The sequence below is a fragment of the Pantoea sp. sgz302252 genome, from assembly GCF_047713085.1.
GTDB lineage: Bacteria > Pseudomonadota > Gammaproteobacteria > Enterobacterales > Enterobacteriaceae > Scandinavium.
On sequence record NZ_JBLFJW010000009.1, the window covers coordinates 56,437 to 113,694 of the forward strand.

The following is a 57,258-nucleotide window of genomic DNA, read 5'->3' on the forward strand; positions in this document are numbered from 1 at the left end:
GTTCTACGAGGCGCAAGATCCGCAGGGATGCCAGAAGATAAATTTGATGAATGGTAACGTCAACTACTCATAACAAATTGTTTTGCGAGGACGATTGCAATTCCGGAAAAAAGAAGAGGGTTTTTAGGCCAAACGGCCAGTCTGACAGGGTTTGATGACAGAAAAATGAAGCGGCGTACCGCGACGCCGCATTAGTGAGTGGGTTTGTCCTGCTGGGGTTTGCCGTTGAAAATGTCACACAGCATGTTAATCAGCATCAGACGGACTTTAAAAGGAGAATGGGTAAACACGTTTAAACACCTCTTGAGTTCGTTCATCTTGACCTCCTGAACTTTCCGCACCTTCGTCCGTGAAAGATGTTCGTATTACATACAGATATAGCACAGGCTATATTGTATAGCTATTGCTAAAACGTTAATTTTTTGTGCCTGGCTCACGATCCTATACAATGGACGCATCTTTATCTGATGCTGTGACGCGTCACCTCGAAGAGGAAGCCCCATGAGTCGTCGCCCGGGAAAACCAGGAATAAAAAAAGTGACGCAGTTAGTGAATGTCGAAGAACACGTTGAAGGATTTCGTCAGGTGCGGGAAGCGCATCGCCGGGAGCTTATTGATGATTATGTCGAGCTTATCTCCGATCTGATCCGCGAAGTCGGGGAAGCCCGTCAGGTGGATATGGCTGCGCGGCTGGGCGTTTCTCAGCCGACGGTGGCCAAAATGCTCAAGCGACTCGCGGGCGTTGGGCTTATCCAGCAGATCCCCTGGCGCGGGGTGTTTTTGACGCCGGAAGGGGAAAAGCTGGCGCAGGAAACCCGCGAGCGTCATCAAATCGTGGAAAACTTCCTGCTGGCCATTGGCGTAAGCCAGGACACCGCCCGCCGCGATGCTGAAGGGATGGAACACCATGTCAGCGAAGAAACGCTGGAACGCTTCCGACAGTTTACTCTTGAGGCGGGATTTCACGCTGAATGAACCTCCCTTTTCTGCGGTCGCTGCTGAGTGACCGCTTCTTACATCTGCTGATTGTTATTGGCGCTGTCCTCTGTTTTTTTGTTCCCTTTCAGCCCAAGGCCTGGCCTGCGGCGATTGACTGGCACACAATCATTACCCTGAGTGGCTTAATGCTGCTGACCAAAGGTGTGGAGCAAAGCGGTTATTTTGACGTGCTGGGCCGCAAAATGGCGCGGCGTTTTGTGACCGAACGGCAATTAGCCCTCTTTATGGTATTAGCCGCGGCGCTGCTCTCAACCTTCCTGACCAACGATGTGGCGCTGTTTATCGTCGTGCCGCTGACGCTGACGCTCAAGAAGTGGTGCGCCATTCCGGTGAACCGGCTGATTATTTTTGAGGCGCTGGCGGTCAATGCCGGATCGTTATTAACCCCGATTGGCAACCCGCAGAATATTTTGCTGTGGGGGCGTTCCGGGCTCTCTTTCCTCGACTTTAGCTGGCAGATGGCGCCACTGGCTCTGGCGATGATGCTGACGCTTCTGGCGCTGTGCTGGTTCTGCTTCCCGGCGAAAACGTTGCATTACCAAAGTGGCGACCGGACACCAGGCTGGAAACCTAAGCTGGTCTGGAGCTGCCTGGCGTTTTATCTGGTGTTCCTGCTGAGCCTGGAATTTCATCAGGAGTTATGGGGGCTGGCCATTCTCGCGGCGGGCTTCCTGCTGCTTGAGCGGCGTGTGGTGATAAACGTCGACTGGACGCTGCTGCTGGTGTTTATGGCGATGTTTATCGACGTCCATCTGATGACGCAGTTACCGGTCTTGCATCACGCGTTAAGCGGCGTGGCAGGGCTATCAGACGGTGGACTGTGGCTGACAGCGATCGGCTTATCGCAGGTGATCAGTAACGTGCCGTCGACGATCTTGCTGATCAATTATGTCCCGCCTTCCATACTGCTCGCCTGGGCGGTTAACGTCGGCGGATTTGGCCTGTTGCCCGGATCGCTCGCCAACCTGATTGCGCTGCGAATGGCGAGCGATAAACGAATCTGGTGGCGTTTCCATCTCTATTCTCTTCCGATGCTGCTGTGGGCTGCGCTGGTCGGTTACGGGCTGTTGAGGGTTGTCAGATGATGCTCATTTGTCAGGATTTCCTGGCAAAATGCAGAAGCAGCCTATCGTCGCCAGCGCGCGGGTGAGTTTCGGAGAAATGGGCAAGAAACAGGCAGGAACGCCCCATTCGCCGTTTCGTGAAGCTGGCTAGTCTTTATACGAGTCAACATTCACGAAATTCATCCCTTGAGGAGGCGGTTATGCGTTACCAGAAATTAGGCAATACCGGATTGTTTGTCTCTGAATTGTGCCTTGGCACCATGACCTTTGGCGGCGAAGGCGGCATGTGGGGCAAAATCGGCCAGCTACAACAGGCCGACGCTGAGCGCCTGGTGGGCAGCGCGCTGGATGCAGGCATCAACTTTATCGATACCGCGAACGTCTATTCCGAAGGGCGTTCGGAAGAGATAACCGGGCAAGCACTGAAGAACCTCAAAGTACCGCGTGAAAACGTAGTGGTGGCCACCAAAGTGTTTGGCGAAACCGGCACCGCAGGCGTGAATTCCCGCGGCAGCTCGCGGTATCACATCATCAACAGCGTGAAGGAAAGCCTGCGCAGGATGCAGCTCGATCATATCGATCTGTATCAACTGCACGGTTTTGATCCGGCCACGCCGATTGAAGAAACGTTATACGCGCTGGACAACCTGGTGCAGCACGGGCATGTGCGTTACATCGGCGTGTCTAACTGGTCTGCCTGGCAAATCATGAAGGCGCTGGGGATCTCCGACAAACTCGGCCTGTCTCGTTTCGCGTCATTGCAGGCGTATTACACTATCGCCGGGCGAGATCTGGAGCGTGAACTGGTGCCGATGATGCGCAGCGAAGGCGTTGGTCTGATGGTCTGGAGCCCGCTGGCAGGCGGTTTCCTCAGCGGCAAATACGGTCGCGACGGGCAGAATGAAGCGGGTGGCCGTCGTCTGGAGTTTGATTTCCCACCGGTCGATAAAGAACGCGGTTTCGACTGCATCGACGTGATGCGCAATATCGCCGAAAGCAAAGGCGTGTCGGTGGCGCAAATCGCGCTGGCGTGGCTGCTGCATCAGCCTGTGGTGAGTAGTGTGATTATTGGCGCGAAACGCCCGGATCAACTGGCGGATAATATTGCCGCCACAGAGATTCGTCTCACCGAAGAAGAGCTGAAACAGTTGGATGCTGTCAGCACGTTGCCGCGTGAGTATCCGGGCTGGATGCTGGAGCGTCAGGGCGAATATCGCCGTAATCAGTTGAAAGGGTAAACTTCTTTTGCCGGGCTAATTGTCGGGTGGCGCTGCGCTGACCCGACCTACGTTCGCATTCATTTTCTCTTCCTGTAGGCCGGATAAGCGTTAGCACCATCCGGCTTTTTTACGCCCAATTTTCCGGTTTTGCTCACAAAAACAACACAACCCTTTTGCCTGATTTGTCATTTTTCTTTATATGACTAGTCATGATATTTAAATGGCTAGTCATATAAACGGGGAGTGACGATGAACACACTGGCGAAAGGTTTTTTATGGGGCAACTCGGTGTCCAGCATGCAGACCGAAGGCGCATGGAACGAGGGCGGCAAAGGAAAATCTGTGTACGACATTCGCGAACCGAGCGAATTTGCCTCTGACTGGAAAGTGGCCACAGACTCTTATCACCGCTTCGAAGAAGACTTTGATTTGATGAAGGATTTGGGGATGAACTGCTATCGCTTCCAGATTTCCTGGAGCCGCGTTTGTCCGATGGGTGATGGCGAATTTAATCAGGAAGGCATCGACTTCTACCACCGTTTTATCGACGGCCTGATTGAGCGCGGCATCGAACCGATGATTTGCCTCTATCACTTCGACATGCCACTGGCACTGGCAGAAGAGTACAACGGTTTTAACGACCGTCGCGTGCTTGACGCGTTTGTCCGCTACGGCAAAAAGATGATCGACTGCTATGGCGACAAGGTGAAGTACTGGCTGACCTTCAACGAGCAGAACATCTTCCACATGCCGATTGCGTTCCGTATTTCTGGCTATATGCGTGGCGAAGAAACCCTGCGCGAGCTGTATGAAATTCAGCATCACACCATGGTGGCGCATGTTCAGTTGACGAAATATCTGCACGACACTAAGCCCGGCAAACTGATGGGCGGCATGTTAGCGCATCAACTGGTTTACCCGGCAACCTGTAAGCCTCGCGACATTTTCTGTGCGCAACAGCATGACGAATTCCTCAATCAAAACCTGCTGCGCGTGTATGCCGGGCAGGGCTACAGCCCGGAAGTGATGGCGGTGGTCAAACGTGAAGGTTTCGAAGATATCTATCGCGAAGACGATCTGGCGCTTATCAACAGCAACAAAAACGACTACATGGCATTCAGCTACTACGCCAGCCGTACGCTCGACACCGACCCGATCCCGGCAGGCACGCCGGTGAACTACTACATGAAATACGGCGACAAAGATAACCCGTATCTGAAAGCCACCGAATGGAACTGGCAGATTGATCCGCTGGGCTTCCGCACCATTATCACGCAGTACTACAACAACTGGCGTCTGCCGGTGTTCCCGATTGAAAACGGCATTGGCGTGATTGAGCAGTGGGACGGCGAAAACATGATTGCCGATGACTACCGCATTGCCTATCACCGCGACCATATCAACGCCATGAAAGAGGCCATTTTTGAAGATGGCGCAGACGTGATCGGCTATCTCGGTTGGGGGCTTATCGACATTCTCAGCTCGCAGGGCGATATGCGTAAGCGCTACGGCGTGGTGTACGTAAACCGCGAAAACCACGATCTGAAAGATCTGAAGCGTGTGCCGAAGAAAAGCTACGCGTGGTTGAAAAAGGCAATCCATAGCAACGGCGAAGAGATGTAACGCCTGCGCGAAATCGGGTTTTCCTCTCATGCACTCCGGGTGCATGAGAGGAACTGTTGGGGTGAGTCAAAAAAAGGTCTGTGCACATGTCTGATAACGTTTCATCCAATATGCAGTCTTTTACCGATCGCTTCGTGGAGTTTTCGGCGCGCATTGCGAACCAGGTTCACCTGCGTTCGCTGCGCGACGCGTTCGCCGGCGTCATGCCGATTTTCATTCTGGCAGGGCTCGCGGTACTGGTGAACAACGTCGTGTTTCCCTGGGTATTAGACGGAGATACGCTGGTGCGGTTTAAGGTGTGGGGCGATGCCATTATCAACGGGACGCTGAACATTGCGGCTTTGTTGATAGCACCGATGATCGCGTGGTCGCTGGCGCGGAATAAAAACTTTACTAACCCGGTTTCGGCCGTCGTTATCGCTCTCAGCAGTTTTATTATCATGATGCCGATGACCGTCGATTTGGTGCCGGTAGGCGGCAAAACCACGGTCAGCCTGACCTCGGTGCTGACGTTTGCCAATATCGGCACCACCGGCATTTTTGCTGGCGTGATTATTGGCCTGCTGGCAACGGAGTTGTTTATCCGTATTGCGCAGTACAAGCGGCTGGAGATCAACCTGGGCGATAACGTTCCGCCTGCGGTCAGCCAGTCTTTCTCCTCGCTGCTGCCGACGATCATCACTTTGTCGATCTTCGCGATACTGGCGGCGCTGTTGAAAAACCTGCTGCATACCGACTTGATCCATCTGATCATCACGCTGATTCAGCAGCCATTACGCTTGATCAATACCAGCCTGCCGGGCACGATTTTTATCTACAGTTTCGGCAACTTCCTGTTCACGTTGGGGATCCATCAGGCGGTGGTGAACAGCGTGATTCTGGAGCCGTTCCTGCTGATCAACACCAATGAGAATATGCTGGCGTTTGCTGCCGGGCAGCCGATCCCGCACATCATCAACAATATCTTTGTACCCACGTTTGGCATGGTGGGTGGCACCGGGAGCACGATTTCTCTGCTGATTGCTATTTTCCTGTTCTCACGGCAGAAAGCGTCTAAACAGGTGGCTCGTCTGGCTATCACGCCGGGGCTGTTTAACATCAACGAACCGGTTATTTTTGGGCTGCCGATTGTGTTTAACATCCCGCTGATGATCCCGTTTGTGCTGCTGCCTGCCATCGGCATCTTCTTCGCATGGCTTTGCACCACCTTGGGTTTGATGTCGCGCTGCGTGGTGATGATCCCATGGACAACACCCCCTGTGCTCAGCGCGTGGCTGGCAACCGCTGGGGACTGGAGAGCGGTAGTGGTTCAGTTGATAATCATCATCTTTGGTGTATTCTTCTACCTGCCTTTCCTCAAGATTGCAGAGCGAGTGGCCTTAAAAAACAGTGGGATAGCAGACTAAGTAAGGATGGATGGGCAATGGCGGCGAAGTACTTAAACATCGCGCGAGAAATCAAGAAGCGCATCATCAGCCAGCGGTATCCAGCCAGTTCACCGTTGCCCGATCAGTTCGCCCTCGCGGCGGAGTTTCAGACCAGCAGAATGACCATTCAGCAGGCCATGCGTCAGCTGATTGTCGAAGGGCTAATCTATACGCGTCAGGGGCAGGGGACGTTTGTTCGTAAAAACTTCCTGCAGCTTTCGCAATGGGATTTGCCCGGCAGCGACTACTTTGGTGCGACGAAAACCTGGGAACATCTGGGCAAAGTAAGCAGCCAGATCGTGCGCTTTGAGCTACGCTTCCCGACCGAGAAAGAACAATCGTCACTGCTGATTAACGCGGATGCGCCGGTGTACGATTTCGTGCGTTTGCGTTTACTCAATGGCGAACCGATGTCGCTCGATGCGACGGTGATGCCGGTAAGCCTGGTGCCAGGTCTCAATAAAACGCATCTGGAAAGTTCGGTGTTTCAGTATGTGGAAACGTTGGGGCTGAAAATTATGGGGTCGTATCGCGTGGTCCGTGCCATCAAACCGGGTGAGCTGGAACAACAGCATTTGATCTGTGAAGCGAATGATCCAGTGCTGGAGGTGGAGCAGGTTATCTATCTGGAAGATGGTACGCCGCTGGAGTATGCCCACTGCCATTACCGTTACGATCACGGCGGGATTGTGATTGTGAACAACGGCTAATAAAACGCAGCGATAAAATAAAGCGGGTTATCAAAACCCGCTTGAGAGTGATGACAAACCTCTAACGAATGAGATTTGTCATAGGGTACCGAATAAAAAAACAAGGAAAATCAATTTATTGATTTTCGGCTGCTCACCACAAAGAAGGAAAAACCACGCTTTTTCCTTCTTTGTCAGCAGTCTGAGCGGGTTATCAAAACCCGCTTTTTTTGTGCTCGCAGAAGCTATCAGTTCAGACGAACTGGCATCCCGGAACGGTCCTGAACCGCCTGATCAACCACGCTGGTGTCAACGTCAGCCTGGGTTGTTACAGCCTGAACAGATTTGGTCAGTGTGATTGGCACAATCTCGCCACCGTTGAACTGCGCATCTGTAGTCGACAGCGGGTTGTGAACTTCAATGTAACGGCTGCCATCTGGCTCGGTGGTCGCTTTTACTGGCTCATCGATGAACTGGACGCGCGTTCCGACTGGTACGTTCTGGAACAGGAACTTGATGTCTTCGTTACGCAGACGAACACAACCGTGGCTCACGCGCAGGCCGATACCGAAGTTGGCGTTAGTACCGTGAATGGCATACAGACGGCCGATATACAGCGCGTACAGGCCCATTGGGTTGTCCGGACCTGCTGGAACAACGGCTGGCAGCGGGTTGCCTGCGGCGATGTATTCCGCGTGCATTTTCGCGGTTGGCGTCCAGGTTGGACCCGCTTTCTTACGTTCAACTTTAGTGGTCCAGTTGATTGGCGTGTCTTTACCTAACTGGCCGATACCAATGGGCAGCACGATAACGGTGTTGGTGCCCGCAGGGTAGTAGTACAGACGCATTTCGGCGCTGTTAATCACGATACCTTCGTGCGGGGTGTCCGGCAGGATCAGCTGCTGCGGGATGTTCAGCACGGTACCGCCTTTCGGCAGGTACACGTCAACACCCGGGTTGGCTTCGGTCATGTTGGACAGACCCATCTGATACTGTGCTGCGAAGTACTCCAGCGGCTGTTTGTTGCCATCAGGGATGGTAACAACCTGATTCTGGCCAATCAGGCGGCTGCCGTCGGTTGGCAGCGGATAAGTCACAGCAGATGCAGTCTTGCAAAAGCCCATAACGGCAAACGCTGCCGCGAAAAGCGTAGTTAATTTCATTTTCATGTTTTGCGAAATATCGTTGCCGCGCAGGCTGTTGTTGGAGAAATGTAACCCGTAATGGGAGCGCATTATATGTGCATTCGAGGCAACAGGGAAATCAGATGTGGATGAAATCACATTTTTTTCACTGTACCCGCGCCTGTCGACAGTGTAGACATTCAACGCGCAGGGCGATTTTAATTCAGAATTGTGGCAAAATAGGCTGTTTGTCACATCTTTCAGGATACGCTCGTGTTAACAACCAGCAACGTCACCATGCAGTTCGGCAGTAAGCCGCTGTTCGAAAACATCTCCGTCAAATTTGGCGGCGGCAACCGTTACGGCCTGATTGGCGCCAACGGAAGCGGTAAATCCACCTTTATGAAAATCCTGGGCGGCGATTTAGAGCCAACCCTGGGTAACGTTTCCCTCGATCCTAACGAGCGCATCGGTAAGCTGCGCCAGGATCAGTTCGCCTTCGAAGCGTTTTCTGTGCTCGACACCGTTATTATGGGTCACGCCGAACTCTGGGAAGTGAAGCAAGAGCGCGATCGCATTTACGCCCTGCCGGAAATGAGCGAAGAAGAAGGCTACAAAGTTGCCGACCTCGAAGTCGCTTATGGCGAAATGGATGGTTACTCTGCGGAATCACGCGCAGGTGAACTGCTGCTCGGTGTTGGCATTCCTGTGGAACAACATTACGGCCCGATGAGCGAAGTCGCTCCAGGCTGGAAGCTGCGTGTCCTGCTGGCGCAGGCGCTGTTCTCCAATCCAGACATCCTGCTGCTCGATGAACCGACGAACAACCTGGACATCGACACCATCCGCTGGCTGGAAAGCGTGCTCAACGAGCGCAACAGCACCATGATCATCATCTCGCACGACCGTCACTTCCTGAACATGGTCTGCACCCACATGGCCGACCTCGACTACGGCGAGCTGCGCGTCTACCCGGGTAACTATGATGAGTACATGACGGCGGCGACCCAGGCGCGTGAACGTCTGCTGGCCGACAACGCCAAGAAGAAAGCGCAAATTGCTGACCTGCAGTCCTTCGTCAGCCGCTTCAGCGCCAACGCCTCTAAATCCCGTCAGGCAACCTCTCGTGCTCGTCAGATTGATAAAATCAAACTGGACGAAGTGAAAGCCTCCAGCCGTCAGAACCCGTTCATCCGCTTCGAGCAGGACAAGAAACTGTTCCGTAACGCGCTGGAAGTGGAAAAACTCACCAAAGGCTTCGACAATGGCCCGCTGTTCAAGGGCGTGAATCTGTTGCTGGAAGTGGGCGAGAAGCTGGCGATCCTGGGGACCAACGGTATCGGTAAATCGACCATGCTGAAAACGCTGGTGGGGGCACTCGAAGCCGACAGCGGCAGCGTGAAATGGTCTGAAAACGCGAAAATTGGTTACTACGCGCAGGATCACGAATACGAATTCGAAAACGATCTCACCGTCTTTGAGTGGATGAGCCAGTGGAAACAGGAAGGGGACGACGAACAAGTGGTTCGCAGCTTCCTCGGCCGTCTGCTGTTCAGCCAGGACGACATCAAAAAGCCAGCCAAAGTGCTTTCCGGTGGTGAGAAAGGGCGCATGCTGTTCGGCAAGCTGATGATGGAAAAACCGAACATCCTGGTGATGGACGAACCGACCAACCACCTGGATATGGAATCCATCGAATCCCTTAACATGGCGCTGGAAATGTATCAGGGCACCCTGATTTTCGTTTCCCACGACCGTGAGTTCGTCTCCTCGCTGGCGACCCGTGTGATTGAGATTACGCCAGAGCGCGTGATCGACTTCAGCGGCAACTACGAAGATTACCTACGCAGTAAAGGCATCGACGGCTAATTCCCATCGTTTCCCGTCGTTTTTCACGCTGCAACTGTGTTGGCTGCACCCGCGCACCCCGGTCACTTACTTAAGTAAGTGACCGGGGATTTACGGGCTTGCCGCCGTGTTGCAACGCGAAATCCATAGGGAAACAGGCTCCGGTGCGACTGAATCTACCCACTACTGGTGTCACATTCGGGGCACTGTAACGTTATCGCTCAGCCATAAAAAATGCCATGTGCGGTTGCACATGGCATTTTTTGTTACTGACTGCCGAAAATAGCGGCTTAGTTCACGGCCCACTCACTGGCGGCAACGCCGTTAATCAGCAACTGGCGTTTTTCACCCGCTGGCAGCGTGACCTTCAGGGTTTTCCACGCCGGACGATAATCGCCACGTGGATTCACGTTCAGGTTGATGGTGCTGCCATTGCAGACCATTTCCCACTCCAGCCACAGCGCTTTGCCGTCTTTGTAGCCCCAGGTTTCGCCGTCATCTTCAAACAGCAGACCTTTATCGCTGCCCACGCCTTTCAGTGGGAACAGTTTCAGCTCGCGGTTGACGTCGGCTTCTGGCTTAACGTGCTTGATGCGGTCGCTCAGTGGCAAACCTGCACCGGCGCGAACCAGCAACGGCAGTTTTTCCAGCGGCGCATCAATGACGATGCTCTGGCCGCCAGAGAACCACTCGCCGGTATAGAAATCATACCAGCCGGTTTCGTTAGCAGGCAGCCACACAGGACGCTGGCGCTGGCCTTGCTCAACCACGCTTGCGACCAGCAAATCACGGCCCAGCAGGAAGTCATCACACTCCGCGAACGTCTGCTCGTCGTGCTCGTGATCGAGGAAGGTTGGACGCAGCATCGGCTCATCGTCTGCATGCGCCTGCCACAGCAGGGTGTACAGATACGGCATCAGGCGGTAACGCAGTTCAATCGCACCACGGATGCACGGCGTGATAGCCGGGTACATCCACGGTTCGTTGACCGTGTGATCGTCATTCCACGAGTGAATGGTAAAGCGCGGGTGCATCACGCCATTCTGTACCCAACGCACGAACAGTTCCGCATCAGGCTTATCGCCAGAGAAACCGCCGACATCGTGGCCCACGTTAAACAGGCCAGACAGGCTCATGCCCACGCCCATACGGGTGTTATAGCGCAGCGTGTCCCAGTTGGTACGGTTGTCGCCGCTCCAGGTCTGAACGTAGCGTTGCATCCCCGCACAACCTGAACGTGAAATCAGGTAAGGGCGTTTTTCTGGCGCGAAACGTTGCTGAGCTTCCATGGAGGCACGCATCATCAGCAGCGGCATCACAGGGCGCACGTGCTTAATCGCGATCTCTTTGCCGAAGCCATAGCAGCGAGCTTCGCCATCCCACACTTCGTATTCGTTATTGTCGTTCCAGGTGGAATCAATGCCCATTTCCAGCAACTGGGTCGTCACGCCTTCCTGCCACCAGGCCACCGTGGCCGGGTTGGTGAAGTCCAGATGCGAACCTTCGTCATCCCAGAACACGGAACGTTCTGGCGCATTCACTTCCGAATCACGAACAAACAGGCCTTTCTCTGCCACTTCGTTATAGCGAGGATGATCCTGTAACAAGCACGGCTTGATGTTTGCTGCCAGTTTCAGGCCCGCATCGTGGAAGGCTTTGCTCATCACCTTCGGCTGCGGCACTTTGTCGTAGTTCCAGTTGAACACGTAGCGCTTGCCGTTGATGGAGGTGTAACCGGAAGAGAGCTGGAACGAATCGCAAGGGATCGCATGCTCATCGGCCAGACGAATGAAGTTCATCAGCTGATTTTGCGCGTCCGGCGCATCGGTATAGTGCATGGTGGAACCGCTGTAGCCCAGGCTCCATTTCGGCCCGAACAGCGTTTTCCCGGTCAGGCGCACGAAGGATTTGGTGATGTCCAGCACACGCTTACCGGTGAACAGGTAGTAGTCGATGTCACCGGCTTCAGCCTGCCAGCGGCGATAAGCTGTGTGGTAGTTATCCAGCTCGTTACCTAAGTCCAGCCAGCAGCTGCTCAGGTTGTCATAGAACAAGCCAACGCTGATGTCATCGCGGCGAGTGATAGTAAACGGGATGTGTTTGTAGAGCGGGTCGGTGCTGACCGCGTTATAGCCCATCGCGTCCAGGTTACGCATTTCATAGCGTTTACCTGTACGTTGCAAATCGCCTGCTTTTTCACCCAGCCCGTAGAAACGCTCGTCTTTCTGTCGCTTCAGATAGTGCGCCACGCCGTCACCGTGGGCGTTAACCAGATAGGCGCTGGTCGGGCGGTCACCGGTCAGATACTGCCATTCACCTGCTTCATTCTTGTAATGCCATTCCAGCCACAGCGGCTGATGAACGGTCACACGCAGCTGTGACGTGCTGATAGTCAAACGATCGTCTTGCTTATCCAGCGTCCAGGCCGGCAGGCTGAAACCACTCAGGTCTTCACGTGAACGACCTTCCCACGGCACATCCTGATCCGGCGCGATGCTCCAGGTTTTGTCGAGGGCCAGTTTCCCTTGGCGTTTGAGCAACACGCGGAACAGATTTTCTTCCAGCATGTACAGGCACAGGGTGTGTTGCCCGTCGACCTTCAGTTCGACGTGATGGGCGGTTTGCGTTTCAAAAGTCCAGTGTTTAAGCGTCTTCATAACAGTCGTCCACGATCAGGCGCGCTTAGCGCGACGTTCAGCAATAAATGCAACCAGGAATACCGCGCCAATCAGGTCAAAGAAGCCCATGGCGACGAACAGCGGGTTGAAGCCAATTTTGTCGGCAGTCACCCCAATAATCAGAGAGAAGAGGAAGCTTGCGATCCACGCCGCAGAGCCGCGCATGCCGTTAACGGTCGCCATCTGGCCTTTATCGAAGGACTCCACCACCAGGGCGCTCAGCATGCAGGAGATGATTTGGTGACCGAAGCCGCCGATGGAAATCAGTGCAATCGCCACATACGGGTTGTTGGTGAACACCATTGCTGCCAGGGAAAGCATCAGGAATGCGCCGCTGACGGAAGAGGCAATGATTGAGTTCACACGGGTGCAGCCAAAGAGGCGCACATACAGTTTGGTGAGGTAACCACTTGCCACGCTACCCAGATCAGCCGCGAGGAACGGCAGCCAGGCGAAGAGGGCGATTTGTTTCAGGTCCATGCCGTAGGCTTTGGCGAGATACAGCGGCACCCAGAAGCTCATGACTGCCCAGGCGGGCTCCGCCATAAAGGCCGGGATGGCGATGCCGTAAAAACGCTTATTCTTGCCAATGGTACGCAGCGCGGTGAAGAAAGGCAGTTTGACTGGTGGTGCTTCGTTGTCCTGGTTGATGAAAGCCAGTTCTTCTTTGCTCAGGTTCGGGTGTTTGTCCGGGTTGTGGTAGAAAGTCCACCACAGCGCGACCCACACCAGCGCGAGGAAGCCGGTGAACATGAACGCACCCTGCCAGCCGAAAGAGGCGTGAGCAAAGTAAATGATAGGCGGAGCCAGCATTGCCCCAATCGAGAAACCGACACCGGCCCAGCCAGCAGCAATCGGGCGTTCAGATTTCGGGAACCATTCGCCAATGGTTTTGGCGTTAGCGGGCGTTGCGGCCGCTTCGGAAGCCCCCATCCCAAAACGCAGCAGCGCCATATGCAGCCAGCTACCTGCGCCAGCATGAGCGATACAGGCGACAGCCCACAAGATGGCACAAATCATAAACCCGAGTTTCAGGCCGATGACGTCAATTAACCAACCGCAGATAGGCTGGAAGATCGTATAGGCAAGCTGGAAGGCGCCCACAATCCATGAATACTGTTCTGTGGTAATGCCGAGCTCGGTTTTGAGCTCAGGCGCGAGGATGCCCAGAGAGTTGCGTGTGATGTAGTTGACGGTGACGCCGAGTAAAAACAGCACCAGCACCCACCAGCGCAAATTTTTCACCACGCGGCGTGATTTGCTGGCTGTCATATCGTTATTAATACCTTGGCTCATAGAAATCTCCACAAGACGGTTTGTAGGGGGAAAAGTGACCCACTCATTCCGTGAGTTGTTACACCAATTTTTTATTTAGCTGAAACTTAACGGTTTTATTGTTGTAATCTTCCAGATAACTAGTATGGAAGTTGTCAGGCCAATTTAGAGTAGGCCAGAAAAATGGCTGACAATAGTCCATTTTATGAAAGTTTTTTCATGGCGTATCGGGTTTCAAGCGAAAGGTCACATTTACCCCTTTAGGGACAGGGTATATTACTCATGAAAATTCTTTCATTTTCGAAATGGAGGTAGATCACAAAATGGATAAAAAGCTTAAAATCGCGGAAATTGCCGCCCGAACAGGCCTTTCCGCCAGTACCGTTTCCCGGGTGTTAGCAGGCAAAGCTAACACCAGCGAAAAGGCGCGAAACCAGGTGCTTTCCTGTGCACGCGAACTGGGCGTTATGGAAGGCATCGCCGCCGGGCGCATGCTGCTGAACAGCCTGATTGTCTTTGCCCCGCAGCGAGCTTTTGATGAGCGATCGGACATCTTTTATTACCGTGTGATCCAAAGCATCAACAAAGCGCTTACACCCCATGAAGTGCGGTTGCGCTATTGCGCCCTGGAGGAAAACGACTGCGACGCAAACCTCTTTCTGGCTCGCATGAATGAAAGTGAAACGCAGGCGGCCATTTTGCTCGGTATCGACGATACGCATATTCACGACCTGGCGGCTGACTTAGCCAAACCTTGTGTGCTCATCAACTGTCGCGATGAAAAAATGCGTCTGCCGTCGATTGCGCCGGATCACCGTTTGATTGGTCAGTTCGCAGCACGCTATCTGTTTGATATGGGGCATCGCTCAGTGATGACCGTGATGTGCCTGCGGCGTTATACGATGGAACTCAGGCTGGTGGGCATCCGCGAGGCGTGGAAGAACGGCAATCTGCGTTTTCAGGACAGCCGGGACTTGATAACCGTCCCCAGTTTCAGCGCCAAAGAAACTGAAGAAAATGTTGGTACATGGCTGGACAATCAAAAGGGCAAACCGTTGCCCACGGCTTTTTTGGTCGGTGGGGATTTCATGGCTGCCGGTACCATCAATGCCTTGCAGCAGCGCGGTTTACGCGTGCCACAGGATGTGTCGGTGATGAGCATTGACGGTTTTAATCTGGCCGCTATTCAGGATGTGCCGTTGACGGCGGTTCATGTTCCGCGTGACGAGCTGGGCGTTGAGGCGGTGCAAATGCTGCAACAAAGGTTGATTCGCCCTGAAGGACCTTGCGGAAGCTTGCTTTTACATGGTCAGTTGGCGGTGAGGGAATCCGTACGGCGGATACGTCCTGGAACACGACGCACCGCCGTAGAAAGGGAAGGGTTGTACGACGATTAAACCGGCATGCCCAACGCGCGTTTGCCGTGGTCGTTCAAATCATCGAGCGTAAAGCGCGCCTCCCAACTGGTTTCATAATCTTCACGCGGGAAGTCGCCCGGAGAAGCGCCTTTCTCCAGCGCCACTTTCACCTTCTGCGCGTACGCCAGATTCTTCTCGCACAACGGCGCTGCAGGGATATACATCACGTTGCCCCAGCCTTGCTGCTCAGTCACGGGTGCCACCGAGTGGATAACATCGCAATGCCACCACACGGAATCTCCCGCATTCAGCGCAGGAATGGAAGTCAGCGCTTTCATCAACAGCGGATGCCACTGCTCAGAAATCGGCAATACACGGCCCGGCGCAACGCCACACAGTTCATCTTCCGGTACGTCGTCCAGCAGAGGACGCAGCAGGATATAGGCCATCGCTTCCGGGATGGGCACCACGTGGAGCAAGCCCTGATGCGGGATCATTTCCGACAGCGCCGTCCAGCCCTGGAAGGTACGGAACACGGAACATTTGGTGGTGTTGTCGACCGTGTACTCTTCCACTTCTGTGCGGTGCGCCGCATCCCACGGGTCGAAACGAGTGAAATCGCCGTTAAAGACACTGGCGAAAACCTGCTGATAGGCAGGCAGCAGCCAGCGTTCCAGTGCGCCGGAATCGGTATGCGCACCCAACCCTTTTGAAGTGGTTCCCGGTGGGCGACGACGAATACGATCCGGATAAATAACGCTGACATCGGGGTCAAACCACTGCTTTCCTTCACTTTCAAAACGCCACAGACGGTTCAGGAATGACTGTACGCTAGCCATTTCGTGGCTCTGACGCGCCTGCATTTGCGCCTGTGACCAGTAGATCGGGTAGATCTCCGGGCGAGAAGCACTCAGCGTGCCGAAGAAGTTATCGCCGGGGCCTTTATACACTTCGTCGAAATGGTTGCGGTCGAGATATTCCAGCATTGAACGATCCCAGCCCAGCGCCTGCTCGCTTGAGAAATGACCTTTGATTACCGCACAGCCGCGACGTTTGATCTCTTCACGTTGTGCCTCAGTGACGCGGCCTGCCGCCAGCTCAGCATAATCAATAACAGGCCACACCGGCTTGCCTGCTGCTTTCAAAGCATCAATTTCAGCGACGCGAGATTCAATATGCGCGCTGAGTTTGTCGAACACGGCCTGCACGTCGCCAATCTGCGCTCGTAGCGCTTTTTTCATTTCACGGATAGCCGTTTTGTGGTCGGCGGGCAGGGTTTCATGGGTAAAGGTAAGCGTCATGGTGGACCTCTCAATATTTCATTCGAAAGTAATTAAACTTACAAGTGATACTTTAAGTTAAAAAATGGTTAATGCAAGTTAAAAGGATTGAGGTGTTTCACAAACCGGAGAAGAGAAGAAGGGCAAGGCCGGAGCGAGCGCCCCGGCAGAAGATCAGAGATCGAACGGAGAAGCGTTATCCAACACGGCCTGAATGACGTTCAGCGCGCCATCATGGTTGTTGTCGTCAGTCTGGTTGCGGGCAATAGATTTGATGCTGTCGGCAGCGTTCGCCATAGCAAACGAGTATTTCACCAGTTTCAGCATTTCAGCGTCGTTAGCGCTGTCACCAATGCCCACGCACTCCTGCGGCGATACTTGCCAGTTTTTCAGCAGACGGCTGATGCCGTTGGCTTTGTGCAGGCCAGGGATTATCAAATCAACAAAGCCAAAGCCGCTGGTGACAGGCTTCATGATGCCGTCCAGAGAGACATGCAGCACGTTGATCAACTGAGGGATTTCGCTGTCAGGCAGGTTCAGTGAGAACTTGAAAATCTTGTCATCGATCTGCTGATAATCAGAGACAGGCTTCAGGCGGTGATAGTGCTTAGACATCAGTTTCACAAATGCTTCCGGTGCTTTGTCACTGACATAAGCACTTTTCAGCCCACAGGCCACAAAGTTCAGCTGCGGGTCTTTGAGCAATTCGCCAATCACGATTTGGGATTCATGACGTGTTAACTCGCCATGAAACAGTTCTTCGCCATGCTGGTAAACCAATGCACCGTTCTCAGCGACGAAGGAGATCTGATCGCGGATGTCCGGGAAGAAGGAGATCAACTGGTAATACTGGTTGCCGCTGGCCACCACAAATTCAATGCCACGCTGTTTAAGCTGCTGAAACTGCGCCATAAAGCGGTCTCGCGAGTACTGCTTGGCATCATTAAGGAAAGTTCCGTCCATATCTGTGACGATAACTTTAATGGTCATACATTGAGCTCCTGAATATTCCGGCAAACAGAAGCATTCTAGTGATAATGTGACGGGAACCACAAATTTATTTCATTCGAAAGTACAAACAATGCGGCAGCCCTTTAGGCTGCCGCATTCTGAAATGCCGGGTGGCGGCTGTCGCCTTACCCAGCCTACAAAGCAAGGTAGGCCGGGCAAACGCAGTGCCGCCCGGCAATTGACGTCACAGCGTATGTTCAGTACGAGCAATAATATCGTCCTGAGCATCCGGAGACAGCGCAGTAAAGAACGCCGAATACCCCGCGACACGCACCACCAAATCACGGTACTGATCCGGGTGTTTCTTCGCGTCCAGCAGCGTCTCGCGCGACACGATGTTGTACTGAATATGCCAACCCTTATGCACCTCGAAGAAGGTGCGCAGCAGCACCATCAGCTTCTGGCGATCAGACTCGTTATCCAGCGTGGCCGGGTTCAGCTTCTGGTTGAGCAGCACGCCACCCAGAATGGCTGCGGTGGGCAATTTACCCACAGAGCCAATCACCGCCGTTGGGCCGAGATGGTCGGTTCCGGAAGCCGGGCTTGCGCCTTCAGCCAGCGGCGTCTTCGCTTTACGTCCATCTGGCGTTGCCATGGTGGCGGCACCAAACGGCACGTTGGCAGAGATAGACGACGTGCCTGCGTAGTAGTTGCCGCCAATCGGGCCGCGGCCATGGCGCGGGTTGTGATATTGCTTCAGCTCGTCGATATAAGTCTGATAAGCGCGGGTCAGCAGTTCATCAACGCTGTCATCATCGTTACCGTATTTTGGTGCGCCATTGATCAAGCGCTGACGCAACTGTTCGTGAGTCAGGCCTTCAAAGTCTTCAGCCAGCGCTTTTGCCAGTTGTTGCTGACCAATCGCGCCCTGCTCGAACACCAGTTTTTTGACGGCGGCGAGGCTGTTGCCCAGGTTGGCGATCCCGACTTGCAGGCCGGAAACCCAGTCGTATTTTGCGCCGCCTTGCTTAATGCTTTTCGCGCGTTCGATGCAGTCATCCACCAGCGCAGAACAAAGAATGTCATGCACGTTCTCTTCGAGCATGGTGTCGACCACGTACTCGATTTCAATCGACTTACGGGTGTAATAGCGAATTTGGGTATCCCACGCCGCCATCACTTCGTCGAAGTTGCTGAAGTTACCTTCGGACAGCGCTTTCACCTGCGGCAGGAACACTTCGTTGCTGGTGGCGTCTCGGCCGCCTTCCATCGCCGCCAGCATCACGCGGGCGAAGTTGATAAAGCTCATGCCTGTGCAACGATAACCCCATTTGCCGCCGACCGCCGTTTCGATACAGCCGATGGCGGCATAATCGTAAGCATCTTCTTTTTCCACGCCGAGCTTGATGAATTCAGGGATCACAATTTCGTCGTTGTTAAACGCTGGCATGCCGAAGCCGCAGCGGATCACCTGCACGCAAGCGTCGAGGAAATCGCTGCTCATGCCAGCGTGGTAACGCACGCTGAGGTTAGGCTGAGTCGAACGCAAGCGGCCGCAGGATTCCAGAATGGCGTAGGAAAGCGGGTTCACCGCATCCATGGCTTCGTCGTTCACCAGTTTCTGACCGCCGATAGTGACGTTCTGATACAGCGGGCTGCCTGCCGAGGCTTTTGAGTGTGAGCCGGAACGGATTTTGTTCACTTCCAGCAGCTTCAGCCAGCAGGAGTGCAGCAGCTCGATAGCCTGTTCGCGCTCAAGCGAATTGTTGAGCTCCACATCACGACGGTAGAACGGATAGAGATACTGGTCCATTCGACCAAACGACACGGAGTGACCGTTGGATTCAACCTGCAAAATCAGCTGGATGAAATAGCACAGCTGCAATGCCTGCCAGAAGGTTTTCGGCGGTTCATGCGCGATGATGTCGCAGTTTTCCGCCATCGCCAGCAGCTCATCACGACGGCTTTCGCGTGTTTCTGTTGCTGCCATGGAGCGTGCCAGGTCGGCAAAGCGTTTGATGTGCAGGCTGACCGCTTCCAGCACGATATCAATGCCTTTCAGGAACTGTTCGCCGTGCAAATCTTCCAGTACGGTCAGGTTAATGCGCGAGCGGCGTTCAGCCACTTTTTCACGCAGGCCATCCAGCCCTTTTTCCAGCAGCAGCGGGAAGTTCACCGCCAGGTGCGCATCGCCGGAGGTCATGTTGCCTTCGGCTTTGATAATACCGGTTGCCAGCAGGGTTTTTTGTTCGTCGGTGAACATGCCGTAGCAGCGGTCCTGCACCGTCTGGCCATTCCACCACGGGCAAATTTCATGCAAAACGCGTTTATTTTCTTCGCTGACGGAGAAACCCGCACCCGGACGATCGGCCAGATCGTCAATTTCTTTTTCAATCCAGCTGACGGTGTATTCCGGGAAAATTGGGGCGGCACGGACTTCGCTCGCCTGGTTGCCGATGATCAGCTCATCGTGCTTGATCCAGATGGTGCGTTCTGCCAGGTGATGAGCCAGCGCCAGCGCACGACGCACCGGAATCGGCTTATCCATATTTTGCTGGTAAACGGTGGTGTAATGGCGTGCACGCTCGGTACAGACTGGCGGCTTGACGATATGAATCAGGGCATCTTTATGCGCCTTGATGCGGTCGGTCAATTTGTCGAGAGTCAGGGTAGTCATCGTATTATCCTCGTAGGGTCGCAGTCAGCCCTTTATCCCGGGCAATACGCTGGGCAAAATCCAGCAGTTCCGGGGCATCGAGCGGCTTGTCAGGGGCAGAATAGGGCACGCCAAGCAGGGTGTATTTGTTCATGCCCAGCGTGTGATAGGGTAAAAAGTGAATGTCGCTGACGTGCAGCTCGTTCGCGGCAAAGTCAGCAATGGCTTCAATGGACGCCTCATCAGCGTTAAAGCCCTGAATTAGCGGCACGCGAATGGTCATTTTCTTTCCGGCAGCCGCCAGTCGTTTCAGGTTATCGAGCACACGTTTGGCCGAGCCGTCTGTCCACTGCTGGAATTTATCGGCATCCACGTGTTTGAGGTCGGCGAGAAAGAGGTCGATATACGGCAGTGCCGGTTCAAGGTATTTCCACGGCACGTGCAGGCAGGTTTCAACCGCGGTGTGAATGCCTTGTTCATGGCTGCTTTTCAGCAAGGCCAGCGCCATTTCCGGGTTCATAAACGGTTCGCCACCTGAAAGCGTCAGGCCACCGCCGCTGCGATCGTAAAATGGTTTGTCGCGAAGCACGGTCGCCATAATATCGTCGACGCTTTTCTCTTCGCCGCAGACGGTCAACGCCTGAGTCGGGCAGACGTCGTTGAGCGCTTTAAGATGTGAACCTTCGAGTTTTTCGCGGTGGATGATCAGGCCATTCAGCGCGCGTTCAATAACACCGGGTGCCGCCTGCTGGCAAAGATCGCAGCCTTCAAGGCACAGACGTGCGTCGAACAGTAAATCCTGTTCACGGGCACGGCTTTCCGGGTTCTGGCACCAGCGACAGCCCAGCGAGCAGCCTTTCATAAAGACAACGGTACGGATGCCGGGGCCATCGTGGGTGGAGTAGCGCTGAATATTGAAGATCATCTTTCACCTCTTTGCTTTCGTATAAAGATTAAATAACTTTCGAATGAAAGTAATTTTGACGTGAATCAACTAAGCGAGAGGTTGTGGCATGGTAATTTTAAAGCATGCAGAATCTCACAATTTAAGGAACGGTTATGGAACTCTATCTCGACACTTCTGACGTTGCGGCGGTCAAAAAACTGGCCCGTATTTTCCCACTGGCAGGGGTGACCACTAACCCGAGCATTGTTGCCGCAGGCAAAAAACCGCTCGACGTGCTGCTGCCGGAATTGCAGGACGCGCTGGGTGGCAAAGGCCGTCTTTTCGCGCAAGTGATGGCGAACACGGCAGAAGGGATGGTGGAAGATGCGCGTAAGCTGCGCAGCATTATTTCTGATTTAGTGGTGAAAGTCCCTGTCACTGCGGAAGGCCTGGCGGCAATTAAGCTGCTGAAAGCGGAAGGCATTCCAACGTTGGGCACCGCGGTTTATGGTGCTGCGCAAGGAATGTTGTCTGCTCTGGCGGGCGCAGAATATGTTGCACCTTATGTGAACCGCATTGACGCTCAGGGCGGCAGCGGCATTCGTAGCGTGGAAGAGTTGCAGCAGTTACTGGAACTGCACGCGCCGCAGTCAAAAGTGCTGGCTGCGAGCTTTAAAACGCCGCGTCAGGCACTGGATTGCCTGCTGGTAGGTTGTCAGTCCATTACGCTACCGCTGGATGTCGCACAGCAGTTTATTGCATCACCTGCGGTGGATGCCGCCATTGTTAAGTTCGAACAGGACTGGCAGAGCGCTTTTGGACGTACGTCGCTCTGATTTTTCCCCTCTCCAAAAAGGAGAAAACGGCGCAGTAGTGTCCCCTCGCCCCTTTGGGGAGAGGGTTAGGGTGAGGGGAAAAGAGCGGTGCGGCCTGATGCCCTCACCCCAACCCTCTCCCACGTGGAGAGGGAGCAAACACTAAAAACGGCAACTCAGGTTGCCGTTTTGCTATTTATCCCCCGCAAACCTCGCACCCGGCAAAACGCATCAACTTCATCTCGCGGAACTGGCAGGTCATCGCGTCGTACATCACGATTTTCCCCGCAGCAGGCGTACCGTAGGCCGTCAAAAGCTTAATGGCTTCCATTGCTTGCAGCGCTCCAATGACTCCCACCAACGGTGCCATTACGCCCGCTTCCACGCAGGTGAGGGCATTTTCACCGAACAAGCGGCTCAGACAGCGATAACACGGTTCTCCCTCCTGATAAGTGAACACGCTGATTTGCCCTTCCATGCGGATAGCCGCCCCGGACACCAGCGGCGTTTTACGCTGAAAACAGCCTGCGTTGAGCTGATTGCGGATCTGTACGTTGTCGGTACAGTCGAGCACCAGATCGTGAAGCGCGATTTGCTCTGCCAGCCCGGCATCATTCAATTGCGCATTAATGCAGGTGAACTGCACATGCGGGTTGATGTTTTGCAGCGAGGCGCGCGCGGAATCCACTTTCGGCTGGCCGAGAGTCGCATCGCTGTGTAGCGTCTGACGTTGCAAGTTCGACAGCGACACGGTATCGAAATCGAGCAGCGTCATCTGCCCGACACCGGCAGCGGCCAGATACTGCGCCGCAGCACAACCCAGCCCGCCTAAGCCAACGACCAGCACGCGTGAGGCTTTGAGCTTCTCTTGCCCGTCAAAGTCGAAACCGCGCAACACGATTTGCCGGTTGTAGCGCAGCATCTCCGCATCGCTCAGTTCGACACTCATCACAGGCCTCCGAACAATGCGTTAAAGGGCTCGACTTCCACCCATTCACCCACGTCCACATTCCCGCGTTCGCGTTCCAGAACGATAAAGCAGTTGCCCTGGCTGAAAGAACTAAAGATGTGCGAACCCTGATGCCCTGTGGTCGCCACGCTTAAATCGCCGTCCTGATTGCGGGTCAGAACACCGCGCTGGAAATCAAGGCGACCAGGAGATTTCTTCAGGCGAGTCGATGTACGAACGCGCAAACGTGGCGGCAGGCCATTGAGCGGATTTCCGCTCAGTTTTGTCAGCAGCGGTTGGACCAGCTGATAGAACGTCAGCGCGGCAGAAACCGGGTTGCCCGGCAGGCCGCAGAACCAGCTGTTTTGCAGCTTGCCAAACGCAAAGGGTTTGCCCGGCTTGATGGCCAGCTGCCAGAAGCCAATTTCACCCAGTTCATCAAGGATGGTTTTGGTGTAATCCGCTTCGCCCACGGAAACGCCGCCAGAGCTGATAACCACATCGGCCTGGCTGTCGGCCTCGATAAAGGCTTCGCGCAGCTTGTCCTGATTGTCCGGAATAATGCCCAGATTGATGACGTCACAGCCCAACTGCTCAAGCATCAGATGCACGGCAAGGCGGTTGGTGTCGTAGATTTGCCCGTCGGCCAGCGGTTCGCCCGGCAGCTTTAGCTCATCACCCGTTGAGAACACGGCCACGCGCAGCTTACGCATAACCTCGACTTCAGGAATGCCGAGTGAAGCCAGCACGGGCAACTCTGCGACTGTCAGGCGCGTGCCGCGCGGAAAAATAGTGTGCCCCGCGATAATGTCTTCCCCACGGCGGCGAATGTTTTGCCCGTTTTTAATGTCGGCGGTGAAGCGCACGCCGCTGTCGGTTTGCTCGGTTTCTTCCTGCATCACCACGGCATCGCATCCCGCTGGAACCGGTGCGCCAGTCATGATTCGAACGCAGGTACCCGCAGGCCATTCACCGGTGTAAGGTTGCCCGGCGAACGCTTTTCCTGCGACCAGCAATGCATGGCCTGCGTTCAGATCGCTCAAGCGAACGGCATAGCCGTCCATTGCCGAGTTATCAAACCCTGGCACGTCCAGAGGGGAAATCACATCTTTTGCGGTAATGCGGCCAAATGCCTGCAGCAACGGCAGTTTTTCGGTGGCGGTCAGTGGGGTGATGCGCTCAAGCATCTGAGTCAGCGCTTCGTCGAGCGGCATCAGTCCGGCGTTAAAATCCATTACTTCACTCCTGGAACAAGTCGTCTGTTGCGCCCATTATGGCAGAAAAGCCGCCTGGACTGTATGCCAGAGGTACGGATGGCTTTACAGCACTGATGGCGCTTTCTATATTCAAAAATCATATAAAATAATCGGCACAATAATGATATCTATAGAAAAAGCAGGTCGTCAGCCGAAGGGAAGGGCGCAATGAGTAACGCAGTGATCGCCATTCATGGCGGAGCCGGGGCAATTTCCCGAGCGAAAATGTCGCCTGAGCGCGAGCGCGACTACGTGCAGGCGCTGTCCTCCATCGTTGAGGCAGGGCAAAAAATGCTGGAAGACGGAGCCAGTGCGCTCGACACGGTCACCGAAGCCGTCCGTTTACTGGAAGAGTGCCCTTTATTTAACGCGGGAAAGGGCGCGGTCTTCACCGCCAACGAAACTCACGAACTGGATGCCTGCGTAATGGATGGCTATTCATTGCAGGCAGGGGCTGTGGCGGGCGTTAAACACCTGCGCAACCCGGTGTTGGCCGCCCGTCTGGTGCTGGAGCAAAGCCCGCACGTGTTGCTGATTGGTGAAGGGGCGGAAAACTTTGCCGCCAGCCACGGAATGGAGTCTGTCCCGAACGAGTATTTCTCCACGCCTGAGCGTTTGTATCAACTTCGACAGGCGCAGGAAGCGGGTGAAACCGTGCTCGATCATAGCGGTGCGCCGCTGGATGAGCGCAGCAAAATGGGCACCGTTGGGGCTGTGGCGTTAGATGCTGCAGGCAATCTGGCCGCCGCCACGTCAACAGGCGGAATGACCAACAAATTGCCGGGCCGGGTGGGCGATAGCCCAATCATTGGCGCGGGATGCTATGCCAATAATGCCAGTGTGGCAGTCTCCTGCACCGGTACGGGCGAAGTGTTTATGCGCACGCTCGCAGCCTACGATATCTCCGCTTTAATGGAGTACGGTGGCCTGAGCCTGAATGAAGCCTGCGAGCGCGTAGTGCTGGAAAAACTGCCCGCACTGGGCGGCAGCGGTGGGCTAATCGCCATCGATCGCGAAGGTAACGTGGTGTTGCCGTTTAACAGCGAAGGGATGTACCGCGCCTACGCCTATGCGGGCGATACCCCTTCTGTCGGCATTTATCGGTAACGGGAGGACACGTGCCGCACAGTCAGGAAATCGACGCCAGCGACGTGCTGGTGGTGCGCGATCTGAACATAGGATTTCGCCACGAAAAGCAGCTGATCCCGGCGGTCAGCCACCTGTCGTTCAGCCTGAAACGAGGTGAAACGCTGGCGATTGTCGGCGAGTCTGGCTCCGGGAAGTCGGTTACGGCGTTGGCGTTGATGCAGCTTCTGGCACAGTCTGGTGGCGAAGTGAGCAGCGAAGACATGTTACTTAGACGCCGAAACCGCGAAGTCATCGAAGTGGCGGAACAATCTGCCTCGCAAATGCGTCATGTGCGCGGCGCGGATATCGCGATGATTTTCCAGGAGCCGATGACCTCGCTGAACCCGGTGTTTACGGTGGGCGAGCAGATCGCGGAATCCATCCGTCTGCATCAAAAATTAGGCCGGGATGATGCGCTAAAAGCCGCGAAGAAAATGCTCGATCAGGTGCGCATTCCTGAAGCAGAAGCGGTGTTGAAACGCTACCCGCACCAGCTTTCTGGCGGCATGCGCCAACGCGTGATGATTGCCATGGCGCTCTCCTGCCGTCCGGCGGTGCTGATTGCCGATGAGCCGACCACGGCGCTCGACGTCACCATTCAGGCGCAAATTCTTCAGCTCATTGACGTGCTGCAAAAAGAAATGGAGATGGGCGTCATTTTTATCACCCACGATATGGGCGTGGTGGCTGACATTGCGGACCGAGTGCTGGTCATGTATCGCGGTGAAGCGGTAGAAACGGGCACCGTGGAGCAGATTTTCAGCGCACCGCAGCACCCTTACACCCGCTCGTTGCTGGCGGCTGTGCCAACGCTGGGCGCGATGCAGGGCAGCGATTTCCCGCGTCGCTTCCCGCTGCTGGACACCAAAGAAACGCCGCTTGATGATGAAGCTCAGGATACCGTGGTGGCAGGTGAACCCGTGTTGAAGGTTCGCGATTTGGTCACTCGATTCCCGTTGCGCAGCGGCATTCTTAACCGTGTCACGAGAGAAGTGCACGCGGTGGAAAAAGTGAGTTTTGACCTGTGGCCCGGTGAAACGCTGGCGCTGGTGGGCGAATCGGGAAGCGGAAAATCAACCACGGGCCGCGCATTATTGCGGCTGGTGGAATCACAAAGCGGCAGCATCACGTTTAACGGCTCACGCATCGACACGCTGGCGGAAAGCCAGTTGCAGCCGCTGCGCCGTGATATTCAGTTTATTTTTCAGGACCCGTTTGCCTCGCTTGATCCGCGCCAGACCGTGGGCTATTCGATTCTGGAGCCTTTGCTGATCCACAAAATCCTGCCGGAAGCCGATGCCATTCGCCGTGTGGCGTGGCTGCTGGAGCGAGTCGGACTGCAACCAGAACACGCCTGGCGCTATCCGCATGAGTTTTCGGGCGGGCAGCGTCAGCGAATCTGTATTGCTCGCGCGCTGACTTTGAACCCGAAGGTGGTGATTGCCGACGAAGCGGTGTCAGCGCTGGATGTGTCCATTCGCGCGCAGATAATCAATTTATTACTCGATTTACAACGGGAGATGGGCATGGCGTATCTGTTCATCTCTCACGATATGGCGGTGGTTGAACGCATCAGCCATCGCGTCGCGGTGATGCACCGCGGGCGCATCGTGGAGATGGGGCCACGTCGCGCTGTATTTGAAAACCCGCAACATCCTTATACCCGCAAGCTGATGGCTGCGGTGCCGGTGGCAGACCCGGCGCATCGTCGTCCGCAGCGCGTGCTGCTGTCTGACGAAATGCCCGGCAACAGCTATCCGCGCGGAGAAGAGATTGCCAGCGTGCCGTTGGTTCAGGTTAGCCCAGGGCATTTTGTTGCCCGGGATGAAACCCCTAACGCACTGTCTCGCTTATAACAATCAGGAGTTTTGCATGACACAACAAATTACGGGTAAATGGCTGCTGGCGCTGGGTGTCGTTTCCGCCCTCGCAAGCGCCCCTGCTTTTGCGGCAAAAGATGTGGTGGTGGCGGTGGGCTCAAACTTTACGACGCTCGACCCGTACGATGCCAACGACACGCTGTCGCAGGCGGTGGCGAAGTCGTTTTATCAGGGCCTGTTTGGGCTCGATAAAGACATGAAGATGCACAACGTGCTGGCGGACAGCTACACGGTGTCCAAAGACGGGCTGGTGTACACGCTCAAACTGCGCAGCGGTGTGAAATTCCAGGACGGAACAGACTTCAATGCCGAAGCGGTGAAGGCCAACCTCGACAGGGCCAGCAACCCGGATAATCACCTCAAGCGCTACAACCTGTATAAAGACATCGCCAGCACCGAAGTGGTTGACCCGCAAACGGTGAAAATCACCCTGAAGCAGCCGTTCTCGGCGTTTATCAATATTCTCGCTCACCCGGCAACGGCCATGATTTCCCCGGCGGCGCTGAAGAAATATGGCAAAGATATCGGCTTCCACCCGGTGGGGACCGGGCCTTATCAACTGGAGACCTGGAATCAGACCGATTTCGTGAAGGTGAAGAAGTTTGACGGCTACTGGCAAAAAGGCCTGCCGAAGCTCGACACCATCACCTGGCGACCGGTGGTGGATAACAACACCCGTGCGGCGATGCTACAAACGGGTGAAGCGCAATTCGCTTTCCCCATCCCTTACGAGCAGGCCCCGCTGCTGGAGAAAAACAGCAAGCTGGAACTGGTGGCCAGCCCGTCCATCATGCAGCGTTATATCAGCATGAACGTCACCCAGAAGCCGTTTGATAACCCAAAAGTGCGTGAAGCCATTAACTATGCCATCAACCGTCAGGCACTGGTGAAAGTGGCCTTCGCAGGGTATGCCACCCCGGCGACTGGCGTGCTGCCGCCTGCGATTGCGTATTCGCAAAGCTACAAGCCGTGGCCGTACGACCCGGCGAAAGCGCGCGAACTGCTGAAAGAAGCGGGCTTCCCGAACGGCTTCAGCACCACGTTGTGGTCTTCGCATAACCACAGTACCGCGCAGAAAGTGCTGCAGTTCACGCAGCAGCAACTGGCGCAGGTCGGCATTAAAGCCCAGGTGACGGCGATGGATGCGGGCCAGCGTGCTGCCGAAGTCGAAGGCAAAGGGCAGAAAGAGAGCGGCGTGAGAATGTTCTACACCGGCTGGACGGCGTCTACCGGTGAAGCAAACTGGGCGCTGTCGCCGCTGTTTGCCTCGCAAAACTGGCCGCCAACGCTGTTCAACACGGCGTTCTACAGCAATCCGCAGGTGGATAAAGATCTCGCAGATGCGCTGAAAACCAACGATCCAAAAGAGAAGGAAAGCCTGTACAAAGACGCGCAGGACACCCTCTGGAAAGAGTCGCCGTGGGTGCCGCTGGTGGTGGAAAAACTGGTTTCCGCACACAGCAAAAACCTGACCGGTTTCTACATCATGCCGGATACCGGGTTTAGCTTTGACGAGGCGGACCTGAAGCAGTGATGGCGCGTACTTTGACCCTCACCCTAACCCTCTCCCTAAAAGGGAGAGGGGATAAACCAGCGTTCGTCCTTAATTTTCTCCCTCGCAGTCCTTGGGGGCTTGCTTCTTTTCACCCTCGCCCCTTTGGGGAGAGGGCCGGGGTGAGGGGACGCAATGCTTAACTACGTCCTGAAAAGGTTACTGGGGCTGATCCCAACGCTGCTGATTGTGGCGATCCTGGTGTTTCTGTTTGTGCACATGCTGCCCGGCGATCCCGCGCGGTTGATAGCCGGGCCAGAAGCTGATGTCCAGGTCGTGGCGTTAGTTCGCGAACAGTTAGGGCTGGATCACCCCCTTTACGTGCAGTTCTGGCACTACATCTCCAATGTGCTGCAGGGCGATTTCGGTACCTCGATGGTGTCGCGTCGCCCTGTTTCTGAAGAGATTGCCAGCCGCTTTATGCCGACGCTTTGGTTGACGCTGACCAGTATGGTTTGGGCGGTTATCTTCGGCATGGCAATGGGCGTGGCGGCGGCCGTCTGGCGCAATCGCTGGCCAGACAGACTCGGCATGGCGATCGCTGTTGCGGGAATCTCCTTCCCGGCGTTCGCGCTCGGCATGTTGCTGATGCAGGTTTTCTCTGTAGAACTCGGCTGGTTGCCCACGGTGGGTGCAGACAGCTGGCGGCACTATATTTTGCCATCCATCACACTGGGGGCCGCAGTCGCAGCGGTGATGGCTCGCTTCACCCGGGCTTCGTTTGTTGAAGTGCTGAACGAAGATTACATGCGCACCGCCAGGGCGAAGGGCGTGAGTGAAACGTGGGTGGTGCTGAAACACGGTTTGCGTAACGCGATGATCCCGGTGGTGACCATGATGGGGCTGCAGTTCGGTTTCCTGCTCGGTGGCTCGATTGTGGTCGAGAAAGTGTTCAACTGGCCGGGGCTTGGGCGTCTGCTGGTGGATTCGGTGGAGATGCGCGACTATCCGGTGATTCAGGCCGAAGTCCTGCTCTTTTCGCTGGAGTTTATTCTTATCAATCTGGTGGTGGATGTGCTGTATGCCGCCATCAACCCGGCAATCAGGTACAAGTAAGTGCGACTGTTAAACTGGCGACGTCAGGCCATCATAAATGCCTTGCCGGGGATAGAACCGGGCCAGGTTCGCACGCCATGGCATGAGTTTTGGCGTAAATTCCGCAAACAGCCGGTGGCGATGGCCGCAGGTCTTTTCGTGTTGCTGCTGATTGTGGTGGCCACCATCGCGCCGTGGATTGCGCCTTTCGATGCACAAAACTATTTCGACTATGACCGCCTTAATGAGGGGCCCTCGGCGATGCACTGGTTTGGTGTGGATTCGTTAGGGCGCGATATCTTCAGCAGGGTGCTGGTTGGGGCGCAGATATCACTGGCGGCTGGCGTATTCGCCGTGTTGATTGGTGCGCTGCTCGGCACGGTGCTGGGTTTACTGGCGGGGTATTTCGAAGGCTGGTGGGACCGCATCATCATGCGCATCTGCGACGTGCTGTTTGCCTTTCCAGGGATCTTGCTGGCGATTGCCGTCGTGGCAGTGATGGGCAGCGGGATGGCAAACGTGATCATCGCGGTGGCGATCTTCTCGATCCCGGCTTTTGCACGTCTGGTGCGTGGTAACACGCTGGTGCTGAAGCAGCAGACATTTATCGAATCGGCACGCAGCATTGGTGCCAGCAATGCCACCATTCTGTTCCGCCATATTCTGCCCGGCACGGTGTCATCGATAGTGGTCTATTTCACTATGCGCATTGGCGTGTCGATTATCTCTGCCGCAAGCCTCTCGTTCCTTGGTCTGGGCGCACAGCCGCCGACGCCGGAATGGGGCGCTATGCTCAACGAAGCGCGAGCCGATATGGTGATGTCACCGCACGTGGCGCTGTTCCCGGCGCTGGCGATATTCCTGACGGTGCTGGCGTTTAATTTGCTGGGTGATGGCCTGCGCGATGCACTGGATCCGAAGATAAAGGGCTAGGTGAGAGTATGTTCACGTCTTGTCACCCATTTTAGAGGGGGAAGTGATTGCACTGGCGGCAAGTGTTGCTGCATAGCATTGAGTGTCGCCAGAGCTAAATCTTCGCCGAGACGAGCAAAGGGAATATCAAAACCGGTGGGTTTTTCGGGAAGCAGAGCAGACATATCGCTGCTGAAAACGCCCGCAAAAAACGGAATGCTGATGTGGTGTTGTTGTGTATAGAACGTTGCGCCGAGCAGTTGTAGATCACTCAGGAAGATAACGTAATCCGGTGGCGTTGCGAGTTGTTGGAAATGTTGTATTGCTTCATAACCCGTTGTCTCGCTGATGTCACCGTAGAAAATGGCCGCCTCATTAAGAGGCAGAGTCTTTTCATTCAACGCTTCGCGCCAGGCGGCAGCGAAGATTTCCCCTTGCGCACTCTGGTTACCGAGCGTGACCAACCCGAAATTTTTGTGGCCCTTCAACAACCCTTGCTCGACCGCCGTTGCGGCCACAGTGGCAAAATCGAGATCGACCCAGTTGAAATGCCCTTCAAGCGAGTGACTGCGGCCAAGCGTTGCAAAAGGAAACTGATGATGATGCAAAAATTCGATTCGGGGATCTTCAAGCGTGGTGTTAGTCAGAATGACGGCGTCAGCTTTGCGTTGCTCAATCATTTTTTGCAGCCAAAGCCTTTCGTCCTCGGCATCGAGCGCCAGATGCAAAATGGTGTCGATATCATGCTGGCGCAGCGTGCGCTGTAGCTCGTTGGCGACCCGCATAAAAAATGATGCGGTATAGAAGTTGTCACGATCGCCGGGTGGCAATAACAGCGCCACGGTGTTCACTTTACCTTTGCGAAGATTGCGACCTGCTGCATTGGGGAAATACCCATATTGCTGAGCTGCGTTTAGCACACGCTGTTGCGTCTTTGCGCTGACTTCAGGGTGGCTGTTCAATGCTCTGGAAACGGTAGCAATCGACAATCCCAGCCTGTTCGCCAACTCTTTGATATTCATCCTTTCCCCATTTTCGAATATGGACTTTTTCGCCTTTTTTATATCTTACTCTGCTCATTTTATTGAACTGAGACGCTCTGCGCATAAATATATCATGCTTAATAAAAAACACCTCACAACGTAATGGGTGATCACAATTTTTATTTTTTAATTCCTGAGTGATGAGTTTATTTATTGACAGTGTGTGACATCTTGAACAGGATCGGAAACGTTTACGGAATCACGGTTGCATTATCCTAAAATAATCCGAGGACAGCATGAATACACTACAGATAAAAGAGAATACGCTGCACTGGTCGTGGAACGGACAATACCTCAAGGTCATGGCGTGGGGCGCCAATAGCGTGAGAGTTTTATCGGGCCTTGAACCCGATAATGTCACGATCCCGCGGTGGGCCTTGCTTGATAAACCTAATGTAATACCGATATTTGAGAGAGATGAACAAAGCCTTACGTTAATTAATGGCAATATTCGGGCGCGTGTTGATAAGCAGGGAAGGCTGGCATTCTATAACCAGAACAACCAATGCTTGCTTGAGGAACTTTGGCGGCAGCGTGACAACGGCGAAAATTTTTGGCGTGCAGAAAATGCGCCGCAAAAGAAAATAAGCGCTTTAAAAATATCAGGGAGGGAATGCAAACCCCTGGCCGGGAATGCATTCGAAATTAATGTCAGATTTGAATCTAATAGGAATGAGAAAATAGCAGGAATGGGCCAGTATCAGCACGCTTTTATCAATTTGAAAGGCTGCATGCTGGAATTGGCCCAACGTAATTCACAGGCCAGCGTGCCGTTTATGGTCTCCAGTCTGGGTTATGGATTTTTATGGAATAACCCGGCAGTGGGGGAGGCTGTATTTGCACAAAACGAAACGCGCTGGCACGCAAAAGCAGCCGCGAGGATTGACTACTGGATAACGGCGGGTGATACCCCAGCGGAAATTGTGCGTCAGTATGCGGCTGTCAGCGGTAAGCCGCCGCTGATGCCCGAGTTTGCACTCGGGTTATGGCAATCGAAATTGCGTTATCGTAATCAGCATGAGTTGCTAAACGTGGCCCGGCGCTATCGCGATCTGGGGATCCCGCTGGCGGTCATTGTGGCAGATTTCTTCCACTGGCCCATTCAGGGGGACTGGCGTTTTGATGAACGCGAATGGCCGGATCCGGCAGCCATGACGGCGGAACTTAAAGCGATGGGCACTGAGCTGATGGTTTCCGTCTGGCCAACTGTCGATGTCAGAAGCGAAAACTATGCCCAGATGAACGAACAAGGCCTGTTGGTGAATACCCGTAAAGGGCTGAACATCAATTTTGATTTTCTGGGCAACACCCGCTTTATCGATCCGACCCACCCCGAAGCCCGTAAATTTATCTGGCAGGTCTGTAAGAAAAACTACGTGGATAACGGCGTGAACCTGTTCTGGCTGGATGAAGCTGAGCCCGAATATGGTGTCTATGATTTTGATAATTACCGCTATCACATTGGTAACACACTGGAAACCGGCAATATTTACCCTCTCCACTATTGCGAGGCTTTCTACGACGGTTTGCGTGAAGCGGGGCAGAGCAACCCAGTGAACCTGGTGCGTTGCGCCTGGGCTGGCAGCCAACGTTACGGGGCGCTGGTCTGGTCAGGTGATATTCATTCGTCATTTGAATCAATGCGTCACCAAATCAGCGCGGGCCTGAGCATGGGGATGGCTGGTATTCCATGGTGGACAACGGACATCGGCGGTTTTCACGGTGGAGACGTCAACGATCCCGCCTTTCATGAGTTACTCGTTCGCTGGTTCCAGTGGGCGGTCTTCAGCCCTGTACTGCGTATGCATGGTCATCGTGACCCTATCACTGAACCGGAAGTGCCTTATCGTGACGGTATCGCCCAGTGTAATACCGGGGCAGGAAACGAATTGTGGAGTTTCGGCGAGCCGGTTTTTGCCATTTTGCAGCGTTATGCCGCTTTACGTGAAGCGCTGCGTCCGCTGCTAAGAAAACTCATGCAGCAAGCCCACGACACCGGTGAGCCGCTGATGCGTCCGTTGTTTTATCACTATCCTGACGACGCTCAGGTTTGGGAGATCACTGACCAATACCTGTTTGGTGCCGATCTGCTGGTCGCGCCTGTTGTCCATGCGGGCGCGACTCAGCGCGAAGTCTGGCTTCCGGGTGAGGACGTGTGGGTGAGCGTGAATACGGGTGAGCGATATCGCGGAGGAGAGACCGTCACTGTTGCTGCACCATTAGAGGTGCTTCCGCTCTTTATTCGTGAAGGTGCTGAAGCACAGGCAGAGATTTTCGCTGCAATGGAGAGCCTGAAATGAGCGACGCCTCTGAAACTGTAGAACTGGGGAATGCACAAAGTACAGCCGCTTCTCTGACAGTCAGTGAAAAAATCAGTTACGGTCTGGGCGATGCTGGTGGCACGATTGTGACCGGCCTTATCTCTAATTTTCTGACGTTTTTCTATACCGACATTTTTGGCCTGACGCCTGCGATAGTCGGCACGCTGTTTTTGGTTTTACGCGTAATTGATGCTGTCTCGGACCCGCTCATCGGCATTGTCGCAGACCGTACCTCAACCCGATTAGGGCAGTTCCGCCCCTTCATTCTCTGGACTGCTGTGCCGCTAGGATTGATTGCGTTTCTGACTTTCAGCGTGCCAGATTTAGCGTATCACTGGAAAGTGGCGTATGCGGTGGTGACGTATTTTGCTCTTTCCATTCTCTACTCGCTGAACAATGTGCCGTACTGCGCATTAATCACCAAAATCACCACTAACCCGATAGAGCTGGTTTCCTGCCAGTCCTGGCGATTCGCGTTGTGTGGCGTGGCGGGGTTTGCTGTGTCGGTAGGCTTGCCTGTCATGGTGACCTGGTTTGGTGAAGGGAATCAGATAAAAGGCTATCAGTATGGCGTGGGTGTTCTGGCGCTCTTTGCCGTTGTGATGTTCCTTTGCTGTTTTTATGGCGTGAAGGAGCGGGTGGCGGCACAAAAACGGCATACGTTTAATTTACGGGAGAGTTTGAAAAGCATTCGCCATAATAACCCGCTGTTGCTGACGTTTGTGATGTCGCTGCTCATCATCAGCATTTTCAACACCAAAGGTGGCGCGGCGATGTATTTCATCACCTATGTCTTGCACGGTGATGCCACCTACACTTCGCTGTTTTTTGGTATGGCAACGTTCGGCGGGATTGTCGGTTCCGTGGCGGTGCAGTACCTGACCCGAGTGTTTGAAATCCGGCGCATTTACTTTTGGGTGAACGTCATATTGGGGCTGGCACATTTTGCCGTCTGGTTCGTGCCTGGCAACGAGCCGATGCTTTGGCTTGGTCTGGTCTTTGTGTGCTGTGTGGTGCTTGGGTTTATCTTGCCGATGCATTTTACGCTGGTGACTTTCGCAGATACTTACGGCGAATGGAAATCAGGCCGCCGTTCATCGGGGATGAATTTTGCCTTTAATCTGTTTTTCGTGAAGCTGGCATGGGCCGTAGCGGGGGTGATTATCAGCCTGACGCTAACGCTGGTGGCTTATCGCTCAGGAACGGAGAATCAAACCACATTGTCCTTAGCGGGCATTACGCTGTTGTCTACCGTCATTCCGGGCGTTCTGCATTTATTGCTGGCACTGACAGTCTGGTTTTTCAGGATTGATAATGAGCTGGTAGGGAAGATGAAGCAGGATTTAGTGCGTTAAGACTTAGAATTGCAGGCCTAATAAGCGAAGCGCCATCAGGCACTATGGTAGCGCCCGGTGGCGGCTAACGCCTGACCGGGCCTACAAAGGGGAGATTAAACGCGAGAACCCCACAGGTCGTACTCATCCGCGTGTTCCACTTTCACACGCAGCACGTCGCCCGGTTTCACACGGGTTTCGCCGTTCAGGTACACCGCGCCGTCGATTTCAGGGGCATCGGCCATGCTGCGGCCGATAGCGCCTTCTTCATCCACTTCATCGATAATCACCATGATTTCGCGGCCGACTTTTTCCTGTAAGCGCTCGGCAGAAATCTGCTGTTGCAGCTGCATGAAGCGGTTCCAGCGCTCTTCTTTCACCTCTTCCGGCACCTGACCTTCCAGTTCGTTGGCGGTAGCGCCTTCAACCGGGCTGTACTTGAAGCAGCCGACGCGATCCAGACGGGCTTCCTTCAGGAAGTCGAGCAGCATCTGGAAATCTTCTTCAGTTTCGCCTGGGAAGCCGACGATGAAGGTGGAACGCAGCGTCAGCTCTGGGCAGATTTCGCGCCACTGTTTGATGCGTGCCAACTGGCGATCAACAGAACCCGGACGCTTCATCAGCTTAAGAATGCGTGGGCTGGCGTGCTGCAATGGGATGTCCAGATACGGCAGGATTTTGCCTTCGGCCATCAGCGGGATCACATCGTCCACATGCGGATACGGGTAAACGTAGTGCAGACGCACCCACACGCCGAGCTTCGCAAGCTGTTCGCACAGGCCGACCATGCTGGTTTTTACCGGCTCGCCGTCGTGGAAACCGGTGCGGTGTTTCACGTCAACGCCGTACGCAGAGGTGTCCTGAGAAATCACCAGCATCTCTTTCACGCCAGCATCGACCAGACGTTTGGCTTCAGACAGCACTTCGCCAATCGGGCGGCTGACGAGATCGCCACGCATGGAAGGGATGATGCAGAAGGTGCAGCGATGGTTACAGCCTTCGGAGATTTTTAAGTAAGCGTAATGACGCGGCGTCAGCTTCACGCCCTGTTCCGGCACCAGGCTCAGGAACGGGTTGTGCTGCGGCTTCGGTACGTAGTGATGAACATGTTGCAGCACCTGCTCGTAGCTGTGCGGCCCGGTGATTTCCAGCACCTTTGGATGCACTTCACGAATCTGGTCTACTTTCGCGCCCAGACAGCCGGTCACAATCACCTTGCCGTTCTCTTTCAGCGCTTCGCCGATGGCTTCCAGGGATTCCTGCACGGCGCTGTCGATAAAGCCGCAGGTGTTGACGATAACCATGTCGGCGTCGTCATAGCTTGGCACGACGTCGTAGCCTTCGGTGCGCAGTTCGGTCAGGATGCGCTCGGAATCCACCAGGTTCTTTGGGCAGCCTAAAGATATAAATCCTACTTTCGGTTGACTAGTAGGTGTTTTAGTATGGGACATGTAGATTTACTCACATTGGATCAATGGCGCGGGATTTTAATGTCATCTAAGCAGAAATTATACAGCTATGTGCGTTGGTCAAGCGAGAAACAATCAACGGGAACCTCTTTCGAAAGGCAGACGGCTAGGGCGAAGCAGTATGCTCATGATAACGGTCTTGAGTATGTCGAGATCAAAGATGCTGGTGTGTCTGCTTTCAAAGGCAAAAATTCGACTCAAGGCCAGTTAGGCGAATTTATCGCTAGCGTTGAAAAAGGTCTAATCCCTAAAGATAGCTGGCTGTATGTGGAAAATTTTGATCGTATAACGCGTGAAGAAGTCACCGATGCGAATGCACTTTTCTTGCGTTTGATAAACATGGGGTTAACGATAGTTACGGGCATGGATCAGCGTGTTTTCACGCGCGAAAGTGTGAATAAGAATCCGACGGATCTTATGCTTTCCATTCTAATGTTCATGCGTGCCCATGAGGAAAGTAAGACCAAGTCTGACCGGGTTAACTCGCATGTACTAGCACTGTTGGCGCGTGAAAAACAGGGACTCCCTGTAAACATTAAAGCTGTTGGTAGACATCCATTTTGGATCGATGACAGTGGCCCAGATAACGAGAAGGTTAAAAAACATCCTGATTACTGGCAACCCGTTCAAGATGCAGTAAGGCTGTTCCTTGAAGGGCATGGTGCGTTTTATGTCACTAACTATTTGAACGAAAATTACTCACCGCCTCCTGCATTTAAAAACAAGACACGCAAAGAGGGAGGATGGTCACTACAGGCTCTGAATAAAATGAGGAGTAATCAGGCGTTGGTTGGTACAAGGATTTTTAGTCTTTCGGGTAAGGAATATCGTCTTGAGGATTACTATCCACCTCTTTGTACTCCCGGGGAGTTTGCACAACTTCAGGACATCAAAGCGAACAACAACAGATATAGCGGCAAAGTTTCGACGGCGATCAGCCTTCTGGGAGGAATGCAGATTCTTCGATGTGGTCATTGTAACGGGACTATGACAGCTTTTCTTCAACGGGGACAATTGCGCTACATCTGTGAGTATGGGCGAGCAGGTGGAAGTTGCAACGCTTGGAGTGTGAAAGCCTCCATTGTTGAGCGTTGCTTGATGCCTGTCCTTATCACCAATTGTTGATACCAAGCGGTGTTTCTCGTTGGGTAGTAACAAGAGAGCACAGCACTATAACCTAATGTACCAACTACTTGCCCCCAAGCTTGCGTGATAGCATGTACCTGCCACGCTGAACTGAGGTGTATCACATCAATGAACAATCCCCACCGTTTTATGAGCGGCGATGAAGATAAGACTGAAGAAATAATCAACACCGTTCTTCGCTTCGGAATAAAGGAAGAAATGCTTACCAGAATTAGCGGGCTGATGATTTTGCAGCTTTACGGTTCTTTCATGTCCAGAAGCGAAAACCCGTTCATTATCGTTGATGAAATTTCTTGCCTGGAGGGTAATCCCTTACGAGGTGAAAGCAGAACTAAACCGCCGACAATGTTCAACCGGAAACCTTATCTTCGGGGACTATGGCACAAGCACTATCATGGTGCAGGTGTAGACGTCATGGCCCAGAATTTAAAAATCGCTCTGAAAAATTACGGTTTGCCGCGATTAGAAGCCGAAGTCGAAAAAGTCATGAAATCAGGTGAAGATCGATACTTCACTGCTGAAGATGCAGCCCTGATCGCCCATGAGGCTGTAAGGGAGAATTGGTTGCGGCGTGCCAACGAACAAAAAATCACAGGGCATTGGATTGTTTATGCCATCCATGACGGTAAAAATTACTATCTAAGCCTTGGTCGGCATACCGATGATGAGGCGGAACTTCGACGGCAGATCGAAACCGCATGTCTGCACCAGTTTCCCTTTTTGTCAGAAATACTCTGTCCGATCACGATTTGACTTCTAATGTAGTCACTACAACTCCAACTACTCCCACGGATATTTGGTAAAGTTTCGGAGCAACTATTACGAGCGGAGGAAGTCCGCTAGGCCGTGCTGACAACGAGCCTGACCGATCAGACTCCGCGGCGCTGATATTTTTCTTCTGTGCTCAATTTCGGGAGGGGGTACTTCTGGAATATTTGCGGCGGGGGGTTGGGTAAATCGCCGGGAATTTTACCCGGCAGACGGTATGACGTACTAATTAAACGTGCAGTTGCCACCAGACGGCACACCGATGAATAACTGCATCTTTTCGCAAGTCACGGTGATCTTCTGCCCCTTCTTCAGCTTTGATGCCTGCGCCTTTTCTGAATCAGCCATACTCAGACTGACAGGCATGAATCGATTACCGCTCTCAAAACGAAGAATAACGTCATTCGTGAAATTTTTGGTTATGTCCTGAACAATTCCCGTCACCTCCACCTTGCGACCTCCAATCTTGTCATCGGCAGCGACTTCATTTTCATCGTACAGCGCTGCCAAATCTTTTGCCGTCGTCCGATACACGCTTTCGTCAGATGTGGCCCTCTTTGGTTTTGCTGTGTCTGCTTGCGGCTGCGCTGAAGATATTAGTCCAGCAAGTACTATTTCTCTGAAATCCTTTTGTAACAGGGCATAGGCAGCGAAACCGCCACAGCTATCAATGGCGATCTTATCTTTTGTTATCAACCGTCCTTTAGCTTTGAGCGCCTGACCAGCGCCAATGCCATCTATCACTGAATTGTAAACTGTGTAGTAACTCGGAGTATCTTTCTTCATCCCCTGCGTTGCCAGCTTAATCAGCGCATCCCCAGAACCTCCTTTCAGCGTCTGCTCACAACCGGCAGTAATCAGCGTTTTTACATAAGCCGCCAGATATTGGGGATATGGCTGGACTTCGCTTGACGGAGCGCCACCAGCGATTGAAGCAAACGAAGCGAGCACCAAAGGTAACGCTATGACTTTTCTCATTTTCACTTTTCCGTATGTAGTTTCCTTGGTGATTTATAATAGATTTAACCGATCGAAATAAATTGTATCTATCGTTTTTACAGATCAATAATTGAGATGTATCCTACATTCGCCGCTTGCAAGAAAGCGGCAGAAATCAACTTCAATGGAGGTTTAGAAATGGTAAGAAATGTGCTGTTGATGGGGATTATTTTTGCTGCGTTTAGTGTCAGCGCCGGGCGTATCACACTCAATAATCCAGAGTCGCAACCTTTGCCCAAGGGGGAGCTTCTTTGCATTTACACAAGCAGCGCCGCAGGCACGTTTACCTTCATTACGAAATCGAAAAAATGTCCGGCGGTCAAAACCTTCAGAACTTCGCAATCTGAATGAGTTGCACCAATGTATTCACGTAATGAATAATTTGAAATGCAGTTTCATTTTCTGGAAAAACCATTTCCTGTGAAAGGCCATTATTTATACAATGGGATACTAATGAAGATAAATTCATAACAAGCAGAGGGACTTATGCAGCAATATACCAACGAGCTTACCGCCGAAATGCTGGCAGCCTTTGACCAGTCACCATTCACAGCCGAACAGCTCGCGGGAATGGATGAAGAAACCCGTAACCTGATCTCTGAAAGAAACGCCTACAATCTTGCCCATCCGGTTACAGCCGCTTATCTGGTTGCTACAGAAGGCAGCTTAACGCGCGATGGCGGAACGGTTTTCAGTGAATACAACGGGCAGCAGATTGAAAATGAGGGTGGTGTACTATTAAACGTTTCACTTGTGGGGGATGAAGTTCGTTATCCGGATGGTACTACCGCGAAGATTATCACCGGAGTAGGGAATACTTCAGGTGACTCTGCCGCTCTTGTCGGTAGCTCACTCGACAACGGCGACGAAATCATCAGTAGTGCGCAAGGAAGCGTCAGAAGAGCAGTCCGTGCCGGGGAAACGTTGCCTGCTGACTTTCTGAAATAAGGAGATTCAGCTATGGCATCAGTAAACAGAGGTTGCACTGTCCACGGTAAAAATGTTGGCCTGGACGGTGATAAAACCTCTTCAGGCTCACGATGCGTCGCTGCCCGCCCAGGCGATAGCGTAATGGGTAAGTGGAAACTCTACATTGGCGATAAGACAACTCCTTGCCCGAAGTGCGGGAAAGTCGGCGTCATTGTTACTGGAGACCACCGACAAACGAACAGCGCAGCTGTCGCCGTAGATGGCTCAATCATCCATTGCGGTTGCCCGGAAGGTTCAAACTTTCTGATTGCCCCCGGAACCGTGCAGATTAATGATCCCTTCGGTGTTTCGGAACCACCAGTAAACAAAGCCGCCGCCGCTGCGGCAGCCCTGAGTGCTCTACCCGTTTTTGCAAAATCCTGTCTGCGGGGAGATGGCTGCACTGACGCAGGGACCGATCAGGAATCTGTTGATAACTTCGGTCATGCTGGTTATTACCGTGCAACTCCTCAGGCAGATCAACCGGTGGAAGAACCTGTTCAGCACGCACAGGCAGCAAAGAAGCACAAAGCAGCCGAACCAACACCGCCACCGGAAGATAATCGCCCGTGGTATAAGCGCCTATTCAGTTCTCCGGACACAACCAAAGCCGCTGCGACAGCAGGAATGGCAACAGCAAGAGCCGTGACAACTACCGGGATCACGACCGGTGCAGCAACCGAAGCCGGATATGCGGCATTGCAGAAAATCGGCGGAAACTTTGCAACTGCTGGTCGCTGGATTGCCCCCAACCCCTCAACTGTTTTTCTTTTTGGTATGTTCTACTCGCCAAAGCTCAACAGCGGTGAGCAGGACTATATCGACAGGATGCGCCTTGAGCAGGCCGCCCGAAATAAAGACGATGTTCCAACCCGCGTTCGCTTTCGCTGGGAGGCTGACCAGTACGGCACCATGAGACCGAAAGGTTTCCACGTCAGCGCCAGAGGCGGGCAGGATAAAGTTCCGGTGCGTATGCTTCAGAAGAACACCACCACCGGAAATTACGAGTTTTGGGAGGATGGCGCAACCAAACCGACAATCGTCTGGACACCTGACGATCCGGGATATGCTTCACCTTCCAACACCGGCAATCAGGATAACGTCTACATTCCGCCAAACGTGCTTGTCTATCCGGAAAGTGAGATAAACAGTCCGTGGTCAACGGAAACACCCGCACCGGGAGAGCGCTCTTTCCGGGATTATATTCTGGTGCATCCAGCCGGAACATTTGATCCAATTTATGTTTATCTTCGCAACCTGCCGGGGCAAGTTACAGGCAAAGGCCAGAAGGTTACAGGCACATGGTTAGCCGATGCGGGTAAGGGGAATGGCTCTCCGATCCCATCGCAGATCGCCGATAAACTGCGTGGGCGTACATTCTCCAACTTTGACGGCTTCAGGGAAGCATTCTGGCAAGAAGTGAGCAGAGACCCTGAACTTTCTAAACAGTTTATTCCAGCGAACGTTACACGAGCAGCAAATGGCAGAGCCCCTCGCGCCAGATTTGCAGATACTGTAGGGAAACGACGGTCTTTTGAAATTCACCATTTAACCCCGATTAGTCAGGGGGGCGAAGTTTATAATGTCGATAACATGGGCGTCATGACACCCAAGCATCACATTGGTACACACTCAGGCAGAGGAAATAGCAGTGAGTAAATTGCTCAGTGATTATACAAAAACCGATTTTATCAGTCTTGTTGCTGAAATCATTAGTGATCGAGGTACTGAAGAGCACCAAGATAATCTCTTGGAATTGTTCATCCAACTGATAGAGCATCCTGAAGGTTCAGACTTGATTTACTATCCCGAATCAGCAGCGGAGGCAACCCCTGAAGCTATCGCTGATAAAGTTCAGGAATGGCGCAAAGCCAATGGTAAGCCGGGTTTTCGTGAAGAATGAGCCTGCGATACTAAGCATTAAATGTTGATTAAAAGCGCCGGGTTTTTATCCCGGCGTTTTTGCGCCTGGTTCAGTAATACCGGAGTTTAGAACAAAGTTAGCAATGTATTATTTTTGACTTTTGGGCAGCCCAAAGAGACAAAGCCGATTTTCGGCTGCTGCATAACATTGCTCATAGATTAAAAAGTGTTCGATTTTGGGAATGGTCAGGGCGGAGATTCTACAGAGGTTGGGGGGAAATTTGTACTGGAGAATTGCGCTCAGCACGCCTTTTCGGCTTAATGGCGCGGGACACCCCTCAGGTTTCGTTCATCAGGAGGAAGAATGACAACGAAAAAGCATCATCATCGCGTGAGTAAACCGATTCTGCTGGCTGCGGCGCTGTTTGCCACACCGCTTCTGGCGACAGCTTCAACCCCGGCATCTCTGCAAAAAATCGTCGATGAGACTGTTCAGCCGTTGCTGAAAGAGCAGCACATCCCAGGTATGGCGGTGGCGGTGATTTATGAAGGCAAGCCGTACTTTTTCCACTACGGTCTGGCGGATATCAAAGCCAAACGTCCTGTTACTGACGACACACTGTTCGAGCTGGGCTCTGTGAGCAAAACGTTCACCGGCACGGCGGGCGGGTACGCGGTGCAGAGCGAAAAAGCCAATCTGAACGACGCGGCGGCGGATTACAGTAAGCAATTGACCGGTGCGCAATGGCGCAACATCTCGCTGCTGCAACTCGCCACTTATACTGCGGGCGGTCTGCCGTTGCAGCTTCCTGACGATGTAACCGATGAATCGTCGCTGTGGCGCTATTACAACGGCTGGCAACCTGAGTGGAAGCCAGGCACAAAACGTAACTACTCCAACGCCAGCATCGGTTTGTTTGGTGCACTGGCAGTCAGCAAAAGCGGGCTCAGCTTTGAGCAATTCATGCAGCAACACGTTTTCCAGCCGCTGAAGCTCAATCACACCTGGATTACCGTGCCTGAAAGCGAGCAGGGAAATTACGCCTGGGGTTATCGTAACGGCGAACCCGTACGCGTCACGCCGGGGATGCTGGATGCCGAAGCTTATGGGGTGAAAACCACCATCAAAGATATGGCGGCGTTTATGCAGGCCAACATCGCACCGCAGCAGCTGCCAGCCAGCGACGAGACGCTGAAAAAAGCCATCGGCACGGCGCAGCAGGGTTACTACAAGATTGGCGATATGTATCAGGGCTTAGGCTGGGAAATGTATCCGTGGCCGATCAACCCTCAACAGGTGATCACCGCCAGCGGCAAACTGCTGGAGGTGGGGGCGGCAGAACGGCAAACGCCTGCTCGTCCTGCTACCCCGGCAAGCTGGCTACACAAAACCGGCAGCACCAATGGCTTCGGGGCTTACATCGCGTTTGTCCCAGAGAAAAAACTCGGTATCGTGATGCTGGCGAACAAAAATTATCCTAACCCGGTGCGGGTGACTGCCGCCTGGCAAATCCTTCACGCCTTGCAGTAAGGCGTTTTCCTCCCCGAAAGGGGAGGCTGTTTTAGCGATAAATCACTTCCGGCTTACGGTCTTTAACGCTGTGATGATCCTCGCGTAATTCATCTGCGTCATCCCGGAAACGAGCCCGAATATCATCGCTGTCGGCACTGTGGCGCATCCAGTGATCGGCGTTCGGCACCTTGTAAAACTCATGTCCGTTATGATTCGCCATCAACTGCCCGGAGAACAGGGCACATAGCAGCAGAACCACAGATAAGCCTTTCTTGAACATTTTTGCACCGTCGGGTTGAGAAGACCGGCGCACTATACCAATCGTTTCTGTACGTGACTATTCAGTTTCCCAAACTAAGGCTCAACAAATGTTGATTTTTTGTACGCTGTAGTGACAGCCTGTTTGCCCTGCATCAGCAAAATTTGCACTTCGGTTAAAGATTGATGAAATATTGACCGCACGCATCATTGTGCACAAAAAATGACCATACTATACTTGTGACAATGGACGACACAGGAGGAAAGGTATGAACGTTGACAGACGATTCCGCCACCTGTTGAACAAGCTGGTGAATGCCCAAATCGATCTCGCGGCCTATCTGCAACTCAGACGCGCCAAGGGATACATGTCAGTCAGCGACAACGATCATCTGCGTGAAAACTGTTTCGACCTCTGTGGCGAGCTGCGCGAGAACGCGGCAGCATTTTCGCCATCGCTAGCGCCTGCGCAAAGCGAGGCGCTGCATGCCGCCGGAGAAGCCTTAGCCTCTGCGGCAGTGTGCCTGATGAGCGGACATCATGACTGTCCCTCATTCATTGTGGTTAACCCAGATGCCCTGCAACGCTGTCTCGACACCTTAGCTGTAAACATTCAGGTGATAAATAAATCCGCGCCCATGGCGCACGCCTGACAACCGGGGGGAGAGGGCTCTCCCCCGTTCTGATTGCTACGCCTTATGGGATTGGGGTTGTTTCCGGCACCACATAAGTGTGCAGACCTTAAAAGCCTCTGAAAAAATAAACAAGCTGACATTAAGCCAGACCAGTGAGGAGGCCGTAAGGTGAAGTATGAGTGGAATGAATACCAGCGAACATTTTAAGGTAATAAACCTAAGGATCTCCTGTAATGAAATAAATAATAATGGTGCCGACGTGCCTCGCAGGAATAAGTTGGCTGAAAAAAACAGCGAGACCAAAGTCAAAATATCGCAGATAACAAGGATAGATATCCAAAACAAACCTGCTCCCTCAATACCAAACGAATCAATGGTCGATATAATCCCTTTTATATCTGAATAAATGGGGATTCGATTGTTAATAATGGAAAATATAAAATAAGATATCAGTGACATGACATCCATAATTCCCCAAAATCGAAGTATCTTACTTCTTAAATTCATAATCTTCATCACTTACTCCTGGAATCCATTGCCATGATGAACCAGAGACTGTCCATGCATCGTCGCTTTCCCTATATTTCTGATAAATTTTGCGTTCTTCGCCGTATCGACGAATGACGGAACGTGCCTCAATGATTCTTTTGTTATCAAAGGTAATATTATGTGGAAGTGGCGACCAGACCTGAGCTTTCTCTCTGGAGGTGTTAGCCAGATCCTGTCCATCAGAGAGGAAAATTCGCCCTTCATCCCCCATGCTTGTGGCCCGGTTTACCGCAAGTACACCTAAGTTTTTTAACCCGTGATAATCATTATCTTTCGTTTTCCAGTACCCTGGTCCATAGGTGAGCGTTTTGGGGCTAATGTCACTGTGGGTAGGGGGTGGGGCGCTTGTTCCTAATACTGTGTTTTTAAAATAACGGATCACGTTATCTGTGAAAATAGAATCATACAGGGTATCATTTACACAAAATAAATCACCTTCATGTGCGATAAAAAAGGGATACGTCTGGAAATCTCTTTTTTCTTGTGCAGTCATGATTAAATGGCCTGAGTTTAATAAATCCGATATTCTGCCGAGAACGCTTCTATAATATAAGCTCAAAGGAGGTGTTGTGTGCAGAGGCAGTTTTCTTTCAACTGAAAAACCCTCGATGGAGTTAGATGAGTAGAGTTTATCCTGAGTAATGATGTATTCATCCTGCAATACTGTTATGGCAATCATTGGGTTAATAATGTTTTCGTATTCTTTAGGGCTAAGTGTGGATTTTCGTAAGTCAAATAACTCCATGGCATAATGTCCTTGAATGGTTTGAAATTTGTGATAAGCGATGATTATATTTCTCTACATCGTGTTTTGACTCTTATATCGTTCAACACAGAATAATAATGTGTTCTGACGCAATATTTTTTCGTCCGAGAATCTGGAACTGCTTTTCCACTCACGTAGCAAGTTAAGGTTTTGTAAAAATCCCGCCTTACGCCCAACCTGCTGGCTACCCTTAACCCATTCGCTAAAAAGGAGACAGCCATGCCTCGTTTTGCTCTGAGTTTACTTCTGGGTTCATTGATTCTCTCGTCCGTTCTGCAAGCCGCAGAGGTTCAGGTTGAGGTCTTACAACGCAAGCTCGATCATCCCTGGTCGCTGGCTTTTCTGCCTGATAATCAAGGTCTGTTGATCACGCTGCGCGGGGGGCAGCTACGCCTGTGGCAACAAGGGAAAGGGCTGTCTGACCCGATTGTCGGTGTTCCGCGAGTGTGGGCGAATGGGCAGGGTGGGCTGCTGGATGTGGTGCTGGCTCCTGATTTCGCACAATCACGCCGTGTGTGGCTGAGCTATGCCGAAGTGGGCGATGACGGCAAAGCAGGCACCGCCGTGGGTTACGGCCGGTTGAGCGACGATCACAGCAGAATCGAGGCTTTTCAGGTAGTTTTCCGCCAAATGCCTAAGCTTTCGACCGGGAACCATTTCGGGGGGCGGCTGGTGTTTGACGGCAAGGGCTACCTGTATATCGGTTTGGGGGAAAATAACCAGCGGCCCACCGCGCAGGAGCTCGACAAACTGCAGGGCAAAGTTGTCCGCCTGACGCAAGACGGCAAGGTGCCAGCGGATAACCCCTTTGTCGGGCAGAAAGGCGCCAGACCTGAAATCTGGTCTTATGGCATCCGTAACCCGCAGGGCATGGCGATGAACCCGTGGAGCAATGTGCTGTGGCTTAATGAGCACGGGCCGAAAGGCGGGGATGAAATCAACATCCCGGAACGGGGGAAAAATTACGGCTGGCCGTTGGCCACCCATGGCGTGAACTACAGCGGTTTACCCATTCCGGAAGCGAAGGGCAAAACGGTGGCGGGCACTGAAGCGCCGCTGTTTTTCTGGAAACAGTCACCCGCAGTGAGCGGAATGGCGTTCTATAACAACGCGAAGTTTCCACAATGGCAGCACAAGCTGTTTGTCGGTGCGTTGAAGGACCAGGACGTGATTGTTCTGAACGTTGACGGCAATAAAGTGACCGAACAGGAACGCATTCTGGGTGACAGGAAGCAGCGGATACGCGACGTGCGTGTTGGACCCGACGGTTATCTCTATGTCTTGACCGACGAGTCCGATGGCGAGTTACTGAAAGTCAGCCCGGCGTCCTGAGATCAGGTGACCGGGATCATCACCACGTTTTGATAAGCCGGACGGCGTGACAGCTGCTGATACCAGCGCTGTAAGTTCGGATGTGGCTGCCAGGTTTTGACCGTTTCGAACAGGTTGTAGATGAACGGAGCGACGGCGATGTCACCCGGGCCAAACTCGTCGCCGGAGAGCCACTGACGGTCAGCAAGTTCAGCATCAAGGATCGCCAGCAGTTTTTCACACTGCACAATCCCGGCGTCTATCGCTGCCTGATCGCGTTGTTCAGGTGGCGTTCTGACCAGCCCCATCAAAATGACGCGGTGCGCCGGGGAAAGGCTGCCATTGGCCCAGTCCATCCACTTCTCACCCTGCGCACGAATAACCGGATTATCCTGCCACAGGCGTTTTTGCCCGTACTGTGCAGCCAGATAACGGACGATAGTATTCGATTCCCAAAGCGTTATCCCGGCTTCGTCATCATGCAGAAGGGGCACCAGCCCGTTGGGGTTTTTGGCGAGGTATTCAGGGTCGTGATTGAGGCCAAATTCCAGCCCGGCGAGGATCTGGTCGTAAGGAAGGTCGAGCTCTTCCAGCGTCCAGCGTACTTTTTTGACATTCGTTGAGTTGTTTCTGCCCCACAGCGTAATCATGAGATCTCCACTAAACAGCGCATCAATGAAGTCGCCATGGTGAAATAAAATCAACCCAGGCACAACCACGATCAAAAAAATTGCCCGGATTTCAGCACAACCCGCCGTTCTTGCGTAAACTTTAAAAACTTTACCAACGCATTGTTTCTTTAAGATCATTTCTGCGCTATTACTCACCGCCAGTTGTTGCACGGCTTCGGTGACGTAGCGTGTATTTGGAATGGATACTTGGGTGGCTTTTATGACGCGTACTGTAGTTTCTCCCCGCGGCCTGGCGGCAGGCTCTCTGATTTTACTTCTCCTGGCCCCTGCCGTGCAGGCGGCAGACGCTGTTCAACAACCCGGCGCGCCAACCGTCGATGCCAAAGCGTGGATCCTGATGGATTACGCCAGCGGCAAAGTGCTGAGTGAAGGCAACGCTGACGAAAAGCTCGACCCGGCAAGCCTGACCAAAATCATGACCAGCTACGTGGTCGGCCAGGCTATCAAAGCAAACAAAATCAAACTGACCGATATGGTCACCGTGGGTAAAGATGCCTGGGCGACAGGAAACCCGGCGCTGCGTGGCTCTTCAGTGATGTTCCTGAAGCCAGGCGATCAGGTCTCCGTTGAAAACCTCAACAAAGGGGTGATCATTCAGTCCGGGAACGATGCCTGTATCGCGCTGGCCGATTACGTCGCGGGCAGTCAGGACTCCTTCATTAGCCTGATGAACGGCTATTCGCAGAAACTGGGTCTGACCAACACCACCTTTAAAACCGTCCACGGGCTGGATGCACCAGGCCAGTTCAGTACAGCACGCGATATGGCGCTGCTGACCAAAGCGATGATCCACGACGTGCCGGATGAGTATGCCATCCACAAAGAGAAAGAATTCACGTTCAACAACATCAAACAGCCGAACCGTAACCGTCTGCTGTGGAACACCAGCCTCGGCGCGGACGGGGTTAAAACCGGCACCACCGCAGGCGCGGGCTATAACCTGGTGTCTTCTGCACAACAGGGCGACATGCGTTTGATTGCCGTGGTATTAGGCACCAAAACCGACCGTATTCGTTTTAATGAATCCGAAAAACTGCTGACCTGGGGCTTCCGTTTCTATGAAACCGTCACCCCAATCAAGCCCGATGCGACGTTTGTGGAGCAGCGCGTGTGGTACGGCGACAGCAGCCAGGCCAAACTCGGGGCAGGCGAAGCCGGTTCCATCACCCTGCCACGCGGCCAGTTGAAAAACCTCAAGGCCAGCTTCACGCTGAACGAGCCGCAGCTGACGGCTCCGCTGGCGAAAGGGCAGGTGGTCGGGACCATCGATTTTAAACTGAACGACAAGACCATTGAGCAGCGTCCGCTGATTGTCATGGAAGCGGTGAACGAAGGCGGGTTCTTTAACCGAATGATGGATTTCGTGCTGATGAAATTCCACCAGTGGTTCGGGAGCTGGTTCTCTTAACTGAGCGACAATTTTTTGCCCGGCGGCGCTGTGCTTGCCGGGCCTACGCGGTGTTTGTAGGCTGGGTCAGCGCAGCGCCACCCGGCTGTTTCACAGCTCTCAATCAAACAGCAGCTTAATGCCACGCTGTTTCGCCAGTGCCGTCACCTCGTCATCCGGACGGCGGTCGCTGGCAATCACGTCAAAACAACTCAGCTCACCCATTCGCGCCGGGCGCACTTTGCCAAACTTGCTGTGATCAACCACCAGCACGTGCTTCTGCGCACTTTTCAACGCCCAGTGTTTCACCGGCAGCTCATCCAGGTTAAAACAGGTGGCACCGTGCTGAACATGCACGCCAGCAGCGGAGTAATAGGCAATATCAGGGCACAGATGGCTCAGCGTATCTTCAGGGCTTAACGGTTTGAAGATGGCGTTGCTGGCGTGGAATTCGCCGCCGCATAAAATCACCCGACACTGTGGCTTTTCTTGCAGAGAGAGAAAGGTATTCAGGGAATAGCAAACCCCGGTAAAAGGGAGTTCATTATCGATGGCATCAATGATCCACGGCGTGGTCGTGCCGCAGTCAAAAAACGCCATTTGATGGGCTTTCAGCAGTTGGGCTGCGTGGCGCGCGGCCTGGCGCTTTTCATCCACCAGACGGGTTTTCTGGTCGCTCAGCAGATAGTGGCTGGCGCTGCGGGGTTCCAGCACCACATAACCGCCCAGTAACACCACCGGGCCGCTATGCTGGGTCAGGTCGCGACGAATGGTCATTTCCGACACGCCCAGCAACGTGGACGCCTCTTTCAGATGCAGCTTATCGCTACGCTTCAGTGCCTGAATAAGCTGGCTGATACGAACGTCGCGGCGCGTTTCCATAAAACCCCTGTGTCCCGAAATGCCCCCTGCATCAGGCAGAGGGTCAGGCGACGATTTTACCTGTGCGTTACCGCTTAGTCACGCACCCAGCCTTTACGAATCGGCAGTGAAAAGCAAAAACGATAGAGTGCGCGTAAACGCTGATAGAGTGCGTCACCCAATGTGTTCCACATCACTTGTGCCGCCAGGCAGCCGCTAAGGCCGGACAGGAAGCCGCCCACCATATCCAGCGGCCAGTGCACGCCAAGATAGACGCGAGACCAGGCAATCGCGCAGCCGATAACCAGCATCAGCACGCCAGACCACAGGCGATGCCAGAACAAAAATGCTAAGGCAAAAGTGAAAATGACGGTGCCATGATCGCTTGGGAAAGAGTCATCTGCGGCGTGATGCAGGAAGTTATAGCCCACTCCGTCAACAAACGGACGATCGTGCGGATAAACATGCCCAATCACCCAGGAGAGCAGCAGGCTGGTGCCGATGGCCATCGCAATCTTGATAACCAGTTTACGCTGCGCGCTCACCTGAGCACGCGGGCCCCAAAGCCACAGAATAGCGGCCAGCAGCGGTACGATGGAGATCAAATCCTTAGCGATAAAAATCGCCAGTGAAATCATCCACTGCGGTGAGGCAGGCGTGGCGTTAATCCAGTAAAACAGCGAGTAATTCAAATTTTCCAGCATAGCTTGCGGACTCTTACAGTTTGATGACGCTCATTACCTTAAAAATCGAAGCCGGGATGGTAAAGGGAGACTGTCTTAATTGTCCGGCGGTTAGGGTGTCCTGCAGAACGAGTCTGCCTGACGCTGTATAAACGCGGACTATATGAGGCAAAACTTAAGTGAAGCTTAATCACGTAAAATCGTGCTGTAACAGAGTGTTTCGCGCACTTTTTGCTATCGTCGTTTTGTCTCATTCATTACACTTCTCGCGATATTTTCATCGTTAAGAGATTTTATGCTCAACCACTCACTTTCTGGCAAACGCCTCAGTCGTCAGGCGTTACTTTTCCCGCTTTGTCTGGTGCTGTACGAATTTTCCACTTACATCGGTAATGACATGATCCAACCGGGCATGTTGACGGTGGTGGAACAATTCCAGGCCGGCACCGAATGGGTGCCAACCTCAATGACTGCCTATCTCGCGGGCGGGATGTTTTTACAGTGGCTGCTGGGGCCGCTGTCGGACCGTATTGGCCGTCGCCCGGTGATGCTGACCGGCGTGGTGTGGTTCATCATCACCTGCCTGGCGACGTTGCTGGCGCAAAACATCGAACAGTTCACTATCCTGCGTTTTTTGCAGGGCATCAGCCTGTGCTTCATTGGTGCGGTCGGCTATGCCGCGATTCAGGAATCGTTTGAGGAAGCAGTGTGTATCAAAATCACTGCGTTGATGGCGAACGTGGCGTTGATTGCACCGCTGCTTGGCCCGCTGGTGGGTGCGGCGTGGGTGCATTTTGCACCCTGGGAAACCATGTTTGTGCTCTTCGCGGCGCTGGCGCTGATTTCCTTCTTTGGCCTGCAACGGGCGATGCCAGAGACGGCAACGCGCCTTGGCGAGAAGCTGTCTGTCAAAGCGCTGGGGAAAGATTACGGCCTGGTGTTGAAAAACCTGCGTTTCGTTGCCGGAGCGCTGGCGACGGGCTTTGTCAGCCTGCCGCTGCTGGCGTGGATTGCTCAATCGCCAGTGATCATTATCAGCGGCGAACAGGCCAGCACTTATGAGTACGGTTTGTTGCAGGTGCCGATTTTCGGTGCGCTGATTGTTGGCAACGTCACCCTGGCAAAACTGACCTCACGTAAGACGGTGCGCTGGCTGATTATCGCGGGCGGCTGGCCAATTCTATTTGGCCTGATCCTCGCCGCGGCCGCCACGGTTGTCTCTTCTCACGCGTATTTGTGGATGACCGCCGGGCTGAGTTTCTACGCCTTCGGTATCGGCATTGCCAATGCAGGCCTGGTTCGCTTGACGCTGTTCGCCAGCGACATGAGCAAAGGCACCGTTTCAGCAGCAATGGGCATGTTACAGATGCTGATTTTCACCGTCGGCATTGAAGTGAGCAAACACGCCTGGCAGCACGGCGGCAACGGCTTGTTCAGTCTGTTTAACCTGGCAAATGGGGTTATCTGGCTGGCGCTGATTATCTACTTCCTGAAGGATAAATCGGTCGGCAGTTCGCAGCAGTGACGGGACATTGCCGGGCGGCACGTTGTTTGCCCGGCCTACAAACCCTACATAGCGTAGGCCGGATTTGTAGGCCGGATAAGCGATAGCGCCATCCGGCTTCGAAGCGCCATCCGGCATTAATCAGCGCACCTTATCCACAAAAAGGCGCTTCCCGATTTAAAATCTGATCGATAACCTGCAACACACCCTCCTCGTTATTGTGTGGCGCACGATGATTCGCCGCTTCAACCGCCGCTTCACAGGCATTCGCCATCGCAAAGCCAAAGCCCGCCTGACGTAACATTTCCAGATCGTTTCCGCTGTCGCCGAACGCCACTACTTCGCTGTCATCAATGCCCCAGCGTGCCTGCAACAGACGCAGACCATTGGCTTTGTGCACGCCAGGAATGATCAGGTCGATATTGCCGTGGCCGGTGGTGACTGCGGTCATCATGTCGCCCACGCCTTCATGCAGGGCTTTCTGGATTTCAGGCACTAAACGGTCGGGCAGATTCAGGCCAAACTTCAGGAAGGTATCGTCGATATTGTCGAAGGTATCGACCAGTTCCAGACGGTGGTAATACAGCGCCGCCATCGCTTTTAATTCGTCGTTGTAGTGTTTCAGGGTGTAGGCGCTGCGTTTCCCGCAGGCGATGATTTCGACATCCGGCAGGGTATGCAGAAAATCGACCACTTTGCTGAAATGCTCCGGGGAAAGCTCGCAGTTAAACACGTCTTCTCCGGCGTCTCGCACCCAGCCGCCATTTTCGGCGACGAAGGCAATCTCATGTGCAATCTCCGGGAAGAAGGAGATGAGTTGCCAGTACTGGTTGCCGCTGGCGACTACAAAACGAATGCCCTGGTCCTTTATCTTTTGATACTGAGCGAGAAAGCGCGCTCGGTTATAGCGCTTTTCGTCGCTGAGAAACGTTCCATCCATATCCACGGCAATCAGTTTGATGCTCATGAGGCACTCTCCGTTACAGGTTCAGATTCAGGTTTGGCGACCGCGCGGGCAACCAGTGCGGCGATAATCACCAGGCTCAGTACCGCCAGCATGGCGCTACGCAGGCCATAATGTTCGCCGAGGAAGCCTAGCAGCGGTGGGCCAACCAAAAATGCCAGGTAGCCAGTTGTTGCTACTACGCTGACGCGTGTTGGGGCATCCGGGCCGGTGTCGCTGGCGGCGGAAATGGTGAGAGGGAAGCCTAACGACGCGCCAAGTCCCCAGAGGATCACCGACACGCCAGCAATCCAGTCCACATCCACAAAGATAATTAATGCGATGCCCAGCGCACCCATAATGGCGCTGGCGCGGACGACCGCCACGCGGCTGTAGCGATCGATAAACCAGCCGCCGGTGAAGCGTCCTACCGTCATGCCCAGCGTGAAACCGGCGTAAATCAGTGAACCGGAAGTTGGGCTGAAACCGTGTCCATCCACCATCAGCAGCGGCAGCCAGTCGTTGGCTGAGCCTTCGGCAAACGCCATCGCCAGCACCACCACGCCAATCAGCATTAACTGACCATCGCGATAAAACGGCACGCCTTTCTCGTGGTGTTCGGCATTCTCCGACGAGTTTTTGCCTGTGCCTTCGGGAATGGCTTTGATGGCGATGATAATCGGTGCAATGCCGACCAGAGCCGCCAGCAGAATGTGGATCGTGGCGGACAGGCCAAAGGCGGTCAGCGCCATGCCGATGCCCGCACCGACCAGCGTGCCGAAGCTGTAAAAGCCGTGCATCATCGGCAGCACGGTTTTATTCATTTCACGCTCAACCGCCGCGCCTTCGACGTTAATCGCCACTTCAGCCGCGCCAAAACTGCCGCCAAACACCATCAGACCAAAGGCAAAGAAAACAGGCGAGGCGAGCCACAGCGCGAGACTAAGCATCACCATGCCGACCAGCGCACAAGACATGGTGGTGCGAATGACTTTGCGGGTGCCGAAGCGCTTAACCAGCCACGCCGAGCAGAGAATGCCGCTCATCGAACCAATCGACAGGCCGAACAAGACGATGCCCATGCCCGCGGTGTTAACAGACAGAATGTCACGAATGGCGGGCGTACGCGTGGCCCACGAAGCCATCAGCAGCCCCGGTAAAAAGAAGAACATAAAGAGGGCCCACATGCGCAACTGCAGGGCTCTGCGTGAAGAGTGCGACGTCATCCGTAAACAGCCTGTGAAAAAAGAGGGAGAGACAACACTAGCAAGGTTGTGTACATTTGTACACAAATCGCAGGAGGAAAAATTATGGCTCGCCGACCGAACGATCCGCAGCGCCGGGAGAGGATCCTGCAGGCCACGCTGGACACTATTACCCGTCACGGTATTCAGGCCGTCACGCACCGTAAAATTGCGGATTGCGCCGACGTGCCGCTGGGTTCAATGACTTATTATTTCAGCGGCATTGATGCCTTGCTGGAAGAGGCGTTTACAGGTTTCACCGATGAAATGCTGGTGCAGTATCAGGCCTTTTTTGCCGAGGTGAAGACGCTCGAACAAGCGTGCGATGCGATAACCGATCTCATCTTTAGCGCGCAGGTGACGACCACCCGCAATATGGAACTGATGTATCAACTGTATGCCTTCATCGGTTGCAAACCTGCGCTCAAGACAGTGATGCAAAACTGGATGCAGGGCAGCCAGAAGGTGCTGGAACAGTGGTTTGATCCGGCTACAGCTCGCGCGCTGGATGCGTTTATTGAGGGCATGACGCTGCATTTTGTCACCGACCGTAAACCGCTCAGCAGGGCAGAAATCCGCGAGATGGCTGGAAGGATAGCGGGGCTGTAAACGTGTTGAAACTTAAGGTTGTATCTAATCCTGGGGGCAGGTCAGGGAAGATCAAGTTACGCGAGGGGCGGCAGACAAAGAAAAACCCGCAAAGCCTTGGCTGGTACGGGTTTTATGGGAGGAAGCTAAATTCTGGCTACTGAAAAATTTGCAACACTCAGAACAGATATTTGCCAGCAGTAAGACTTAACGCTACTGCGGTAAAAATTGCGCCAATCATCCATTTTGTTTGACCGGATAGGGCTTTATGTAGCTCAACCTGAAGCGCCATCTGCTCCGTTTTGAACGTGTTGGAAAGCTCCATCAGATCGGATTTAGTGCTGAAATTTTCAGAGCGAGTTTTGAGTATTGCTAAATCTTGTTTGATTTCGCTCATGTTGGCCTCCAGCTTTTCGACTCTTTTTTCCAGATCCCCGGACATACCATCACCTCCGTTACCGTTTCTGCTGGTCCTGCGCCTTTCATCAATCTGATGTACGTTATTATCAGCCATTTGCGCTTTCCTTGCCTTCTTTTGTGTGCTGGTCAGATAACCATTTGTAAACCGTATTAGCAGAAAAAGTGATATTAAATCCGCATTTCTCACAATGAAGCAGGTAATAATAGTTCAATTTGTGTTCAGTGGGAATGACGGTATCATGCCTGAAAAGTGTAGCGTAGGCGACCTTGTTGTAAGGGCTAAGGAGGTCTTGCTTGATCGTCTCTGAAACAATGAACGTCCCGTTGCCACACATTGGACAGTTTGTTGTAACGGAATTTTTGTCCAGGAACCTGAAAAAGTCTTCTGTCGTCACTTCGTTAAAGTGATCGATTTCCATCTTGTTTGGCTCGCTCATCGCGTTGACTTCCTGTTGGCCAATAAAATCTGTGTGGTTATGAGGTTAACTCAGTTCATTCAAAGCACGAAGTAAATGATTAGAGTGATGAAAATACTCTTGAGATTAGAGCGAACAAACCGAATATCAATTATTAAAACGCTTTTAGCAGGATTGATCCTACCCACGTAATGTGGACACAGCCCTGAACGCTGGTCACGGGGGACACGAAACTGGCAGCGGCGAGAGAGTGTCACGCTCAATCCGGAGCGGGAAAAACAGGCGGCTTAAATCAAACTGGGGCGACAACTACCTTGACACTTACCGCGCCCGGCGGGGTAGCATTCACAAATCCATTTTCCTGTGTCGAGTTTTCGTACTGCCATAAAAAAGCCCTCATGTCTGAGGGCTAAATTTGACTGTATGTATGAACAGTGTTTGATGGGTGGTTTTGGGAAGAAATACATTCATTCTTCACCAAAAAATTCGATTATGTTGTAGAGCCATGTAGGTGTATGGATCTCATCACTCTCATAGAGCACATCTATGTACTGGTCACAAAAGAGATTTTTATTACCTGGTTCATCAAAATAATTTTTAATGGTTTGCTTTTGACTGGTGGTTAGATCTAATATTCCAGCTGCAACGTTTGAGGAAAGTGTTTCAACGTCTTCTATGAATGAAAATCTTTTCTCTCCATTCGTGTAGATACGATAGATTGTTTCGTAGAAAAACAGTCCATCTAAAGCATCTTCAATCTCAGTTGGTGGAGATACTCTATTATCAGTTGTTTTTAGTAAATCAACATCAGTTAAATCTTCACGTAATAGTAAACGTCTTATTTTTATTTGCGGGATGCTGTCTACAGACTCAAATTTATCATACGCTAAGTCAGTATCTAATAAACAAAATACTTTTCCTTTAATGGCCGGCCTTCTGTCTTTTAGCGCTAAAACTAGATATGAATAAAT

51 protein-coding genes and 1 pseudogene (1 of these 52 only partly in view) are annotated in these 57,258 nt (G+C 53.2%); 28 read left to right on the forward strand and 24 right to left on the reverse strand.

Annotated elements, in window-relative coordinates:
• Window positions 1–191: 191 nt before the first annotated feature.
• Window positions 192–317 carry a manganase accumulation protein MntS gene (mntS, locus tag ACLW56_RS09030; RefSeq protein WP_330983446.1) on the reverse strand — a complete coding sequence of 42 codons (126 nt, stop codon included), beginning with the start codon at window positions 315–317 and terminating at the stop codon, window positions 192–194.
• 184 nt (window positions 318–501) lie between these two features.
• Here mntS and mntR point away from each other — a divergent pair, with 184 nt between their 5' ends.
• The 6 genes from mntR (at window position 502) to ACLW56_RS09060 (ending at window position 7,043) form a co-directional block, all read left to right on the forward strand.
• Window positions 502–975, forward strand: coding sequence for a manganese-binding transcriptional regulator MntR (gene mntR / locus ACLW56_RS09035; RefSeq protein WP_330983447.1), 474 nt, complete (start codon window positions 502–504; stop codon window positions 973–975).
• The gene (locus tag ACLW56_RS09040; RefSeq protein WP_330983448.1) at window positions 972–2,084 is read left to right on the forward strand and encodes an anion transporter; all 1,113 of its coding nucleotides are present in this window, start codon (window positions 972–974) and stop codon (window positions 2,082–2,084) included. Before mntR ends, ACLW56_RS09040 begins: the two co-directional genes overlap by 4 nt.
• 179 nt (window positions 2,085–2,263) lie before the next feature.
• A complete protein-coding gene (locus ACLW56_RS09045) occupies window positions 2,264–3,301 on the forward strand; it encodes an aldo/keto reductase (protein ID WP_330983449.1) in 1,038 nt (345 codons plus the stop codon).
• A 231-nt stretch (window positions 3,302–3,532) separates the two neighbouring features.
• Window positions 3,533–4,906, forward strand: a complete 1,374-nt coding sequence (locus ACLW56_RS09050; RefSeq protein WP_330983450.1) for a glycoside hydrolase family 1 protein — start codon at window positions 3,533–3,535, stop codon at window positions 4,904–4,906.
• Between the two features lie 86 nt (window positions 4,907–4,992).
• Window positions 4,993–6,312 (forward strand): PTS sugar transporter subunit IIC, encoded by a 1,320-nt coding sequence (locus ACLW56_RS09055; RefSeq protein ID WP_330983451.1) that lies wholly within the window; start codon window positions 4,993–4,995, stop codon window positions 6,310–6,312.
• Window positions 6,313–6,329: 17 nt separating this feature from the next.
• The gene (locus ACLW56_RS09060) at window positions 6,330–7,043 is read left to right on the forward strand and encodes a GntR family transcriptional regulator (protein ID WP_330983452.1); all 714 of its coding nucleotides are present in this window, start codon (window positions 6,330–6,332) and stop codon (window positions 7,041–7,043) included.
• A gap of 227 nt (window positions 7,044–7,270) precedes the next feature.
• Here the strand turns inward: ACLW56_RS09060 and ldtB are convergent, their stop codons facing one another.
• The gene (ldtB, locus tag ACLW56_RS09065) at window positions 7,271–8,191 is read right to left on the reverse strand and encodes a L,D-transpeptidase (RefSeq protein ID WP_330983453.1); all 921 of its coding nucleotides are present in this window, start codon (window positions 8,189–8,191) and stop codon (window positions 7,271–7,273) included.
• A gap of 228 nt (window positions 8,192–8,419) precedes the next feature.
• Between ldtB and ACLW56_RS09070 the strand changes: the two genes are divergently transcribed.
• Complete coding sequence (locus ACLW56_RS09070) at window positions 8,420–10,015, forward strand: ABC-F family ATPase (protein WP_330983454.1); 1,596 nt, start codon at window positions 8,420–8,422, stop codon at window positions 10,013–10,015.
• A 269-nt stretch (window positions 10,016–10,284) separates the two neighbouring features.
• On the opposite strand, the gene ACLW56_RS09075 is transcribed toward ACLW56_RS09070, so the two are convergent.
• Both ACLW56_RS09075 and ACLW56_RS09080 read right to left on the reverse strand, forming a co-directional pair.
• Window positions 10,285–12,651 carry a glycoside hydrolase family 31 protein gene (locus tag ACLW56_RS09075; protein WP_330983455.1) on the reverse strand — a complete coding sequence of 789 codons (2,367 nt, stop codon included), beginning with the start codon at window positions 12,649–12,651 and terminating at the stop codon, window positions 10,285–10,287.
• A gap of 15 nt (window positions 12,652–12,666) precedes the next feature.
• A complete protein-coding gene (locus tag ACLW56_RS09080; RefSeq protein ID WP_330983456.1) occupies window positions 12,667–13,968 on the reverse strand; it encodes an MFS transporter in 1,302 nt (433 codons plus the stop codon).
• Between the two features lie 284 nt (window positions 13,969–14,252).
• Here ACLW56_RS09080 and ACLW56_RS09085 point away from each other — a divergent pair, with 284 nt between their 5' ends.
• Window positions 14,253–15,344, forward strand: a complete 1,092-nt coding sequence (locus tag ACLW56_RS09085; RefSeq protein ID WP_330983457.1) for a LacI family DNA-binding transcriptional regulator — start codon at window positions 14,253–14,255, stop codon at window positions 15,342–15,344.
• On the opposite strand, the gene ACLW56_RS09090 is transcribed toward ACLW56_RS09085, so the two are convergent.
• The 4 genes from ACLW56_RS09090 to ACLW56_RS09105 all read right to left on the reverse strand — a co-directional run bounded on the left by ACLW56_RS09090 (window position 15,341) and on the right by ACLW56_RS09105 (window position 21,117).
• Window positions 15,341–16,606, reverse strand: a complete 1,266-nt coding sequence (locus tag ACLW56_RS09090; protein WP_330983458.1) for a DUF1479 domain-containing protein — start codon at window positions 16,604–16,606, stop codon at window positions 15,341–15,343. The genes ACLW56_RS09085 and ACLW56_RS09090 overlap by 4 nt on opposite strands.
• A gap of 153 nt (window positions 16,607–16,759) precedes the next feature.
• The gene (locus tag ACLW56_RS09095) at window positions 16,760–17,575 is read right to left on the reverse strand and encodes a Cof-type HAD-IIB family hydrolase (protein WP_330983459.1); all 816 of its coding nucleotides are present in this window, start codon (window positions 17,573–17,575) and stop codon (window positions 16,760–16,762) included.
• A gap of 205 nt (window positions 17,576–17,780) precedes the next feature.
• Window positions 17,781–20,213, reverse strand: coding sequence for a formate C-acetyltransferase/glycerol dehydratase family glycyl radical enzyme (locus ACLW56_RS09100; protein ID WP_330983460.1), 2,433 nt, complete (start codon window positions 20,211–20,213; stop codon window positions 17,781–17,783).
• A gap of 4 nt (window positions 20,214–20,217) precedes the next feature.
• Window positions 20,218–21,117 (reverse strand): glycyl-radical enzyme activating protein, encoded by a 900-nt coding sequence (locus ACLW56_RS09105; RefSeq protein ID WP_330983461.1) that lies wholly within the window; start codon window positions 21,115–21,117, stop codon window positions 20,218–20,220.
• A gap of 134 nt (window positions 21,118–21,251) precedes the next feature.
• Here ACLW56_RS09105 and fsa point away from each other — a divergent pair, with 134 nt between their 5' ends.
• Complete coding sequence (gene fsa, locus ACLW56_RS09110) at window positions 21,252–21,914, forward strand: fructose-6-phosphate aldolase (protein ID WP_330983462.1); 663 nt, start codon at window positions 21,252–21,254, stop codon at window positions 21,912–21,914.
• A 175-nt stretch (window positions 21,915–22,089) separates the two neighbouring features.
• Here the strand turns inward: fsa and moeB are convergent, their stop codons facing one another.
• Together moeB and moeA are read right to left on the reverse strand one after the other, a co-directional pair.
• Window positions 22,090–22,842: a molybdopterin-synthase adenylyltransferase MoeB gene (moeB, locus tag ACLW56_RS09115; protein ID WP_330983463.1), complete on the reverse strand. Its 753-nt coding sequence runs from the start codon at window positions 22,840–22,842 to the stop codon at window positions 22,090–22,092.
• Complete coding sequence (gene moeA / locus ACLW56_RS09120) at window positions 22,842–24,077, reverse strand: molybdopterin molybdotransferase MoeA (protein ID WP_330983464.1); 1,236 nt, start codon at window positions 24,075–24,077, stop codon at window positions 22,842–22,844. Before moeA ends, moeB begins: the two co-directional genes overlap by 1 nt.
• A gap of 189 nt (window positions 24,078–24,266) precedes the next feature.
• Here moeA and iaaA point away from each other — a divergent pair, with 189 nt between their 5' ends.
• From iaaA to gsiD, 5 genes are all read left to right on the forward strand, one after another.
• The gene (iaaA, locus tag ACLW56_RS09125) at window positions 24,267–25,205 is read left to right on the forward strand and encodes a beta-aspartyl-peptidase (protein ID WP_330983465.1); all 939 of its coding nucleotides are present in this window, start codon (window positions 24,267–24,269) and stop codon (window positions 25,203–25,205) included.
• Window positions 25,206–25,216: 11 nt separating this feature from the next.
• A complete protein-coding gene (gene gsiA, locus ACLW56_RS09130) occupies window positions 25,217–27,082 on the forward strand; it encodes a glutathione ABC transporter ATP-binding protein GsiA (RefSeq protein WP_330983466.1) in 1,866 nt (621 codons plus the stop codon).
• Between the two features lie 16 nt (window positions 27,083–27,098).
• Window positions 27,099–28,640 (forward strand): glutathione ABC transporter substrate-binding protein GsiB, encoded by a 1,542-nt coding sequence (gene gsiB, locus ACLW56_RS09135; protein WP_330983467.1) that lies wholly within the window; start codon window positions 27,099–27,101, stop codon window positions 28,638–28,640.
• Window positions 28,641–28,793: 153 nt separating this feature from the next.
• Window positions 28,794–29,714, forward strand: a complete 921-nt coding sequence (gene gsiC / locus ACLW56_RS09140) for a glutathione ABC transporter permease GsiC (RefSeq protein ID WP_330983468.1) — start codon at window positions 28,794–28,796, stop codon at window positions 29,712–29,714.
• Window positions 29,715–30,626, forward strand: coding sequence for a glutathione ABC transporter permease GsiD (gene gsiD, locus ACLW56_RS09145; RefSeq protein ID WP_330983469.1), 912 nt, complete (start codon window positions 29,715–29,717; stop codon window positions 30,624–30,626).
• Here the strand turns inward: gsiD and ACLW56_RS09150 are convergent.
• A complete protein-coding gene (locus ACLW56_RS09150; protein ID WP_330983470.1) occupies window positions 30,623–31,627 on the reverse strand; it encodes a LacI family DNA-binding transcriptional regulator in 1,005 nt (334 codons plus the stop codon). The two genes, gsiD and ACLW56_RS09150, sit on opposite strands and share 4 nt — an antisense overlap.
• A 257-nt stretch (window positions 31,628–31,884) precedes the next feature.
• On the opposite strand from ACLW56_RS09150, the gene ACLW56_RS09155 reads away from it, so the two are divergent.
• Both ACLW56_RS09155 and ACLW56_RS09160 read left to right on the forward strand, forming a co-directional pair.
• Window positions 31,885–33,948 carry a glycoside hydrolase family 31 protein gene (locus ACLW56_RS09155; RefSeq protein ID WP_330983471.1) on the forward strand — a complete coding sequence of 688 codons (2,064 nt, stop codon included), beginning with the start codon at window positions 31,885–31,887 and terminating at the stop codon, window positions 33,946–33,948.
• A complete protein-coding gene (locus ACLW56_RS09160) occupies window positions 33,945–35,324 on the forward strand; it encodes an MFS transporter (RefSeq protein ID WP_330983472.1) in 1,380 nt (459 codons plus the stop codon). Before ACLW56_RS09155 ends, ACLW56_RS09160 begins: the two co-directional genes overlap by 4 nt.
• A gap of 95 nt (window positions 35,325–35,419) precedes the next feature.
• Here ACLW56_RS09160 and rimO read toward each other — a convergent pair whose 3' ends face one another.
• On the reverse strand, window positions 35,420–36,754 hold the full coding sequence (rimO, locus tag ACLW56_RS09165) for a 30S ribosomal protein S12 methylthiotransferase RimO (protein WP_330983473.1): 1,335 nt from the start codon (window positions 36,752–36,754) through the stop codon (window positions 35,420–35,422).
• Here rimO and ACLW56_RS09170 point away from each other — a divergent pair.
• The gene (locus tag ACLW56_RS09170; protein WP_330983474.1) at window positions 36,746–37,897 is read left to right on the forward strand and encodes a recombinase family protein; all 1,152 of its coding nucleotides are present in this window, start codon (window positions 36,746–36,748) and stop codon (window positions 37,895–37,897) included. The genes rimO and ACLW56_RS09170 overlap by 9 nt on opposite strands.
• 129 nt (window positions 37,898–38,026) lie before the next feature.
• Entirely contained in the window at window positions 38,027–38,671 is a 645-nt protein-coding gene (locus tag ACLW56_RS09175; RefSeq protein ID WP_330983475.1) for a hypothetical protein, read from the forward strand.
• Window positions 38,672–38,911: 240 nt separating this feature from the next.
• Here the strand turns inward: ACLW56_RS09175 and ACLW56_RS09180 are convergent, their stop codons facing one another.
• A complete protein-coding gene (locus tag ACLW56_RS09180) occupies window positions 38,912–39,664 on the reverse strand; it encodes an OB-fold protein (RefSeq protein WP_330983476.1) in 753 nt (250 codons plus the stop codon).
• Between the two features lie 96 nt (window positions 39,665–39,760).
• On the opposite strand from ACLW56_RS09180, the gene ACLW56_RS09185 reads away from it, so the two are divergent.
• From ACLW56_RS09185 to ACLW56_RS09200, 4 genes are all read left to right on the forward strand, one after another.
• Window positions 39,761–40,036, forward strand: a complete 276-nt coding sequence (locus tag ACLW56_RS09185; protein WP_330983477.1) for a hypothetical protein — start codon at window positions 39,761–39,763, stop codon at window positions 40,034–40,036.
• Window positions 40,037–40,171: 135 nt separating this feature from the next.
• A complete protein-coding gene (locus ACLW56_RS09190; protein WP_330983478.1) occupies window positions 40,172–40,633 on the forward strand; it encodes a hypothetical protein in 462 nt (153 codons plus the stop codon).
• Between the two features lie 12 nt (window positions 40,634–40,645).
• Window positions 40,646–42,313: an S-type pyocin domain-containing protein gene (locus ACLW56_RS09195; RefSeq protein ID WP_330983479.1), complete on the forward strand. Its 1,668-nt coding sequence runs from the start codon at window positions 40,646–40,648 to the stop codon at window positions 42,311–42,313.
• The gene (locus ACLW56_RS09200; protein ID WP_330983480.1) at window positions 42,306–42,557 is read left to right on the forward strand and encodes a bacteriocin immunity protein; all 252 of its coding nucleotides are present in this window, start codon (window positions 42,306–42,308) and stop codon (window positions 42,555–42,557) included. Before ACLW56_RS09195 ends, ACLW56_RS09200 begins: the two co-directional genes overlap by 8 nt.
• A 95-nt stretch (window positions 42,558–42,652) precedes the next feature.
• On the opposite strand, the pseudogene ACLW56_RS09205 reads toward ACLW56_RS09200, so the two are convergent.
• Window positions 42,653–42,733 (reverse strand): annotated as a pseudogene (locus ACLW56_RS09205) (hypothetical protein); the annotation flags it as partial.
• Window positions 42,734–42,881: 148 nt separating this feature from the next.
• Here ACLW56_RS09205 and ampC point away from each other — a divergent pair.
• On the forward strand, window positions 42,882–44,048 hold the full coding sequence (ampC, locus tag ACLW56_RS09210) for a class C beta-lactamase (protein WP_330983481.1): 1,167 nt from the start codon (window positions 42,882–42,884) through the stop codon (window positions 44,046–44,048).
• Window positions 44,049–44,079: 31 nt separating this feature from the next.
• On the opposite strand, the gene ACLW56_RS09215 is transcribed toward ampC, so the two are convergent.
• The gene (locus tag ACLW56_RS09215) at window positions 44,080–44,310 is read right to left on the reverse strand and encodes a DUF2554 family protein (protein ID WP_330983482.1); all 231 of its coding nucleotides are present in this window, start codon (window positions 44,308–44,310) and stop codon (window positions 44,080–44,082) included.
• Window positions 44,311–44,557: 247 nt separating this feature from the next.
• Here ACLW56_RS09215 and ACLW56_RS09220 point away from each other — a divergent pair, with 247 nt between their 5' ends.
• Window positions 44,558–44,941 carry a biofilm formation regulator BssR gene (locus tag ACLW56_RS09220; RefSeq protein ID WP_330983483.1) on the forward strand — a complete coding sequence of 128 codons (384 nt, stop codon included), beginning with the start codon at window positions 44,558–44,560 and terminating at the stop codon, window positions 44,939–44,941.
• A gap of 472 nt (window positions 44,942–45,413) precedes the next feature.
• Here the strand turns inward: ACLW56_RS09220 and ACLW56_RS09225 are convergent, their stop codons facing one another.
• A complete protein-coding gene (locus tag ACLW56_RS09225; RefSeq protein WP_330983484.1) occupies window positions 45,414–46,217 on the reverse strand; it encodes a hypothetical protein in 804 nt (267 codons plus the stop codon).
• 240 nt (window positions 46,218–46,457) lie between these two features.
• Here ACLW56_RS09225 and ACLW56_RS09230 point away from each other — a divergent pair, with 240 nt between their 5' ends.
• A complete protein-coding gene (locus tag ACLW56_RS09230) occupies window positions 46,458–47,570 on the forward strand; it encodes a PQQ-dependent sugar dehydrogenase (RefSeq protein ID WP_330983485.1) in 1,113 nt (370 codons plus the stop codon).
• A 2-nt stretch (window positions 47,571–47,572) separates the two neighbouring features.
• Here the strand turns inward: ACLW56_RS09230 and ACLW56_RS09235 are convergent, their stop codons facing one another.
• Window positions 47,573–48,199, reverse strand: coding sequence for a glutathione S-transferase family protein (locus ACLW56_RS09235; RefSeq protein WP_330983486.1), 627 nt, complete (start codon window positions 48,197–48,199; stop codon window positions 47,573–47,575).
• A gap of 241 nt (window positions 48,200–48,440) precedes the next feature.
• On the opposite strand from ACLW56_RS09235, the gene dacC reads away from it, so the two are divergent.
• Window positions 48,441–49,649 carry a serine-type D-Ala-D-Ala carboxypeptidase gene (dacC, locus tag ACLW56_RS09240; RefSeq protein WP_330983487.1) on the forward strand — a complete coding sequence of 403 codons (1,209 nt, stop codon included), beginning with the start codon at window positions 48,441–48,443 and terminating at the stop codon, window positions 49,647–49,649.
• A gap of 99 nt (window positions 49,650–49,748) precedes the next feature.
• On the opposite strand, the gene deoR is transcribed toward dacC, so the two are convergent.
• The gene (deoR, locus tag ACLW56_RS09245; protein ID WP_330983488.1) at window positions 49,749–50,510 is read right to left on the reverse strand and encodes a DNA-binding transcriptional repressor DeoR; all 762 of its coding nucleotides are present in this window, start codon (window positions 50,508–50,510) and stop codon (window positions 49,749–49,751) included.
• A 74-nt stretch (window positions 50,511–50,584) separates the two neighbouring features.
• A complete protein-coding gene (ybjG, locus tag ACLW56_RS09250; RefSeq protein WP_330983489.1) occupies window positions 50,585–51,193 on the reverse strand; it encodes an undecaprenyl-diphosphate phosphatase in 609 nt (202 codons plus the stop codon).
• A gap of 274 nt (window positions 51,194–51,467) precedes the next feature.
• On the opposite strand from ybjG, the gene ACLW56_RS09255 reads away from it, so the two are divergent.
• On the forward strand, window positions 51,468–52,697 hold the full coding sequence (locus tag ACLW56_RS09255; protein ID WP_330983490.1) for an MFS transporter: 1,230 nt from the start codon (window positions 51,468–51,470) through the stop codon (window positions 52,695–52,697).
• A gap of 130 nt (window positions 52,698–52,827) precedes the next feature.
• Here the strand turns inward: ACLW56_RS09255 and ACLW56_RS09260 are convergent, their stop codons facing one another.
• Together ACLW56_RS09260 and ACLW56_RS09265 are read right to left on the reverse strand one after the other, a co-directional pair.
• Entirely contained in the window at window positions 52,828–53,643 is an 816-nt protein-coding gene (locus tag ACLW56_RS09260; protein WP_330983491.1) for a Cof-type HAD-IIB family hydrolase, read from the reverse strand.
• Window positions 53,640–54,845, reverse strand: a complete 1,206-nt coding sequence (locus ACLW56_RS09265) for an MFS transporter (protein WP_330983492.1) — start codon at window positions 54,843–54,845, stop codon at window positions 53,640–53,642. Before ACLW56_RS09265 ends, ACLW56_RS09260 begins: the two co-directional genes overlap by 4 nt.
• Window positions 54,846–54,929: 84 nt before the next feature.
• Between ACLW56_RS09265 and ACLW56_RS09270 the strand changes: the two genes are divergently transcribed.
• Window positions 54,930–55,472, forward strand: a complete 543-nt coding sequence (locus ACLW56_RS09270; protein ID WP_330983493.1) for a TetR/AcrR family transcriptional regulator — start codon at window positions 54,930–54,932, stop codon at window positions 55,470–55,472.
• Between the two features lie 157 nt (window positions 55,473–55,629).
• Here ACLW56_RS09270 and ACLW56_RS09275 read toward each other — a convergent pair whose 3' ends face one another.
• The 3 genes from ACLW56_RS09275 to ACLW56_RS09285 all read right to left on the reverse strand — a co-directional run.
• Window positions 55,630–55,965 carry a hypothetical protein gene (locus ACLW56_RS09275; protein ID WP_330983494.1) on the reverse strand — a complete coding sequence of 112 codons (336 nt, stop codon included), beginning with the start codon at window positions 55,963–55,965 and terminating at the stop codon, window positions 55,630–55,632.
• Window positions 55,958–56,308 (reverse strand): hypothetical protein, encoded by a 351-nt coding sequence (locus tag ACLW56_RS09280; RefSeq protein ID WP_330983495.1) that lies wholly within the window; start codon window positions 56,306–56,308, stop codon window positions 55,958–55,960. Before ACLW56_RS09280 ends, ACLW56_RS09275 begins: the two co-directional genes overlap by 8 nt.
• A 446-nt stretch (window positions 56,309–56,754) precedes the next feature.
• Window positions 56,755–57,258, reverse strand: partial view of an AAA family ATPase gene (locus tag ACLW56_RS09285; RefSeq protein ID WP_330983496.1) — the 3' portion only. 1,485 nt of this gene lie beyond the right edge of the window; 504 of the gene's 1,989 nt are visible here — the last part of the coding sequence; its start codon lies off the right edge, out of view; the stop codon is at window positions 56,755–56,757.

Excerpts from the sequence above, each read along its gene's own strand:
- ACLW56_RS09255 (WP_330983490.1), top strand. The coding sequence starts at position 51,468 with ATGCTCAACCACTCACTTTCTGGCAAACGCCTCAGTCGTCAGGCGTTA.
- ACLW56_RS09190 (WP_330983478.1), top strand. The coding sequence starts at position 40,172 with ATGCAGCAATATACCAACGAGCTTACCGCCGAAATGCTGGCAGCCTTT.
- ACLW56_RS09175 (WP_330983475.1), top strand. The coding sequence starts at position 38,027 with ATGAACAATCCCCACCGTTTTATGAGCGGCGATGAAGATAAGACTGAA.
- ACLW56_RS09270 (WP_330983493.1), top strand. The coding sequence starts at position 54,930 with ATGGCTCGCCGACCGAACGATCCGCAGCGCCGGGAGAGGATCCTGCAG.
- ACLW56_RS09160 (WP_330983472.1), top strand. The coding sequence starts at position 33,945 with ATGAGCGACGCCTCTGAAACTGTAGAACTGGGGAATGCACAAAGTACA.
- ACLW56_RS09230 (WP_330983485.1), top strand. The coding sequence starts at position 46,458 with ATGCCTCGTTTTGCTCTGAGTTTACTTCTGGGTTCATTGATTCTCTCG.
- moeB (WP_330983463.1), bottom strand. The coding sequence starts at position 22,842 with ATGAGTGTCGAACTGAGCGATGCGGAGATGCTGCGCTACAACCGGCAA.
- fsa (WP_330983462.1), top strand. The coding sequence starts at position 21,252 with ATGGAACTCTATCTCGACACTTCTGACGTTGCGGCGGTCAAAAAACTG.
- ACLW56_RS09050 (WP_330983450.1), top strand. The coding sequence starts at position 3,533 with ATGAACACACTGGCGAAAGGTTTTTTATGGGGCAACTCGGTGTCCAGC.
- iaaA (WP_330983465.1), top strand. The coding sequence starts at position 24,267 with ATGAGTAACGCAGTGATCGCCATTCATGGCGGAGCCGGGGCAATTTCC.
- ybjG (WP_330983489.1), bottom strand. The coding sequence starts at position 51,193 with ATGCTGGAAAATTTGAATTACTCGCTGTTTTACTGGATTAACGCCACG.
- deoR (WP_330983488.1), bottom strand. The coding sequence starts at position 50,510 with ATGGAAACGCGCCGCGACGTTCGTATCAGCCAGCTTATTCAGGCACTG.
- ACLW56_RS09260 (WP_330983491.1), bottom strand. The coding sequence starts at position 53,643 with ATGAGCATCAAACTGATTGCCGTGGATATGGATGGAACGTTTCTCAGC.
- ACLW56_RS09045 (WP_330983449.1), top strand. The coding sequence starts at position 2,264 with ATGCGTTACCAGAAATTAGGCAATACCGGATTGTTTGTCTCTGAATTG.
- ACLW56_RS09100 (WP_330983460.1), bottom strand. The coding sequence starts at position 20,213 with ATGACTACCCTGACTCTCGACAAATTGACCGACCGCATCAAGGCGCAT.
- ACLW56_RS09170 (WP_330983474.1), top strand. The coding sequence starts at position 36,746 with ATGGGACATGTAGATTTACTCACATTGGATCAATGGCGCGGGATTTTA.
- ACLW56_RS09080 (WP_330983456.1), bottom strand. The coding sequence starts at position 13,968 with ATGAGCCAAGGTATTAATAACGATATGACAGCCAGCAAATCACGCCGC.
- ACLW56_RS09085 (WP_330983457.1), top strand. The coding sequence starts at position 14,253 with ATGGAGGTAGATCACAAAATGGATAAAAAGCTTAAAATCGCGGAAATT.
- ACLW56_RS09075 (WP_330983455.1), bottom strand. The coding sequence starts at position 12,651 with ATGAAGACGCTTAAACACTGGACTTTTGAAACGCAAACCGCCCATCAC.
- mntR (WP_330983447.1), top strand. The coding sequence starts at position 502 with ATGAGTCGTCGCCCGGGAAAACCAGGAATAAAAAAAGTGACGCAGTTA.
- ACLW56_RS09220 (WP_330983483.1), top strand. The coding sequence starts at position 44,558 with ATGAACGTTGACAGACGATTCCGCCACCTGTTGAACAAGCTGGTGAAT.
- ACLW56_RS09265 (WP_330983492.1), bottom strand. The coding sequence starts at position 54,845 with ATGACGTCGCACTCTTCACGCAGAGCCCTGCAGTTGCGCATGTGGGCC.
- rimO (WP_330983473.1), bottom strand. The coding sequence starts at position 36,754 with ATGTCCCATACTAAAACACCTACTAGTCAACCGAAAGTAGGATTTATA.
- ACLW56_RS09235 (WP_330983486.1), bottom strand. The coding sequence starts at position 48,199 with ATGATTACGCTGTGGGGCAGAAACAACTCAACGAATGTCAAAAAAGTA.
- ACLW56_RS09280 (WP_330983495.1), bottom strand. The coding sequence starts at position 56,308 with ATGAGCGAGCCAAACAAGATGGAAATCGATCACTTTAACGAAGTGACG.
- ACLW56_RS09150 (WP_330983470.1), bottom strand. The coding sequence starts at position 31,627 with ATGAATATCAAAGAGTTGGCGAACAGGCTGGGATTGTCGATTGCTACC.
- ACLW56_RS09095 (WP_330983459.1), bottom strand. The coding sequence starts at position 17,575 with ATGACCATTAAAGTTATCGTCACAGATATGGACGGAACTTTCCTTAAT.
- ACLW56_RS09180 (WP_330983476.1), bottom strand. The coding sequence starts at position 39,664 with ATGAGAAAAGTCATAGCGTTACCTTTGGTGCTCGCTTCGTTTGCTTCA.
- ACLW56_RS09185 (WP_330983477.1), top strand. The coding sequence starts at position 39,761 with ATGTATCCTACATTCGCCGCTTGCAAGAAAGCGGCAGAAATCAACTTC.
- ACLW56_RS09040 (WP_330983448.1), top strand. The coding sequence starts at position 972 with ATGAACCTCCCTTTTCTGCGGTCGCTGCTGAGTGACCGCTTCTTACAT.
- ampC (WP_330983481.1), top strand. The coding sequence starts at position 42,882 with ATGACAACGAAAAAGCATCATCATCGCGTGAGTAAACCGATTCTGCTG.
- ACLW56_RS09215 (WP_330983482.1), bottom strand. The coding sequence starts at position 44,310 with ATGTTCAAGAAAGGCTTATCTGTGGTTCTGCTGCTATGTGCCCTGTTC.
- ACLW56_RS09195 (WP_330983479.1), top strand. The coding sequence starts at position 40,646 with ATGGCATCAGTAAACAGAGGTTGCACTGTCCACGGTAAAAATGTTGGC.
- ACLW56_RS09275 (WP_330983494.1), bottom strand. The coding sequence starts at position 55,965 with ATGGCTGATAATAACGTACATCAGATTGATGAAAGGCGCAGGACCAGC.
- ACLW56_RS09060 (WP_330983452.1), top strand. The coding sequence starts at position 6,330 with ATGGCGGCGAAGTACTTAAACATCGCGCGAGAAATCAAGAAGCGCATC.
- ldtB (WP_330983453.1), bottom strand. The coding sequence starts at position 8,191 with ATGAAAATGAAATTAACTACGCTTTTCGCGGCAGCGTTTGCCGTTATG.
- ACLW56_RS09055 (WP_330983451.1), top strand. The coding sequence starts at position 4,993 with ATGTCTGATAACGTTTCATCCAATATGCAGTCTTTTACCGATCGCTTC.
- ACLW56_RS09155 (WP_330983471.1), top strand. The coding sequence starts at position 31,885 with ATGAATACACTACAGATAAAAGAGAATACGCTGCACTGGTCGTGGAAC.
- moeA (WP_330983464.1), bottom strand. The coding sequence starts at position 24,077 with ATGGATTTTAACGCCGGACTGATGCCGCTCGACGAAGCGCTGACTCAG.
- ACLW56_RS09090 (WP_330983458.1), bottom strand. The coding sequence starts at position 16,606 with ATGACGCTTACCTTTACCCATGAAACCCTGCCCGCCGACCACAAAACG.
- dacC (WP_330983487.1), top strand. The coding sequence starts at position 48,441 with ATGACGCGTACTGTAGTTTCTCCCCGCGGCCTGGCGGCAGGCTCTCTG.
- gsiC (WP_330983468.1), top strand. The coding sequence starts at position 28,794 with ATGCTTAACTACGTCCTGAAAAGGTTACTGGGGCTGATCCCAACGCTG.
- mntS (WP_330983446.1), bottom strand. The coding sequence starts at position 317 with ATGAACGAACTCAAGAGGTGTTTAAACGTGTTTACCCATTCTCCTTTT.
- ACLW56_RS09105 (WP_330983461.1), bottom strand. The coding sequence starts at position 21,117 with ATGATCTTCAATATTCAGCGCTACTCCACCCACGATGGCCCCGGCATC.
- gsiB (WP_330983467.1), top strand. The coding sequence starts at position 27,099 with ATGACACAACAAATTACGGGTAAATGGCTGCTGGCGCTGGGTGTCGTT.
- ACLW56_RS09225 (WP_330983484.1), bottom strand. The coding sequence starts at position 46,217 with ATGGAGTTATTTGACTTACGAAAATCCACACTTAGCCCTAAAGAATAC.